Origin of the sequence: Polynucleobacter nymphae, assembly GCF_018882155.1 — a bacterium.
GTDB classification, from domain to species: domain Bacteria; phylum Pseudomonadota; class Gammaproteobacteria; order Burkholderiales; family Burkholderiaceae; genus Polynucleobacter; species Polynucleobacter nymphae.
In genome coordinates, this window is sequence record NZ_JACVPA010000001.1 from 1 (window position 1) to 55912 (window position 55912).

General features: G+C 45.1%; 63 protein-coding genes and 2 tRNA genes (1 of these 65 cut by a window edge). 43 read left to right on the forward strand and 22 right to left on the reverse strand.

Annotated features, from left to right (window positions below; genetic code table 11):
- Positions 1–70 precede the first annotated feature (70 nt).
- Positions 71–850: a hypothetical protein gene (locus ICN29_RS00005; RefSeq protein WP_216128498.1), complete on the forward strand. Its 780-nt coding sequence runs from the start codon at positions 71–73 to the stop codon at positions 848–850.
- A 29-nt stretch (positions 851–879) separates the two neighbouring features.
- On the opposite strand, the gene ICN29_RS00010 is transcribed toward ICN29_RS00005, so the two are convergent.
- The gene (locus ICN29_RS00010; protein WP_216128501.1) at positions 880–1755 is read right to left on the reverse strand and encodes a YDG/SRA domain-containing protein; all 876 of its coding nucleotides are present in this window, start codon (positions 1753–1755) and stop codon (positions 880–882) included.
- A gap of 22 nt (positions 1756–1777) precedes the next feature.
- Positions 1778–2170, reverse strand: coding sequence for a hypothetical protein (locus ICN29_RS00015; protein WP_216128503.1), 393 nt, complete (start codon positions 2168–2170; stop codon positions 1778–1780).
- 95 nt (positions 2171–2265) lie between these two features.
- On the opposite strand from ICN29_RS00015, the gene ICN29_RS00020 reads away from it, so the two are divergent.
- From ICN29_RS00020 to ICN29_RS00060, 9 genes are all read left to right on the forward strand, one after another.
- On the forward strand, positions 2266–2706 hold the full coding sequence (locus ICN29_RS00020; RefSeq protein ID WP_216128505.1) for a hypothetical protein: 441 nt from the start codon (positions 2266–2268) through the stop codon (positions 2704–2706).
- Positions 2703–2999, forward strand: coding sequence for a hypothetical protein (locus ICN29_RS00025; RefSeq protein WP_216128507.1), 297 nt, complete (start codon positions 2703–2705; stop codon positions 2997–2999). The genes ICN29_RS00020 and ICN29_RS00025 overlap by 4 nt, the downstream gene beginning before the upstream one ends.
- Positions 3000–3575, forward strand: a complete 576-nt coding sequence (locus tag ICN29_RS00030) for a hypothetical protein (RefSeq protein WP_216128509.1) — start codon at positions 3000–3002, stop codon at positions 3573–3575.
- Between the two features lie 7 nt (positions 3576–3582).
- On the forward strand, positions 3583–3960 hold the full coding sequence (locus ICN29_RS00035) for a hypothetical protein (RefSeq protein ID WP_216128511.1): 378 nt from the start codon (positions 3583–3585) through the stop codon (positions 3958–3960).
- A 10-nt stretch (positions 3961–3970) separates the two neighbouring features.
- Complete coding sequence (locus ICN29_RS00040; protein ID WP_216128513.1) at positions 3971–4435, forward strand: hypothetical protein; 465 nt, start codon at positions 3971–3973, stop codon at positions 4433–4435.
- 20 nt (positions 4436–4455) lie between these two features.
- Positions 4456–5016 carry a hypothetical protein gene (locus tag ICN29_RS00045; RefSeq protein WP_216128515.1) on the forward strand — a complete coding sequence of 187 codons (561 nt, stop codon included), beginning with the start codon at positions 4456–4458 and terminating at the stop codon, positions 5014–5016.
- On the forward strand, positions 5013–5507 hold the full coding sequence (locus tag ICN29_RS00050) for a macro domain-containing protein (protein WP_216128517.1): 495 nt from the start codon (positions 5013–5015) through the stop codon (positions 5505–5507). The genes ICN29_RS00045 and ICN29_RS00050 overlap by 4 nt, the downstream gene beginning before the upstream one ends.
- Positions 5508–5588: 81 nt before the next feature.
- Positions 5589–5909, forward strand: coding sequence for a hypothetical protein (locus ICN29_RS00055; protein ID WP_216128519.1), 321 nt, complete (start codon positions 5589–5591; stop codon positions 5907–5909).
- Complete coding sequence (locus ICN29_RS00060) at positions 5906–6151, forward strand: hypothetical protein (protein WP_216128521.1); 246 nt, start codon at positions 5906–5908, stop codon at positions 6149–6151. Before ICN29_RS00055 ends, ICN29_RS00060 begins: the two co-directional genes overlap by 4 nt.
- Positions 6152–6157: 6 nt before the next feature.
- On the opposite strand, the gene ICN29_RS00065 is transcribed toward ICN29_RS00060, so the two are convergent.
- The 8 genes from ICN29_RS00065 to ICN29_RS00100 form a co-directional block, all read right to left on the reverse strand.
- The gene (locus ICN29_RS00065) at positions 6158–6595 is read right to left on the reverse strand and encodes an HGGxSTG domain-containing protein (RefSeq protein WP_216128523.1); all 438 of its coding nucleotides are present in this window, start codon (positions 6593–6595) and stop codon (positions 6158–6160) included.
- A gap of 383 nt (positions 6596–6978) precedes the next feature.
- Complete coding sequence (locus ICN29_RS00070) at positions 6979–9300, reverse strand: AAA family ATPase (RefSeq protein WP_216128525.1); 2322 nt, start codon at positions 9298–9300, stop codon at positions 6979–6981.
- Positions 9297–9545 carry a hypothetical protein gene (locus tag ICN29_RS00075; RefSeq protein WP_216128527.1) on the reverse strand — a complete coding sequence of 83 codons (249 nt, stop codon included), beginning with the start codon at positions 9543–9545 and terminating at the stop codon, positions 9297–9299. Before ICN29_RS00075 ends, ICN29_RS00070 begins: the two co-directional genes overlap by 4 nt.
- Positions 9542–9805: a helix-turn-helix transcriptional regulator gene (locus ICN29_RS00080; RefSeq protein WP_216128529.1), complete on the reverse strand. Its 264-nt coding sequence runs from the start codon at positions 9803–9805 to the stop codon at positions 9542–9544. Before ICN29_RS00080 ends, ICN29_RS00075 begins: the two co-directional genes overlap by 4 nt.
- Positions 9806–9881: 76 nt before the next feature.
- Entirely contained in the window at positions 9882–10343 is a 462-nt protein-coding gene (locus ICN29_RS00085) for a hypothetical protein (RefSeq protein WP_216128532.1), read from the reverse strand.
- Positions 10344–10438: 95 nt separating this feature from the next.
- Positions 10439–11659 carry a tyrosine-type recombinase/integrase gene (locus tag ICN29_RS00090; RefSeq protein ID WP_216128534.1) on the reverse strand — a complete coding sequence of 407 codons (1221 nt, stop codon included), beginning with the start codon at positions 11657–11659 and terminating at the stop codon, positions 10439–10441.
- A gap of 286 nt (positions 11660–11945) precedes the next feature.
- Complete coding sequence (locus ICN29_RS00095) at positions 11946–13175, reverse strand: patatin-like phospholipase family protein (protein ID WP_216128536.1); 1230 nt, start codon at positions 13173–13175, stop codon at positions 11946–11948.
- A gap of 65 nt (positions 13176–13240) precedes the next feature.
- Complete coding sequence (locus tag ICN29_RS00100; protein ID WP_216128538.1) at positions 13241–14479, reverse strand: CaiB/BaiF CoA transferase family protein; 1239 nt, start codon at positions 14477–14479, stop codon at positions 13241–13243.
- A gap of 76 nt (positions 14480–14555) precedes the next feature.
- Between ICN29_RS00100 and ICN29_RS00105 the strand changes: the two genes are divergently transcribed.
- Together ICN29_RS00105 and ICN29_RS00110 are read left to right on the forward strand one after the other, a co-directional pair.
- On the forward strand, positions 14556–15545 hold the full coding sequence (locus ICN29_RS00105; protein WP_216128540.1) for a Bug family tripartite tricarboxylate transporter substrate binding protein: 990 nt from the start codon (positions 14556–14558) through the stop codon (positions 15543–15545).
- A gap of 9 nt (positions 15546–15554) precedes the next feature.
- Positions 15555–16352, forward strand: a complete 798-nt coding sequence (locus tag ICN29_RS00110; RefSeq protein WP_216128542.1) for an enoyl-CoA hydratase/isomerase family protein — start codon at positions 15555–15557, stop codon at positions 16350–16352.
- A 7-nt stretch (positions 16353–16359) separates the two neighbouring features.
- Here the strand turns inward: ICN29_RS00110 and hemW are convergent, their stop codons facing one another.
- The 3 genes from hemW to rph are packed head-to-tail and all read right to left on the reverse strand — an operon-like array spanning position 16360 to position 18927.
- Complete coding sequence (gene hemW / locus ICN29_RS00115) at positions 16360–17541, reverse strand: radical SAM family heme chaperone HemW (protein ID WP_439651244.1); 1182 nt, start codon at positions 17539–17541, stop codon at positions 16360–16362.
- Entirely contained in the window at positions 17538–18137 is a 600-nt protein-coding gene (rdgB, locus tag ICN29_RS00120; protein WP_216128544.1) for an RdgB/HAM1 family non-canonical purine NTP pyrophosphatase, read from the reverse strand. Before rdgB ends, hemW begins: the two co-directional genes overlap by 4 nt.
- A 49-nt stretch (positions 18138–18186) precedes the next feature.
- Positions 18187–18927, reverse strand: coding sequence for a ribonuclease PH (gene rph, locus ICN29_RS00125; protein WP_216128546.1), 741 nt, complete (start codon positions 18925–18927; stop codon positions 18187–18189).
- 66 nt (positions 18928–18993) lie between these two features.
- Between rph and ICN29_RS00130 the strand changes: the two genes are divergently transcribed.
- From ICN29_RS00130 to ICN29_RS00145, 4 genes are read left to right on the forward strand one after another with little or no spacing between them, the layout of a single operon-like run.
- The gene (locus ICN29_RS00130) at positions 18994–19932 is read left to right on the forward strand and encodes a YicC/YloC family endoribonuclease (protein ID WP_216128548.1); all 939 of its coding nucleotides are present in this window, start codon (positions 18994–18996) and stop codon (positions 19930–19932) included.
- Between the two features lie 16 nt (positions 19933–19948).
- Positions 19949–20587, forward strand: a complete 639-nt coding sequence (gmk, locus tag ICN29_RS00135) for a guanylate kinase (protein ID WP_216128550.1) — start codon at positions 19949–19951, stop codon at positions 20585–20587.
- A 45-nt stretch (positions 20588–20632) separates the two neighbouring features.
- Positions 20633–20836: a DNA-directed RNA polymerase subunit omega gene (rpoZ, locus tag ICN29_RS00140; protein WP_088525928.1), complete on the forward strand. Its 204-nt coding sequence runs from the start codon at positions 20633–20635 to the stop codon at positions 20834–20836.
- Between the two features lie 15 nt (positions 20837–20851).
- Positions 20852–23254 (forward strand): RelA/SpoT family protein, encoded by a 2403-nt coding sequence (locus ICN29_RS00145; protein ID WP_216128552.1) that lies wholly within the window; start codon positions 20852–20854, stop codon positions 23252–23254.
- 13 nt (positions 23255–23267) lie between these two features.
- On the opposite strand, the gene greB is transcribed toward ICN29_RS00145, so the two are convergent.
- Positions 23268–23768: a transcription elongation factor GreB gene (greB, locus tag ICN29_RS00150; RefSeq protein WP_216128555.1), complete on the reverse strand. Its 501-nt coding sequence runs from the start codon at positions 23766–23768 to the stop codon at positions 23268–23270.
- An 18-nt stretch (positions 23769–23786) separates the two neighbouring features.
- On the opposite strand from greB, the gene ICN29_RS00155 reads away from it, so the two are divergent.
- The 7 genes from ICN29_RS00155 to ICN29_RS00185 all read left to right on the forward strand — a co-directional run bounded on the left by ICN29_RS00155 (position 23787) and on the right by ICN29_RS00185 (position 30765).
- A tRNA-Arg gene (locus ICN29_RS00155) sits at positions 23787–23863 on the forward strand.
- A gap of 130 nt (positions 23864–23993) precedes the next feature.
- The gene (locus ICN29_RS00160) at positions 23994–25157 is read left to right on the forward strand and encodes an ABC transporter permease (RefSeq protein ID WP_216128557.1); all 1164 of its coding nucleotides are present in this window, start codon (positions 23994–23996) and stop codon (positions 25155–25157) included.
- A complete protein-coding gene (locus ICN29_RS00165; RefSeq protein ID WP_216128559.1) occupies positions 25157–25924 on the forward strand; it encodes an ABC transporter ATP-binding protein in 768 nt (255 codons plus the stop codon). The genes ICN29_RS00160 and ICN29_RS00165 overlap by 1 nt, the downstream gene beginning before the upstream one ends.
- Positions 25921–26832 carry an MlaD family protein gene (locus tag ICN29_RS00170; RefSeq protein ID WP_216128561.1) on the forward strand — a complete coding sequence of 304 codons (912 nt, stop codon included), beginning with the start codon at positions 25921–25923 and terminating at the stop codon, positions 26830–26832. The genes ICN29_RS00165 and ICN29_RS00170 overlap by 4 nt, the downstream gene beginning before the upstream one ends.
- Positions 26829–27455 (forward strand): PqiC family protein, encoded by a 627-nt coding sequence (locus ICN29_RS00175; RefSeq protein WP_216128563.1) that lies wholly within the window; start codon positions 26829–26831, stop codon positions 27453–27455. The genes ICN29_RS00170 and ICN29_RS00175 overlap by 4 nt, the downstream gene beginning before the upstream one ends.
- 44 nt (positions 27456–27499) lie before the next feature.
- Positions 27500–28285: an SDR family oxidoreductase gene (locus ICN29_RS00180; protein ID WP_216128565.1), complete on the forward strand. Its 786-nt coding sequence runs from the start codon at positions 27500–27502 to the stop codon at positions 28283–28285.
- A complete protein-coding gene (locus tag ICN29_RS00185) occupies positions 28282–30765 on the forward strand; it encodes an ABC transporter permease (RefSeq protein WP_216128567.1) in 2484 nt (827 codons plus the stop codon). The genes ICN29_RS00180 and ICN29_RS00185 overlap by 4 nt, the downstream gene beginning before the upstream one ends.
- On the opposite strand, the gene ICN29_RS00190 is transcribed toward ICN29_RS00185, so the two are convergent.
- Genes ICN29_RS00190 through ICN29_RS00205 form a run of 4 tightly spaced genes read right to left on the reverse strand, consistent with a single transcriptional unit; the run spans position 30748 to position 32981 of the window.
- Positions 30748–31284, reverse strand: coding sequence for an RDD family protein (locus tag ICN29_RS00190; protein WP_216128569.1), 537 nt, complete (start codon positions 31282–31284; stop codon positions 30748–30750). The two genes, ICN29_RS00185 and ICN29_RS00190, sit on opposite strands and share 18 nt — an antisense overlap.
- A 28-nt stretch (positions 31285–31312) precedes the next feature.
- Positions 31313–31930, reverse strand: a complete 618-nt coding sequence (locus ICN29_RS00195) for a DUF3106 domain-containing protein (protein ID WP_216128572.1) — start codon at positions 31928–31930, stop codon at positions 31313–31315.
- 14 nt (positions 31931–31944) lie between these two features.
- On the reverse strand, positions 31945–32415 hold the full coding sequence (locus ICN29_RS00200; protein ID WP_216128574.1) for a DUF3619 family protein: 471 nt from the start codon (positions 32413–32415) through the stop codon (positions 31945–31947).
- A complete protein-coding gene (locus tag ICN29_RS00205) occupies positions 32412–32981 on the reverse strand; it encodes an RNA polymerase sigma factor (RefSeq protein WP_216128576.1) in 570 nt (189 codons plus the stop codon). The genes ICN29_RS00200 and ICN29_RS00205 overlap by 4 nt, the downstream gene beginning before the upstream one ends.
- A 192-nt stretch (positions 32982–33173) precedes the next feature.
- On the opposite strand from ICN29_RS00205, the gene ICN29_RS00210 reads away from it, so the two are divergent.
- The 6 genes from ICN29_RS00210 to ICN29_RS00235 all read left to right on the forward strand — a co-directional run bounded on the left by ICN29_RS00210 (position 33174) and on the right by ICN29_RS00235 (position 39877).
- The gene (locus ICN29_RS00210; protein WP_216128578.1) at positions 33174–34961 is read left to right on the forward strand and encodes an acetolactate synthase 3 catalytic subunit; all 1788 of its coding nucleotides are present in this window, start codon (positions 33174–33176) and stop codon (positions 34959–34961) included.
- Positions 34961–35452: an acetolactate synthase small subunit gene (ilvN, locus tag ICN29_RS00215; protein ID WP_216128581.1), complete on the forward strand. Its 492-nt coding sequence runs from the start codon at positions 34961–34963 to the stop codon at positions 35450–35452. The genes ICN29_RS00210 and ilvN overlap by 1 nt, the downstream gene beginning before the upstream one ends.
- Before the next feature lie 55 nt (positions 35453–35507).
- Complete coding sequence (ilvC, locus tag ICN29_RS00220) at positions 35508–36524, forward strand: ketol-acid reductoisomerase (RefSeq protein ID WP_216128583.1); 1017 nt, start codon at positions 35508–35510, stop codon at positions 36522–36524.
- 42 nt (positions 36525–36566) lie between these two features.
- Positions 36567–37214: a phosphatidylserine decarboxylase gene (locus tag ICN29_RS00225; protein ID WP_216128585.1), complete on the forward strand. Its 648-nt coding sequence runs from the start codon at positions 36567–36569 to the stop codon at positions 37212–37214.
- A gap of 25 nt (positions 37215–37239) precedes the next feature.
- Positions 37240–38100 carry a CDP-diacylglycerol--serine O-phosphatidyltransferase gene (gene pssA, locus ICN29_RS00230; RefSeq protein WP_216128587.1) on the forward strand — a complete coding sequence of 287 codons (861 nt, stop codon included), beginning with the start codon at positions 37240–37242 and terminating at the stop codon, positions 38098–38100.
- A gap of 229 nt (positions 38101–38329) precedes the next feature.
- Positions 38330–39877, forward strand: coding sequence for a 2-isopropylmalate synthase (locus ICN29_RS00235; RefSeq protein WP_216128589.1), 1548 nt, complete (start codon positions 38330–38332; stop codon positions 39875–39877).
- 15 nt (positions 39878–39892) lie between these two features.
- On the opposite strand, the gene ICN29_RS00240 is transcribed toward ICN29_RS00235, so the two are convergent.
- Genes ICN29_RS00240 through ICN29_RS00255 form a run of 4 tightly spaced genes read right to left on the reverse strand, consistent with a single transcriptional unit; the run spans position 39893 to position 43268 of the window.
- Entirely contained in the window at positions 39893–40483 is a 591-nt protein-coding gene (locus tag ICN29_RS00240) for a lipid-binding SYLF domain-containing protein (protein WP_216128592.1), read from the reverse strand.
- 27 nt (positions 40484–40510) lie between these two features.
- Positions 40511–41899 carry an efflux transporter outer membrane subunit gene (locus ICN29_RS00245; protein ID WP_216128594.1) on the reverse strand — a complete coding sequence of 463 codons (1389 nt, stop codon included), beginning with the start codon at positions 41897–41899 and terminating at the stop codon, positions 40511–40513.
- A 23-nt stretch (positions 41900–41922) separates the two neighbouring features.
- Positions 41923–42879 (reverse strand): HlyD family secretion protein, encoded by a 957-nt coding sequence (locus tag ICN29_RS00250; RefSeq protein WP_216128596.1) that lies wholly within the window; start codon positions 42877–42879, stop codon positions 41923–41925.
- 2 nt (positions 42880–42881) lie between these two features.
- The gene (locus ICN29_RS00255; RefSeq protein ID WP_216128598.1) at positions 42882–43268 is read right to left on the reverse strand and encodes a DUF3302 domain-containing protein; all 387 of its coding nucleotides are present in this window, start codon (positions 43266–43268) and stop codon (positions 42882–42884) included.
- A 273-nt stretch (positions 43269–43541) separates the two neighbouring features.
- Between ICN29_RS00255 and rpsO the strand changes: the two genes are divergently transcribed.
- The 14 genes from rpsO to nuoH all read left to right on the forward strand — a co-directional run.
- A complete protein-coding gene (gene rpsO / locus ICN29_RS00260) occupies positions 43542–43811 on the forward strand; it encodes a 30S ribosomal protein S15 (protein ID WP_068948469.1) in 270 nt (89 codons plus the stop codon).
- A 267-nt stretch (positions 43812–44078) separates the two neighbouring features.
- Positions 44079–46238: a polyribonucleotide nucleotidyltransferase gene (gene pnp, locus ICN29_RS00265; protein ID WP_216128600.1), complete on the forward strand. Its 2160-nt coding sequence runs from the start codon at positions 44079–44081 to the stop codon at positions 46236–46238.
- 32 nt (positions 46239–46270) lie between these two features.
- The gene (locus ICN29_RS00270) at positions 46271–47269 is read left to right on the forward strand and encodes an NAD(P)H-quinone oxidoreductase (protein WP_216128602.1); all 999 of its coding nucleotides are present in this window, start codon (positions 46271–46273) and stop codon (positions 47267–47269) included.
- Between the two features lie 16 nt (positions 47270–47285).
- Positions 47286–48044 (forward strand): triose-phosphate isomerase, encoded by a 759-nt coding sequence (gene tpiA / locus ICN29_RS00275; RefSeq protein ID WP_216128604.1) that lies wholly within the window; start codon positions 47286–47288, stop codon positions 48042–48044.
- Positions 48045–48065: 21 nt separating this feature from the next.
- Entirely contained in the window at positions 48066–48410 is a 345-nt protein-coding gene (secG, locus tag ICN29_RS00280) for a preprotein translocase subunit SecG (protein WP_216128606.1), read from the forward strand.
- Between the two features lie 86 nt (positions 48411–48496).
- A tRNA-Leu gene (locus tag ICN29_RS00285) sits at positions 48497–48581 on the forward strand.
- A 79-nt stretch (positions 48582–48660) separates the two neighbouring features.
- Positions 48661–49020 carry an NADH-quinone oxidoreductase subunit A gene (locus tag ICN29_RS00290; RefSeq protein ID WP_011902892.1) on the forward strand — a complete coding sequence of 120 codons (360 nt, stop codon included), beginning with the start codon at positions 48661–48663 and terminating at the stop codon, positions 49018–49020.
- A 5-nt stretch (positions 49021–49025) separates the two neighbouring features.
- Positions 49026–49508: a NuoB/complex I 20 kDa subunit family protein gene (locus ICN29_RS00295; RefSeq protein ID WP_011902891.1), complete on the forward strand. Its 483-nt coding sequence runs from the start codon at positions 49026–49028 to the stop codon at positions 49506–49508.
- Between the two features lie 3 nt (positions 49509–49511).
- Positions 49512–50111, forward strand: coding sequence for an NADH-quinone oxidoreductase subunit C (locus ICN29_RS00300; protein WP_216128608.1), 600 nt, complete (start codon positions 49512–49514; stop codon positions 50109–50111).
- Positions 50112–50114: 3 nt separating this feature from the next.
- Complete coding sequence (locus ICN29_RS00305; protein ID WP_216128609.1) at positions 50115–51368, forward strand: NADH-quinone oxidoreductase subunit D; 1254 nt, start codon at positions 50115–50117, stop codon at positions 51366–51368.
- Positions 51368–51874, forward strand: coding sequence for an NADH-quinone oxidoreductase subunit NuoE (nuoE, locus tag ICN29_RS00310; protein ID WP_216128611.1), 507 nt, complete (start codon positions 51368–51370; stop codon positions 51872–51874). Before ICN29_RS00305 ends, nuoE begins: the two co-directional genes overlap by 1 nt.
- Positions 51871–53169, forward strand: a complete 1299-nt coding sequence (nuoF, locus tag ICN29_RS00315) for an NADH-quinone oxidoreductase subunit NuoF (protein ID WP_216128613.1) — start codon at positions 51871–51873, stop codon at positions 53167–53169. Before nuoE ends, nuoF begins: the two co-directional genes overlap by 4 nt.
- Positions 53170–53199: 30 nt before the next feature.
- Positions 53200–55515: an NADH-quinone oxidoreductase subunit NuoG gene (nuoG, locus tag ICN29_RS00320; protein ID WP_216128615.1), complete on the forward strand. Its 2316-nt coding sequence runs from the start codon at positions 53200–53202 to the stop codon at positions 55513–55515.
- Between the two features lie 8 nt (positions 55516–55523).
- Positions 55524–55912, forward strand: partial view of an NADH-quinone oxidoreductase subunit NuoH gene (nuoH, locus tag ICN29_RS00325; RefSeq protein ID WP_216128618.1) — the beginning only. Its footprint extends 685 nt past the window's final position; only the first 389 of its 1074 coding nucleotides appear in the window; it begins with the start codon at positions 55524–55526; its stop codon lies off the right edge, out of view.

Below are 55912 nucleotides of genomic sequence, written 5' to 3' on the forward strand. Positions count from 1 at the left end.
GACGCAATAAGGTGACGATTTGCTCGGGTTTAAGACGTTGGCCTTTTGCCATATTTAGCACTCCTTTAAGGTGAAGATTATCAAAAATCCTCTCTTCTGGAGTGGTACTAAAAATCAGGTCAGTTCACGTGTAATCGAAAGGCTTAAAAAGATTAATCCTGATTATTTGCTTACTAGGACTCCGTTGACAACGGAGCAAAAGAGCTTATATAAAACTCTCGGTACTTACACCGATGAAGAGCTTATTGCAGTTGCCAAATGCTATACAGATATGTCAGATTTTCGTACAAATGAATCTAGTGTTTATGCAATCATTAAACGAAAAGGGTTGCTGGATAAAGCTACTAGTCATTTAAATAGGAAATCTCGTGGTGAGTATTCTGTAGCAGAATTAAAAATTCTTGCAAAACAATATAAAAAATTAAAAGATTTCATTGAAAATGAAAAAGGAGCATATCTGGCAATTCGTCGCCTTAAATTAAACGAGGAAATTCTGGGAGGCTTGGAGCGAATTATCCCAACTCCCACCAAGTGGACGCCTGATATATGTCGCTTATTATTTTTGGAGGCTGGGTGTATTAAGACTAGATTTAGAGAGCTTAATCGAGCAGCTTATGTGGCAGTTTTAGAAAAAAAATGGCAAACATATGTCTTCGAGGGGGCTGCACGTCCTAAGCCTCAGAATTCTAAAGGCGTCGTTGTAAGTGGTAATGGTCTTGATAGAAGGCAATTCGATAGTTTGTCGGCGGCAGCAAGGGAGCTAAATATTTCTCTATCAGAACTTTCAAACTATCTTGCTGGAAAATCTTTAAAGGCACCTGGTGGATTTGAAATTACGTATGCAACCTAATAGCCAGAAGTAGTATTTATATCGGCTTTTTAATTAAACATCTCTCGGTGGTAGCGAATATGCTCAATAGAAATTTGATGGTTAGGATGCTTTTCTAATGACCCTTCAAGGCCAATGAGGGTTAAGTCATCAGCAATCATATAAACACCTTTATCGAGCATCAGGTGATGATTGGGACATAGGCAAAGCAAGTTCTCAGGCTTATCTGGTCCGTTATGAGGCTTGCCTACTGGCTTAATATGAGCAGCTTCAGCATAAAGCCCAGCATTGGTTTTAATTTCAAGTGAGCATACTTGGCACTTGTAGTTATATAGCTTTTTAATCTCTTTCCCTAGCTTTGAATCTCTAATAATTCTTTGGGATGTTGCGGTGGCTCTTTTCGGATTATCGGTGCCTGCAGATAGAGTTACTAATTCAAGGCCGCTATTTAATTTATTTGGGGGTAGGGTAGAGTCAAGCTTAACTAGCTTAAACCGATACACAAGAAAACCAGCTTTACCGATTTCATGCCAGTGACTATCAACTCTATATAGACCATCGTATCTATAGCCAGCTTCTGGTGCAAAGGGATTCTTTTTGTCGGCACCTCGAATAACTCTAACTGGCAATGAATCAATTTCACTTTTAGCTAAAGCTAGATTACCTCGGACTAGTTGCTGGTCTGCAATATGACGACCTTTATCGTCTTGACCACCTTCGCCTGTGTAGATAATTACATCGCCTGAGTCGGAGTCATCTTCGTAACCACCAGAGATAACAATAGAATCAGAGCCATCATCTTTCGAGCCTGATATTCCTGCTTGTAACGGTCTGTGGATTCCTGCGGCAGCAGCTTCTTTTCTTGTTACAAAAGTAGTGCCAATCGGGATTCCCTCAATATCTCCAAAAATTCTATCTGACATCATTTGCCCATGGAAACTCTTAAATTTAAAATACTTTCTTGGTAATCCGGTTACATTTAAAGATGCCCTTAGATGTGTCGCCATCTTTCCAAATTTTAGAAATTGTTAGTGAAGCAGTAGAGCGTGAGAGTGTGATGTAAGACTTACCCCAAAATGACTCGCATGAACAATATGCATTTACATTATCAATTGAGCAACTGAACTTGAGGGGTATTGTGCTTCCTTCAAACGAATAGCAGCCTGTTGGAGTTTGGGGCAGTGACATCGCACCATTTTTGTCATTTACTGCAATATCAAATTGATAGCTCTCCTCGAGTATCCGCTGGCCACCCATAACTCCTGAGCATGAAAGATCTATTGTCCCAGCTGTAGCCTGTATTGTGATAAGAGTAAAAATAAGTAATACTATTTTTTTCATTTCTTAGGCATCCTTCCGCCAGCATTTAGGCAGTCTTTTAAGGTTGGGTATGGGGTGAAATTCTTGGTTTGGTTGTAATAGGTTGTATTAGGAGCATGACAAATACCTGTTTTGCTCATTTTGACTGGCCCAGTCTGTCCCAAAGCACTCGTGGAAACGAGTATTGCCAACAGTCCCAATATCTTCATAATTTTCATAAATATCAGACTATCATAGAAAAATACAAGTGGGGATATTGCGCTATGGGAAGTATTTTGCTTTGGATTTTTTTAATATCTGGCGGATTTATCCTGTGGAAAAAATTGACTACAAAAAATTTCTTTATCGCTCGTGAGTCAGATGAGTTTGGATATCTTAGGATGTTCTTGTACATGGTTTTTTATCCATTAGTAATGTTTTTAACTATATGGATTGGGTTTCAAATTTTTCCAGAGTTGAAGGGCGATAAGGTCCTGAGCTTCCTAGTATTGATAATAGAGGGTATAGCCTGGTTTTATTTGGTTGGAAAAATTGAAGGTTGGGTAGTTAAAAAATGAAAATAATACTTTGGAATCTTTTGCTTGCTGGAACCGTCCAAGCACAAGCTATCTACGATGCTAATGGTCAATACAAGGGCTATAGCCAAACTTCCCCTAGCGGTGTTACTAACACATACAACTCTATGGGTCAGAATGTGGGGTCTTCTCAAATCGATAATGGGCAGCGTAATTTCTATACTCACAATGGTGCATATCAAGGCACGAATACCGCACCAGCTTACATTGCACCAAACACTCCGATTAATACCCCTAGACAGGCTCCGCAAGCCCCTGTAATGAAAGGTTGGTAAATGAAAAAAATACTGGTTACTTTATTTTTTGGTTTATGGGTAACTTCATCATATGGCGAACCCTTTTCAAAACCAGAGGGTAAGGCATGCACCACTCTTGATGGGCGATTGGAGTACATCAATAAACTCACATCCCAGTACTATGAGTGGCTATTGGTCAAAATTGAAAGAATTCCTCCAGAAACGGAAAAATATATTTCTTTGGAATATAAGGAATCACTTGAAACTAAAAATGAAGTTAAATACAACAGTGTGACTTCAAATAAGTTTTTTTTCGCTTGGCAATTAAGAAATAGCATCCAAAAACTTATAGATGAATCTAAAGAGGGATACAAGAAGCAAAATTTATATAACATGGGGCAAAAAAATCCCCAAGAATCAGAAATGATTTTTTATATTAACTTGCTGGCTAAAAATTCAGATGTTGCAGAAGAATTTGGTGCATACAGTAGATTTGACCGTAACCGCAAGCCAAAAGTGCTAAGTGAAGAAAAAGACTTTTATACATTCAGCTTTTACAAAAATGGGTACAAAATAGTTATTGATGACCTGATTAGATGTTCATTCAAAAAATAGTCAATATATGAAAAACATAATTTTCTCTTCAATGCTTTTTGCATCAGGGTTTGCATATTCGGCAAGTTATGACTGCACCGTTACAAAAAAACAAGATTTTGATAGTAATTACTCCGCTGTACAGATTGAGAAACTTAAATTTTCAGTAAAAATACACGATATTGCCCAGCCTAAAGTGGAGAGGTGTAGCTTCCAACCAAGTGCCAATAGAGTCACTTGCGATTCTTACGATATTGACAGGGTTGAAGTTGATAAATATGTGAGCATAAAAAAGTTTTATGTTTTCAAAAGTCAATTTGATGTTCAACTATTTCCTGATATGACATTTCTTGAAAATAATGGGCGAGGTGGGATAGCTTTTGGAATCTGCAAACCGCTTCGTTAAGACTAGCTAAATGATTAAATCTAAAATTTCTAAATTGAATGGATGGCAAAGAGTCTATGTATTCATATGCCTAATATTAGCTCCAATGGCGGCTACTACAGTAACAATTCCACCAGCCCCCAATCCTGATTTCGTGAGATATGAGTTTTTGCCCAAGCTGAAGCCCATAGCCAAGCCTGATGATGATATTGACATTCCTGGCTTCAAATATTTATATATGGGTCCAAAAGGACCTGGTGAAGACACTAGGCAGTACAAGATGCCAGATGGGGAGGCTATCTATGAAGATAATCGCTATTCTCAGCAGGAAGTTGAGTATGCCTATACACAGGCGAAGCTCAAGTCAGAATATGAGCATAGAGATGCCATCATTAAGGCGGTATCTAATGCTGCAATCAAGTATTTATTGGTAATTAGCTTGCTATATTTTTTTGGATGGATGCTTGGGTGGATTTATCGTGGATTTAAGAAGTAAAGATTTATCACATATTTAGTATGCACAAAATAACCGAAGAACAAAGAAACCTGTTCAATCCGTATAGAAATGTATCTTTTATCTTTAAAAAGAAACTGAATGATAAGGACAATACTTGCGTAACCTTTGAGTCAGACATCAGATTCGATGAAGATACCTTTCACGAAGATAATTTTAGTCAAAACATTCAAATATCTATCTTCGACCTGCGAAATGACCCAATGGAGCATAGAAATAAAATCCACCCTATTGCCAATGAGGTGGCTCGAAATTGCAAGCTTGAGTTGGTGTTGTTTACTGGTCAGCCTGCATGGGCAAGAGGCAATCCCCAAGAAATTTCATTCACTAAGAAGGAGGGCGGCTATAGTGCATTCCTCTATTCCAAAGTAAAGGATGTGGCCTACCTTAATGCTATATCTAGCAATCTAAATAAAAATTCAGAGCTATCAGTTAAGTTGGACTTGTTATGTGATGACAGTGAATTTATCAATCTTGAAAAAAATGCTGGGCTAAAAGCTGTTGTACATGGCTTATCTATTTCCTTTAATTTGCCTAAATTAGAAGAATTGATGTCTAAATGAAAATTGAATGTGTCATTGGCGATATAACCAAGCAAGTTAATAGCTGGGCTATTGTGAATGCGGCCAATCCTATGCTTATCTCTGGCGCAGGGGTGGCTGGCGCCATTCATAAAGCTGCTGGACCTCAATTAGAAAAGGCCTGTGAAGAGTTTGCTCCTATCGAAGTAGGTCAGGCGGTTGTCACTCTGGGATATAACTTACCTAACTTTGCAGTCATTCATGTATTAGGTCCAAAATACTTCCATGATGTCGACCCTGAAGGTAATTTAGCTAAGGCTATTGATTCAGTGCTGGAACAAGCGAATAATCATCAGTTCAAAACTATTGCGTTACCAGCCATTTCAACAGGCTCTTATGGCTTCCCAATAGACGAGGCTGCTTCCATCATTATCGGCAGATTAAAAGCATGGGAAAAGCACTGCCCATTAATTACTAGACTTGTCTTATTCGATGAGAAGGCTTTTGCTGTTTTTGACTCCATCCTGGCATAAAAATATTTATTTTTGACCCACTTGCTTTTTTGCCCCTTTTTTTGCTATAGCTATTAGGGAGGGGTTAAAAAAGGAGAGGTTATGTCTCGTACAGAGCCAGTTATTAGGGGTTGTGAGTTCAAATTTAGATGCAAAAAGACCTGGGAGAGCCTTGAATCCCTAGAAAACTATCCAAACGACGTTAAATACTGCTCAGCTTGTCAGCGGGACGTATTCCTAGTGGAGACTGATTTAGACGTAAAAAGGGCAGTATTGAATAACCAATGCGTTGCTATCCCTCAAAAGATGCGTATATCTGTTATTGAAGAGACCGCATTTAAGCATTTAAAAGAGGGGCATATAGTTGGGCATGTATGTCCTAGTGAAAATAATAAAAGTCCATTAAAGGGAATTTGGCCATGAATAACAAGCAAAAAAAGCTACTATTAATAGCGTTAGTTTTATTCGAGTTGTCGATACTTGTCGTGCCGCAGGAATTAAGGCTAATACTTAGCGGCGGAGACAATATGGCACCAGAAGCTAAATTTGGTGGCTATAGATTTATTTGGAATGTTTATAACGAAATTTCACTTAAGCATTTATTGGTCGAGTGGGCGGGTATTTTTATTGGCTTTATTGGGCTGTTTTTTTACTATAAAGATTAATTTTTCTTATCTATCTTTTCCTAGAGTTGCGAGTACCGCCTTGACAAGTTGCTCTGGGTCTGACAAATCTAAGGGATGATAGTACTTGCTAGCACGCCCCCTAGTTTTCAGCTTATGAGTGAACATATTGATGTAGTTGCCTATATCGACTAGGTATCTGAACATTGCATCTTGCTGGGAAGTTTTTTCCACAGCGTCCTTGGTAAAGTTTCCATGCTTTGTATTGGCCTTTTTGATAGCTTCGATACCTTTTTCACTTAGAGGGCCTGTTGAGGCCCCACCATGCCATTTGCAACGGGCTTGCTTGGATGATTTTGAGGAGGTCTTGAGGGCAGGGTGATTGCACTGTTTTTGAGTTCTTTGGCTAAACCCAACGCATCTGCGACATCTAATTTTCCCACCAGCTGTAGTCATGAATAACTCTGGGTTTTGTATCTTATTCATTGTTTCACCATGTATAGACCGTCAAACGAGGAGTGGAAATTTTCATTAGGCATAAGTCATAGCCGGTAGCGGCTTAAACGACTTAACAAGTCTAATCTTGCAATTCGAAAGTTGCATGAACTTCATACCCCCAGAATGCTGGATACTTAATAATCTTAAAATATTAGTAATAGTCAGAACACTAGGGAAACTCAATAGATATATAGGTCTTAGGAGTCTTGCCATTTCTACATTGACCCCAAGAAGCCGGGCATTAGGGATTATAGTTTTCTGTTTACCTGGTGTTACATGTGTTACGGGCTTCCCTGGCTTGCCTGCGACTTTGAGCATCTTCAGGGTTTTAGTTTCCCCCGTTTCCTGCTTTATGGGGGTGCCGATACCCATCATTTCGCATCCCCAAAAGCTTGCTCTAACACTGCACTGATTTCTTGAAATGTTGGAGGCTGTAGTGAATAAATAGTGGCGTTCTTTTCTCCACCTCCAACTTGAGCATAAATAGAGGGATGGGACCCTCTGGTGAACTCATCTAAGAATCTAAGGAGACGGTTTTTCCCAAAACTTGTCTTATCTTTTATGAATTCAGCAATAGCTACTTTAGTAGTAGTGCCGTTCGCAATGGCTTCTTTGGCATATTTCAATGCCTGTTGACGTTCCTTATCCAATATTTGAACTACTTCATCCGTCTCTTCCACGCTTCTATCTGAAAGATTAATAAAAAATGACCGTGGCTTGTAATCCGCCCTTATTTTATCGGGCTGTGTAGTTATCTCTAGACGATTCGTACCTTCGTTCTTTACCGAATTTAGGTATATCAAGTTGTCTACGTCATTACGTAAGTCAGCTGTTCCTTCGTAGACTTGTTTACCATCTTCACCCCGATACTTATTCGAGTGCCCAAGAAGAATGACAGTTGCACCCTTTACCGTTAGCTTTCGGAGTAGCTTATAGAATTCCTTAGCATCTGATTTTTGGATGACTTCAGTGAATTTTTTAAGGGTATCCATAATAAATACTGAATTCGACATATCTACATCATTGTTTGCAGCCTCTTTAAATAGAGCCACTACTTGCTCTGGACTTCCGCCTCGTTTTGCATCTGGCGCTATTACCTTGTAGCCATGTATTTGTGCATGAGCAAAGTGAGATTTAAGGTCCCCAGGGCCAGCATCGGCGTTAACGTAATAGACATCAAACCCTTGCTCGGCTATCTTTGCTGCTTGATGAATCATAAGAGCAGTTTTCCCTCCATTAGCTTCTGCGATTAGGGCATGCAGATGTCCACGAACAATCAGATTGGGGATAATAAAAGTAGCTTCTTCCATGGATTTCACATCCTCAGTGTCAAGGGTTAAGCAGGTAAATAGACTCTCTAGGGTCTTGGTAGATTTTTGTTTTTGGGTTGCTAAGCTCGATGACCCTTGAATCACTACATCATGAGTTACATCGTTCTTTACGATAAACGCACTTTTCCCCAGCACATCAGCTAAAGACCCATCTGCAAGAATAAGTTTTGGCATTAAGTAGTAGTTACCATTGCGGTCTTTTTGTCCTCGAAGATAGAGCAGGGTCTTTAGGGGGAAATTTGACTCATTCAATGTATAGAGGCCTGTATCCCAGACGGACTCAAACTCACTCTCCGCCTTACCCTCATCCACTTCCCAGCACCAATGAGCTTGTGACCAATCTAAGATGTCTTTATGGAATTTATCGTTGTAAATATCGTTATACGCTGTAAATCTTGCCCCAAGCATCACGCTCTTATACCAAGATTCTCTGCTTACTTTCTCCGGGCCTTCATCCTCAATTGTTAAATCACCCTTAGTAAGTTCATTAATAACAGTCTTATAACTATCATCATCAAATTGCCAGCACCATGACCATTCACTGCCTAGGCTAAGCATTTCCTCATAAGCTTCTTGAGCTACTTTGTTAGACTTTCCACTCGTATCAGCTAGAGCTTTACCCCATTTCTGTTTGGCTGCCTTAAATTTATCTAGAATTTGCTGTTGCTCGTTAATCGAATAAGACCCCCATGCCTTGTTAACAGCTCGCTTTTGCTTACGGGTGATACGCTCGGGTGCAACCTTTAGCACTGTATCTACATCCAAAGGGGCCGCAGAAGTTTCTCTATAAATACGGTCTTCGAGAAGCATTTGCTTGAATGCTTCTTTATTTTTAAATACCGGCAAAAAGACTGGCTGACTACCTCTGTAAACTGAAATATCGAAGTTAATTGCCTGCTCACTATAGCCAGCCCCAATTGCGGCCTCTTCTATGTGCGCCTGTAGAGCAGAGCCCAATACCTTACCCTCTTCATAATCAACCTCACGTTTGAGCTCAAAGACAAGCCTTGCTCGAGGCAATAATACGGTGGAGCTAGAAGTTTCATACCAAAAGACATTCACCTCTAGGTCTCTAATCCACTGGCGCAACCAAACCCATACTTCTGGCTTTTCAAATCCATCCAAATCCATTGATAGGATTCGTCTTGGTAGCGTATGGCTTTTTAAGCGCCAGTAGTTCTCGTCTGGGTAATCTTTAATCTTGTCGTGGTGCCCATAACTCATTGCCGCACAAAAAAAGTTTCCACCTTTTGCCTCAGAGTGGTTGTTGACCATCCACTGGACTAAATCTTTGAAGTCATCGGCCTCTAGCTGTTCGGGCTTGTTATCGGCCTCTCCATTACCGAAAGAAAATTTAATCATGGTTGGCCTTTTGAGCCATTCTTGAGTAGGGCAGTTTTTTTGTTCGGATTTTCATACCTAATAATTTCTTTTATTAAGGCTGGTATATCGTCTGCAGTGAAGTCACCCAAACGAATTTTGTGACGCATTTCCTTGGAAATGGCAAAAGAGTATTCCAGCTCGCAGATAGTGCTATCAAACCGGCTGCTCTCAGCTAATATTTGCCACGCCAGTTTTTCTAATGTACGCTCAAGTTCGGATGTCATTGTTGAGCTCCATTATTTTCTAACTTAGCTTCAATCCAATTAACCACATCTTGTAGCTTCCAAACTTTTACCGTTGGAGATAAGCTAATCGGCGCGACAAATTTCCCTTGCGCAACCCAAAGGTTGATTGAGGACTTTGCTAAAGTAGTGATTGCGCTAACCTCTTCAATTCTTATCAGCTGGCACCTCTGTACCAAGTCGTGTTTAAACGAGTTTAGTAATTCTTTTGTATCTGAAATATTTGTACTGATTGCATCCATCTTGACTCCTTTTGAATAAGAGTCAATTAGGAACCTTTGTTACTTATAAGAAAACGCATGAAAGGTTTGATGCGGGTTAGTCATGTACTAGATTGTCAAACTCATTATTTTTCCACCATTTCTTCCACACATCATAAGTACGATTTTCTACTGTCAGTTCTGGAAGCTTTTTGGAAGTGCGTTTGATATTAAAGTCATCAAGCCCCCTTGAAAAGGCATCCCATGAAGGAAACTTATTTGGATGCTTTATTTGATGTTTGATAACTTCTTGTCGAAAATATTCACGCTCTTCATATTTTTTTGTGCGTCCAGGGATTCTTTTAAGGTCCGCTATTGAAGTATCTATCATGCGGTATTGGTCAATAAAATGAATAACACCTAGCCCAAGCTCGTAAATGGCGGCCTTAAGTATTGGGTCTACAGTATCTTCTGGAATTTGTAAGCAGACGCCTCTAAAATCCATTAGGTCAGCCTCTAGCTGATTTACCAAACGCACTTTGAATTCTGCGTTGCTAAAACCTTTTTTCTTTGTTGCCATTGTGTATTCCTGCTAATACACCTGCAATTAAAACTACGCCAAGGAGAGCAGGGTTCTCCTTTTTCGCCCCGTCAGGCTAGGCGTAGTTGTTTAGTTTACGCAGCTTTTTGCCCTGGAAGGGCAATTACATTACCCCAATACCCAGTTTGGCAGTAGGCTTCCCAGTCGCTCATCAGTCTCTTTCTGGGTTCCATTAAATCTCCTCTACGGTAGGCCGACTCCACCTTATTCTGGATGCTGTGGGCTAGTGCCTTTTCTGCAACCTCGGGCGAATGTTGTGTTTCCTCTGCAACCCAGTCACGGAAGGTTGAGCGGAATCCATGTACAGTAAATTCTTTTTCCAATCTTCGTAGTAGCTCTGTCAGAGCCATGTTACTGAGATGTTTCCCATTTCTGGAAAAAAGATAAATGCTATCTTCATCCTTCTTTTGGGCCATGGATAGTATTTCAAGTGACCTTGGACAAAGGGGTACACGATGCTCTCGTTTTGCTTTCATCCGCTTGGCAGGAATAACCCAAATATCACCTCGCACTTCTTCACGCAAAGCTAGAAGCACTTCACTAGTGCGGTTGGCATTTAGTATCAAGAACTCCAATGCAAGGCTAGATACGCAGTCCATTTCTTTAATTACGCCAATAAATGCAGGCAGCTCTTTATATGACAGTGCCTTGTGATGCTCTACTGGTGCTACTTTAGAGGGCTTAGGTAATATTGTATCGAGGTGACCGCGCCATTGCGCAGGGTTTAATCCTGTGCGTAGCCTCCTCGTTGTTGCCGAAGCCAATATCCATTCGATTCGACCCCGTAAACGAGAGGCTGTGTTGGTCTTGGAATGCCAAATTGGATTTAGTATTTTTAGAATATGTTCCGTATCAATGGCATCAAGTGGTAAATGACCAATATGCTTAAATGCATAGTCCCGCAGTGTGTTGCCCCATTGTTCGGCATGTTTTTTATTGCTCCACTCAGAGCGCTTACTTTCAATGCAGGAGAGGGCGTATTCCTTAAATTTCGGCTTCTCGCATTCATTCTGCATTTGTTGCTCTTTTTGAGCCTTTTTTTCAGTAGCTGGGTTGATTCCTTGGTTTAGCTTATTACGGACTGCGGTAGCTCTTTTACGGGCTTCCTTGAGCGATATCTCTGGATAGGAACCAAGGCTATAGTCAAAGCGCTTTTCTTGAAAGGAGTACCTCAGTACCCAGTACTTCTGTAGATTGGGCTTGACCTGAAGATTTAGGCCCTTAGTATCACCATCCGTATATCTGCCGACCTTATTAAGACTTTTTAAAAATAAATCTGTAAAGACTGTTTTCATGACGATTCCTTCTGACCGTCCCCACTTTTTTCCCCACGGGATTGTGGTGATTGGCTATGTGAGGCGTTGATAAGTAAGGTAAGGCCTTGATTTAATATTGGCTACGCAGTAAACATTTAATGCGGATTTGACCCATATAAATACTGGGTCTAGCGGGTATAAGACGTATCAAGATGTACCAACACCAAACAAGGCATTACATGTTGGAATCCTGACACCTCTTCCGCCAAAAATACAAACCCCAGCTCTTTGGCTGGGGTTTTTCTTTATCTCTTCAGTTCTTGAGCTATTGCTTATTCTTTTTCTTCAGAGTCATCTTCTCGCCATCGCTGTCCATGGCGGTCTTGTATCCCGGCGGATATTTACTCCAAGCATAACCATTAACCGCATGCTCATAGCCGTATTGAAATAGGGCGTTCATGTACTTGGTATCAAACTCTTCTGTATGGGGTTCATTAAAGTCTGAGCCAATGTAAGCGAGGTTAAAGCCCACTTGATCCATCTTGGCCATAGCATAGATGCGATACAGATCTCCGATGCCTTGCGTCTGAATCAATTGAGCAATGGCTCGCCCCGCAACGCTAATAGTCCGGCGCTCAGTTTCGTTCCAGCGAGGGTCTAAACGTGAATTACGAATAATGTAAGCCTGACGGTTAAAGCGTCGCTTAATGCCTAATTCATTCGCCTTTTGCGCTGCTGCTGATGGATACAAGAATACTTGTGTACTAGCACCACCATCAACATGCATTTCTTGGAAAGCTTGACCATCTACTAAGAAATCAAACATCACTGGTGAGAATGCACCAGGAATGGATGCGGACGCGAGCATGATGCGACGAAAGAGTTCAAGTGCTTCAGGTGTGCCGATCGTGGCAATTCGGCCCATATTCCAGGCTACTGGGATGCCAGCATCAATATTGGTAGTGCCAATCAATAGCCAACGACCATTAGTGTTGTATTCATAAGCGATTTTCTTGAGGAAATTCGCATCAACATATTTTGAGATTAATTGGTAGAGCGGGGTGGAATCAGCCAAGCCATCGCTAAAGATTCCAGACAAAATGCCCCGCTGAATATAAACATCTTTCGGATTGATGCTGGTATAGACCTGTTGTAACACTGGATCATATTCTTTACCGAGATAAGCGAATGGAGCCATTAATGCACCAGTGCTAATGCCGGTGACTAAATTAAAAGCGGGCCTAGAGCCTTGCTTAGACCAACCAACCAAAAGACCGGCACCGAAGGCGCCATCATCGCCGCCACCTGAAAGGGCTAAGAAGTTAGCATCGCCGGCGAATGCCTGTTTGCCACGAGCAGCTTCAATTTGAATGAGATCAGCTACAAGTGCATCTACGCTAGCCTGTGTGGAGATGAGATAGCGCACACTGGGTAAGCCGGCAATTTGCGCTTTACTGAGTGATTGGGCGGGCACGGCAGATTTACGCTCTAAAGAAGAGCATCCCAAAAGGGTGATGGATAGTGCAATGCAGGCTGTGAGTGAGAGTAAACGCATATATTTTCTAAATGAATTGATTATCTTTATTGTAATAGCTGCCTATTTCAGAAGTGTTACACAGCTTAGGGAGCAAATGCGCCACCTGCCTCGAGTGCCTTGAGTTCGTCCCCTGAAATTCCGAGCTCAGCCAATACTTCACTCGTATGTTCGCCCAGTAGTGGAGGGTGTTTACGCACTTGCTGTGGTGTGCCCATCAGCTTGACCGCAAAACCAATATTAGGAACAGTACCTTCCACGGGATGATCAATTTCCATCCGCATTTTGCGATGACGACCGTGATCACTATCAAATGCCTCTGGATAGGTATTAATTGGACCTGCCGGAATACCAGCAGCCAAGAGATCATCTACCCATTCATGACTGGTTCTGGTAACAAAAGTTTTTTCTAGTTCAGTCACTAACTCTAAACGATTGGCAAGTCTGAGGGGATTGGTTTTAAAACGCGCATCATCACATAATTCAGGGCGCGCAATTTTGTCGCAGAGTAACTTCCACAGCTTTTGATTAGTAGCGCCCATCACGAAGTAGCCATCTGAAGCTTTCATAGCCTGATAGGGTGCGCTCATATGATTGGCAGTACCTAACTTATAGGGCTCAACCCCAGTACCCCAGTATTGCGCGGTATCCCAGATAGAAAATGCTAAAGCAGAGTCAAACAAAGAGGCATCAATAAATTGACCTTCACCCGTTTTGGTTTTACCAATGTAAGCTGACAAAATTCCATAAATAGCAAAGAGTGCGCAACCAATATCTGCCACTGGCACCCCTGCTTTTACTGGTGGACCATCAGGATAACCAGTGACACTCATCACGCCTGACATGGCTTGTGCCATCAAATCAAAACCTGGACGATCTGCCCAAGGACCTGTTTGTCCAAAACCGGAGATGCTGGCATAGACCAAACCTGGATTGATGGGCTGAAGAGAAGGGTAATCAATTCCCAGTTTTTTCATGACACCAGGACGATAGTTTTCTACCAAAATATCTGCTGTCTTCACTAATTCAAAAAAGACCTTTTTGCCCGCCTCTGTTTTGAGATTGAGAGTGAGGCTGCGCTTATTGCGATTCATGTTCAAAAAGCCCATGCTGTCTGAACCCTTCATTTTGAATCCCATCGCTGCTCGGGTTTGATCGCCCGTACCCGGAGGCTCTATTTTGATGACATCAGCGCCTAAGTCAGCTAGGAGCATGCAGCAGTAGGGGCCAGCCATCACCTGGCTAACATCTAGTACTCTCACCCCAGCGAGAGGCAAAGGCCTAGGTGCCCCCTTGGGATCACTCTGGATAGGTATTTTGGTCATTGGCTCGTTTATTTTTATATGTTTAGAATGAATACCTAATAGTATCAAAGACGATTACAACAAATTTGGAGGCTGTATGTTGGTTCAATTACCGAAATGGGCGTTACGTAGTTTGATTGCTGTAGCACTGAGTTGCACATCATTTCTCACGCTCGCCCAGCAAGCCTTTCCAACAAAGCCAATTCGTCTGATCGTAGGATTTGCTCCCGGTGGCGGCACGGATATTGTGGCTAGAGCCATCGCGCCGAAGATGAGTGAGATTTTGGGTCAGAGCGTGATTGTTGAAAACAAGTCTGGCGCTGCGGGCACGATTGCTGCAGATCAGATTGCCAAAGCCAATCCAGATGGCTATACCTTACTTGTTGGGCACTCTAATTCCAATGCTATTGCCCCGTTTGTTTTAAGCAGCGTTCCTTACAATCCTGCAACCGATTTCACACCCATTACGTATTTAGGTTACGTGCCAAACGTGTTGGTTGTAAAAGCATCATTGCCGGTGAACACAGTTGCGCAATTAATTTCACTTGCTAAGGCTAACCCCGGGCAGATGACCTATGGCTCATCAGGGATTGGTAGTACACAACACTTAGCGGGCGCCTTGTTTGCCAAGATTGCGGGTATTGAGTTAAATCACGTTCCATATAAAGGTAGTGGCCAAGCTATTATTGATTTACTTGGTGGTCAGATTACGATGAACTTTGATACCTTGCCACCAAACTTGCAGCAGATCAAAGACGGTAGCTTGAAGGCATTGGCGATTTCGACTCCAAAACGTTTATCTATTCTGCCAAACGTACCTACCTTTAATGAGGTTGGTATTACCGGATTTGATGTGACGAACTGGTATTCCATCATGGGACCTAAAGGCATGGATTTAGCGGTAGTAAACAAGATCGATCAGGCAGTAAAAGCAGCGATGGCAGATCCACAAATCAAGAAGACATTGGATTCACAGGGCTTACAGCCTGAAGGGCCTACAACACCTGCTGCATTTAGCCTGTTCTTGACTGGTGAGCTCGCTAAATACCAGCGCTTAGTAAAGAGCTTAAATATTAAAGCGGAATAAGCTTTCTCTATGACGCAAAAAGATCAAGACGGTAAGCTTGCGCAAGTAAACTTTGAATTGCGCGGCAAGATTGCATACATTACTTTTGATCACGTGGCAGCACTCAATGCCATGACGGTCGCCATGTATGAAAGTCTTCAATCGATTTGCCAGGACATTGCCAAGAACCCCAATATTCGGGTAGCTATCTTCCGGGGTGCTGGTGGTAAGTCTTTTGTCTCTGGTAGTGATATTGCGCAATTTTCGAGCTTTAAAGATGGAGAAGATGGCGTTCGTTATGAAGCAGCCATTCATGATTATTTAAATCCCTTAGCAACACTACCAATACCGACGATCGCTGTGATTGATGGCATGGCAGTGGGTGGTGGCCTTGCCATTGCGACCTGCTGTGACTTTCGGATCTCAAGCCCTGATGCCAAGTTTGGTGTGCCCATTGCCAGAACGCTTGGTAATTGCCTCTACCCCGGCAATATCGCCTGGTTGGTTGCGCACCTGGGCATGAATATCGTTCGGCGTATGCTGCTCTTGGCGGAAATGATTCCAGCAAGCGAACTCAAAGTCCAAGGTTACTTATTAGCTACCCACAATGCCGATCAACTTGGCAAAGAAGCAGATGCTTTAGCGGAGCGCTTGTCCAAATTGGCGCCGATTACTCAAAAGGCCAGCAAACTCATCATGGCCAGAATTATTGCTAACCAACTACCAGACTGTGAAGATCTGATTCGAGAAACATATGGCAGTGCTGATTTTAAAAATGGGGTCGCTTCCTTCCTAAAAGGTGAGCCGCCCGTTTGGACTGGGAAGTAAACCAACTTTAGTCTAAGAATATTTCTTGAAGATTATTTAAGTAGCGTAGACCCAAAGTTGTTGCTTTGAGCTTACTGGGGTTCTCATCTAACAAACCTTTTTTACTCGCTGCATCTAGGCCTTTGCTAATCACACTCAAAGGCAAGCCAGTGCGCTCACTGAAGGTGTTGGTATCAACGCCATCCGTCAGTCTTAAGGTATTGAGCATAAATTCAAAGGGAAGATCTTTGACAGGGATTTCTCGTGACTCAATGAGGGCATTGCCTTTAGTCTCCATTGCCTGCATATAGGTTTCAGGATGCCGTTCTCGTACTTGACGAGTAATTTTTGCTGGATAAGAAATCTTACCGTGAGCACCAGCGCCGATGCCAATGTAATCACCAAAGCGCCAGTAGTTCAGATTGTGTTTACATTCCTGATCTTTCTTAGCATAAGCAGAGACTTCGTAACGCTGGTAGCCTGCCCCAGTAAGCAATGCTAAGTTTTGTTCGAAGATCGCATCGATCTCATCATCACTTGGTAACTTGGGAGGAAAATTCGCAAAATAAGTATTGGGCTCAAGCGTGAGGTTGTAAAGCGAGAGGTGAGGCGTCTGAAAAGAGAGAGCTGTTTCGATATCTGACCTTGCAGCTTCAAGGCTTTGATTGGGTAAGCCATACATCAGGTCTAAATTAACGGACTTAAAGTTAGCCAGTGCAATCTCTACTGCATGCTTGGCTTCTGCGCCATTATGAATACGCCCCAGCGCCTTGAGCTGTTCATCTTGAAAGCTCTGGATACCCAAAGACACCCGATTAATACCAGCTTTGGCAAAGCCAGCTAATTTTTCTGCCTCCACTGAGCCGGGATTGGCTTCCATGGTGATCTCTGCATCAGGCTCTAAATTGAGACGGGCGCGAACCGCGCAAAGTAACTGATCCATACCAGCTGCCGATAACAAGCTTGGCGTACCACCACCAATAAAAATACTGTGAACGTGGCGCCCCCAAATATTCGGTAGCTCAGTTTCTAGATCGGCAATTAAGGCATTGATATAGCGCTGCTCATCAAAACCGCCCAATAGATTAGAAGACTGATCTTTAATTTGATGGGAATTAAAGTCGCAATAGGGGCATTTCTTTTCACACCATGGAAAATGAATATACAAAGCCATAGGCGGCAGGGCTGTTAGCGCAATGGGATTGATCACAGTAATGAAGAGCGCAACTGTAATTGATGAATCAGTTCACGTAAGGCTTGACCACGATGACTCATCAAATTCTTTTGCGTAGGGTCAAGTTGTGCCGCGGTTAGATTGAGTTCGGGTAAGAAAAAATAAGGATCATAACCAAAGCCATTGCTGCCCATTGCTTCATTTACGATGACGCCATGCCAGCTCGTTTCCACAACCAAAGGATTAGGGTCGTTAGCACTATTGACCAAGACTAAAGCGCAAACATAATGTGCGCTGCGATCAGATTGATTACTTAATTCAGAGATGAGCTTTTGATTATTGGCAGCATCATTTGCTTGCTCGCCAGAATAGCGAGCAGAGTGAACGCCGGGCCTATTATTCAGTGCATGTGCACAAATGCCAGAATCATCAGCCAAAGCTGGTAAACCACTAACACTACTAGCGTGACGCGCTTTAGCAAGGGCATTCTCTACAAAGGTGTCATAGGGTTCTTCAGCAGGCGGAATGCCAAGCACTCCTTGCGGTATGACCTCAAAGTGAAAGGGTGCCAAGAGCGCCTGAAATTCTTTCAGCTTGCCAGCATTATTAGAGGCGAGAACGAGCTTTTGCATTAACTATTGAGCAAATAAAGGAACTAACAAGGGAACTAACAAAATAGGCTTACTTCAATGCTTCTATTTGTAATTGAGTGAGCTCTTTAATGCCTTGCTCAGCAAGATCTAACAGGGCATTGAGTTCGGGCCTCGAGAATGCTGGGCCTTCCGCAGTACCCTGTACTTCAATCATGCCGCCCTTACCAGTCATCACGACATTCATATCGGTATCGCAAGAGGAGTCTTCCGGGTAATCTAAATCGAGAACTGGAGTGCCTTGATAGATGCCCACAGAGATAGCAGCTACGCTATCAATGATGGGATCTTGAGTCAGGACACCATTTTGAAGTAAGTGATTGACTGCATCACGCGCAGCAACGTAAGCACCAGTAATCGCAGCAGTACGGGTGCCACCGTCAGCTTGTAAGACATCGCAATCTAAGTGAATAGTGCGCTCACCCAAAATTTCAAGATTGAAGATGCTCCGCATTGCGCGACCAATGAGGCGCTGAATTTCTTGAGTGCGCCCGGATTGTTTTCCCCGAGCTGCTTCTCGATCGCTGCGGGTATGAGTAGAGCGGGGGAGCATGCCGTATTCAGCAGTCACCCAACCTTCACCGGAACCTCTTTTATGTGGTGGCACCTTATCTAGAATGCTGGCAGTGCACAGTACCTTGGTATCCCCAAAAGCAATCAGCACAGAGCCTTCAGCATGTTTAGTAAAAGCCCTAGTAATCGTAACGGGGCGCAGGTCTTTTGGCTTGCGCCCACTTGGACGGGTGATATTGGCTGGGTTCGGGGTACTCATGAGCTTTTGGTCCTCAGGTTGATCTGCAATTAGTCTGTGCGTCTATAAAGAATCTACAATGTCCCTATGATATCGAGCATGACTGGTTATGGCAGCGCTTCTCGCCAAGTCTCCCTAGGAGCTGGTGTAGTTGCTGATCTGCAGGTGGAATGTCGGGCTGTGAATAGCCGCTTTCTGGATTTAGGCTTTCGTCTTCCAGACGAATGTCGTGGGGCCGAGCCTGCTTTGCGGGAACTAGTGACTCAGAGCCTTTCCCGAGGAAAAGTCGAATTTAGGGTAGCTTGGCGCATTAATAACAGTGGTGGGGCTGCTAAAGCTAATCCTCAGGCCCTAGGCGCCTTAAATCAAGATCGCTTAGAGGCGCTAAAGGTAATGCAAGCTCAAGCCCAAGAAACTTTCACAGATGCACGAGAGTTAAGCATTTCCGATGTCCTGCGTTGGCCCGGAGTCGTTTCTGAGCCACGTGGCGAGGAAGAGGGTTGGATTGCAGCTACTGTCGAAGCTGGCAAAGCAGCATTGGCTGTTTTAAGCGAAAGCCGGAATGCAGAAGGCAAAGCCTTGGTTGGTGTTCTTACTAGTATCACTGGCAAGATGCGTGTCATCGTCAAGACGATTGAGCCTAAGGTTCCAGAATATGTGGCGCAGTATCAAGAAAAACTCACTGAACGTTTATCAGAAGCCTTAGCGGCCCAAGAACAAGGAAAGAGTTCAAGCAGGTCAGGTACAGAACTCATGGAGCGTATTCGCCAAGAGGTTGTACTCTATGCAGTACGTATCGATGTCGCAGAAGAGTTTGCCCGTTTGAAAACGCATCTTCAAGCTGTTGATACTGCACTTGCTGGCAAAGGCCCCGTCGGCAAACGTTTAGACTTTTTGATGCAAGAGCTCAACCGTGAAGCGAATACCCTCAGCTCAAAGTCGGTTTCTGAAGAATGCACCCAGGCCGCCCTAGAACTCAAGCTCTTGATCGAGCAAATGCGCGAACAAGTACAAAACTTAGAGTAATCCGTACAATTGAATCATGACTAAGGCAAACCAAACCCCAGCATACCAAGGTAGCATGTTGATGATTGTTGCGCCATCTGGTGCAGGCAAATCTTCTTTGGTCGATGCACTGCTCAAAGCGGATCAGGGTTTGAAATTATCCCTATCAACCACGACACGAGCACCTCGGTCTGGTGAAGTGGATGGCAAAAATTATCGCTTTGTGTCCAAAGAAGAATTTACTCGTGAGAAAGATCAGGGTCACTTTTTAGAATGGGCAGAAGTGCATGGCCATTTTTATGGCACATCGAAACCTTGGATCGAATCACAAATGCAAGCGGGTAGTGATGTAGTACTTGAGATCGATTGGCAAGGCGCCCAGCAAATTCGGAAATTGATCCCAGCAGCGCAGTGGATCTTTATTTTCCCCCCTTCGATTGAAGCCTTAGAGGAGCGTCTGCGTAAGCGCGGGCAGGACGATGAAGCGACTATTGCGAGGCGATTGGCCGCCGCACACGTTGAACTGCTGCATGCCCATGAGGCTGACTATATTGTCGTGAACGACTCTTTTGATCAGGCTCTGGTTGATCTAAAGCAGATTTTGGCCTCTAGCCGCCTTCGTTCCGGACCTGCTATGGCCAGAAATCCAGCCCTTTTAAGGCGACTCGGGGTCTAATCAGTTATCCTATAGGTATTGAAGCTAAATTTAAGTGAGTTCAGGATGGCCCGTATTACTGTAGAAGATTGCCTTAAAACTATCCCAAATCGTTTTGAACTGGTTTTGGCTGCGACTTATCGCGCTCGCCAATTGGTTCAAGGTCACTCCCCACGTGTTGAGTCCAAAGATAAAGCAACAGTAGTTGCATTACGTGAAGTTGCTGCTGGTGTGACCGACCGTGACATGCTGACCAAAGTACCTTTGTAATTTAGGAGTTCCGGTGTGGAGCTCCCTCTAGGCACAGCCAAAACATCGGAATTAGTTGGAGGGGTCTCGCCTAACGAGTCCCCGCTTGGAGCTGTCCAAGCTGATCTGTTGCATATACCTTCAGATACACCCAAGCAAATCAATCAAGACTCTGGTAAAAAATCCATTCTGGCGACATTGCTCGCGCAATCGAGTCGGCATTTGTTTGGGCCAACCTCTGCGCCTGCTAAGCCTTTAAAACACCAAGTCGTTTCAATCGAGAACTTGCTCTCGAAACTGACTTACTTAAAGCCTGATGAAGTTACGCAAGTTAAAAAAGCGTTTCAGTTTGCCGATGCTGCTCACCTAGGTCAATACCGTCATAGTGGCGAACCTTATATTACCCATCCCGTTTCTGTAGCAGAGCTTTGCGCTACTTGGCGATTAGATGCGCCGTCAATCATGGCTGCCTTATTGCACGATGTGATTGAAGATACTGGCTCCACCAATGCAGATTTGGTTCAAAAGTTTGGCACTAAGGTTGCTGAGTTAGTGGAAGGTCTGACTAAGCTCGATAAATTAGAGTTCCAGAGCAATGCAGAAGCACAAGCAGAGAGCTTTCGCAAAATGTTTATGGCTATGGCACGCGATGTTCGTGTCATCTTAGTTAAGCTGGCTGATCGTACGCATAATATGCGCACCTTAGATGCAGTCCCCATGGAAAAGCGTCGCAGGGTTGCTGCAGAAACTATTGAGATCTATGCGCCGATTGCCCACCGCCTAGGCTTGAACATTATTTATCGTGATTTGCAGGATTTAAGTTTCCGTTATTCCATGCCAATGCGCTTTCGGGTGATTGAGGGTGCAGTTAAAAAGGCTCGTGGCAATCGTAAGGAAATGATTGAAAAGATTTTGCAGACCTCACGCATGGCGTTCGCAAAAGCCAATCTTGAAGTGGATCTGCGTGGTCGTGAGAAAACGCTCTATAGCATCTACAACAAGATGCGCATTAAGCATGTGAGTTTTTCTCAAGTCTTAGATGTTTATGCCTTCCGTGTCACAGTGGGCAGTATCGATGAGTGCTATCGTGCACTCGGCATCTTGCATTCTCTTTACAAGCCTATGCCTGGTAAGTTCAAGGATTACATTGCCATTCCGAAGTTAAATGGCTATCAATCGCTGCATACAACACTCTTGGGTCCATCAGGTGTGCCAGTAGAGTTTCAGATTCGTACGGCTGACATGCATGCGGTAGCTGAGGCTGGGGTTGCGGCTCATTGGGCCTATAAAGACGGCTCGCCGGATATGAGTGAAGTGCAAAACCGCGCGCACCAGTGGTTGCAATCGTTAATTGATATTCAGGATAGTAGCGGTGACTCGCAAGAATTCTTGGAGCACGTCAAGATTGACCTGTTCCCAGATGCAGTTTATGTCTTCACCCCCAAGGGGCAAATTAGGGCATTACCGAGAGGCGCTACTGCGCTTGACTTTGCCTACTCGATTCACAGTGATGTTGGAAACACCTGCGTTGCTGTGAAGATTAATGGTGTGCAGCTACCACTGCGTAGTGAACTCAAGAATGGTGACATTATTGAGGTTATCACTTCGGCTAGTTCACAACCAAATCCTGGTTGGTTGGTGTTTGTGCGCACAGGCAAAGCCCGTGCATCGATACGCCATTCCTTAAAAACCAAACACTATTCAGAATCATTGCAGCTAGGTGAACGTCTATTAGCGAATAGCCTGCGTCAGCAGGGTGTTGACGCCGCCTTGTTGACCCCAGAGATCTGGGAAAAACTGATGCACTGGACGGGCGATAAAACCCGTGAAGAGGCCTGTGTCAATATTGCTTTGGGACGCAGATCACCCCAAGAGTTAGCGATTCGTCTCAAGATCTTGATTGATGATGAAGGTGGTAGTGAGCAAATGCGTTTAGGTGCGGCTGATTGGATTGCAGCAACTTCAGAAGCACACCACCATCAGCGCCAGGCCATTTTGGTTGATGGGCGCGAAGGGAATTCCATTAGCTTTCAGACTTGTTGCCATCCGATTCCAGGCGATAACATCATTGGCTATCTTGGTAAAGGTGAAGGTTTGCAAGTTCATGCCAACGACTGCCCAGTGGCACTTCGCATGTTGTCAAAAGATGGCGATAAATGGGTAGAGGTAGAGTGGGGCAAAGAAGTGCATCGCGAGTTTGAAGTGGACTTAGCGATTGATACACGTCAGGGTAAGGGCGTACTTGCGCGGGTCGCTAGTAGTGTGACCTCTGCGGACTCTAACATTATGAATGTATCTATGGAAGATCGCTATAAGGAAGACTCTGTCACCATTCGTTTCACCATCCAGGTATACGACCGTCTGCATTTATCTAAAGTGATGCGTAGCTTGCGTGCGAATCACGATGTCATGCGCGTGACTCGCACCCGAGCAATCTAAATTACTGTAAGCGCTAGAGATACTGGACATCTCGTATTTCAATCTCACAGGGTCCTGTGGGCGTTTGGATCACAACACTATCGCCCAGCCTTGCTTTGATTAATGCTTTAGCAATCGGCGATACCCAACTCACATGATTTTTTTCTAGATCCACCTCATCGACTCCAACAATCGTGATCATGGTTTCTTTTCCGGCTTCCGATCCTTCTAAGGGAGAGTAGGTCACAGTTGCTCCAAAGAAGACTTGGTCTGCATCAGCATCTCCTTTTTTGCGGGCTAAATTATCAACAACAACGGCAAATTCCAGACGTTGATTAAGAAAGCGAATGCGACGATCAATCTCCCGAAGGCGTTTTTTACCGTAGATATAGTCCCCGTTTTCAGAGCGATCGCCATTCGAGGCTGCCCAGTGAACGACCCGCACAACTTCAGGTCGATCCACGTTTAAGAGCTTTAGAAGCTCAGCTTTGATGCGTTCGTGGCCAGGGGGTGTAATGTAGTTTTTCTCTTCCATGGCATAATTATGGCTGTTGCGGCTGTAGCTCAGTTGGATAGAGTACTTGGCTACGAACCAAGGGGTCGTGGGTTCAATTCCTGCCAGCCGCACCATCTTATTGAGGGCCTAGTTGAAAAACTAGGCCCTTTTCACTTTCTCCAGCCCTTCATCAAGATCCCTTATAGTTGGGATAAGATCATTCAAACCCCGACAGATAGCCTTCTAGACCTCCATTTTCTGATAATGCCCAGCCAGATTAATAGCCCCAGCATAGGTGCTTCCATTGCGAAGTGGATCTTGGTCGACCCTCAAACTGCAAAGGTGGTGATTACTGGCAAAGTGGATGTCTATTCGCTGGAAAATGTATGGACTCAAATACGAGCACAACAAAATAGCTGGCTTCAGAGCTCGGGTAATCATTCCTTAACTTTTGATGCGACGAACATCTCATCGCTAGATGGTTCTGGGATTGCCTTTTTAATTGATATTGAGGAGGCACAACAAAAAGCAGGCGGTCAATTTTCGCTGGTGGGATTAAATCCTCGCTATGAACCTCTGTTAAAAGAATTTGATCCCATTAGTAATTTATTCCCAGTACCAGCCGTAAAAGCGAAGAGAGGTTTTATTGTAAGCACTGGCATGGCAACACAAAACCTCTTAGATGATGCCAAGGGCCTAATCACGTTTACTGGACATTTAGCAGCTGATCTTTTCTGGTCATTATGCCATCCAAACCAGGTGCGCTGGGGTGATTTTGTGAATGCTGCCGTCCAAGCAGGTATTGCTGCATTGCCGATCGTCGGCTTAGTATCTTTTTTGATCGGGGTCATTTTATCTTTTCAGGCAGCTATTGGCATGAAGCAATTTGGCGCGGTCTCTTTTGTAGGCCCTCTTGCTGCATTGGGAGTCGTCCGTGAAATGGGCCCTCTGATTACTGCCATCTTATTGGCAGGCCGTTCATCTGCTGCATTTGCTGCAGAGATTGGCACGATGACTGTGAATAATGAGGTTGATGCCTTGGTTACTGGCGGCCTGAGCCCAATTCGTTTTTTAGTAGTGCCCCGGGTGCTCGCTGGCATCTTAGTTATGCCGATACTGACTTTATACGCTGACATCGTGAGTATCTTTGCCTCGATGGTAACGATGCTGGCGTATGACATTCCATTTATCAATTTCTGGAACGGAATGTTGCAGACAGTGACGATTGAAGATATTGGTTCTGGACTCATTAAGGCCACTTTATTTGGCGTGGTAGTTTCTGCTGTGGGTTGCCTGCGTGGCATGCAAACAGGCACTGGTGCTGCGGCAGTGGGTATCTCCGCTACGCGTGCAGTGGTCAGTAGTATTGTGATGATTGTTTTAGTGGATGGTATTTTTGCTTATATCTCTTATAAGACGGGCTTTTAATGGACAAGAACGGACTCGCCATTGATGTGCAGAATTTGACCGTAGGTTATGGCTCAAATATTCTGCTCCAAAACCTCAACTTCTCAGTGAACTACGGCGAAATATTTGTCATTCTGGGTGGGTCTGGTTGCGGTAAATCTAGCTTGCTCACAAACCTCTTTGGTTTACATCAACCCTTAGCTGGCAATGTACTGATTGAAGATCAAAACATTACTACTGCAGTTGGTGCAGAGCGCCAAAAGATTATGACTAGCTTTGGTGTGATGTATCAGCAGGGTGCTTTATTTGGTTCCATGAATTTATTAGATAACGTCACCCTATTTATGCAGGAATACACCAACCTAACTCAAGATCAGATGGACTTGTTGGCACGTTGTAAGTTGGATCTAGTAGGCCTATTGCCTTATGAATCTTATATGCCTAATGAGATTAGCGGTGGTATGCAAAAGCGTGCTGCAATTGCTAGAGCGATGGCTCTAGATCCTCAAATTTTGTTCTTGGATGAACCTTCAGCAGGCTTGGACCCAATTACTTCAGCTGATCTAGATAGTACGATTCTGGACCTCTCTAAAAATTTAGGCATTACTTTTGTAATTGTGTCGCATGAGCTGGCCAGTATCTATGCCATTGCAGACAAGGTAATTATGTTGGATAAGGGCGCTAAAGGCATCATTGCCCAAGGCGATCCAAAAGTACTAAGAGATAGCAGTCCCGACCCAAGAGTGCATCAATTCTTTAATCGCATGATGAGCAAGGAAGCCGCATGAGCAATAACTCAAATCCAAATTATTTTCGTTTAGGCGTTTTTGTGCTTGCCGCAATCGGAGTGCTAATAGCGATTATTTTGATCTTTGGATCAGGGCAGTTATTTAAAAAATCCTTCATGGTAGAAACCTATCTCAAACAGTCTGTGACGGGATTGGATACTGGCGCTGCAGTCCGCTTTAGAGGCGTGAAGGTCGGGCAGGTGACTTTGATTGGGCTTTCTGGTGACATTTATGAAAAAGACCGCCCGTTTGAGAAGCGCCTACAGTATGTGGTCGTGCGGATGCAAATCTTTGGTGATAAGTTGACCGAAGAGCAGATTGAGGATTTTGTAAAAAATAATCTACGGGCACGCGTGAAGTCTATGGGCATTACAGGCGTGAATTATGTCGAGTTTGATTTTTCTAATGGGGCTTCTGACTACGAGCCACTGCCGTACGACTGGCAGCCTGCCGAACCCGTCATTCCATCGCTCCCAAATCAGGCAGATGAAATCATTATGGGTCTCCAGAAATTTGTGACTGCGTTAAATAATGCCAATATTGATCAACTCTTGGTTAGTCTTAATACTTTATTGGCTGGGGATGGTAAGGGCAATGAGGGCCTGGCTCGTTCCGTTCAATCAATGAATGTCATTCTTGAGCGCATTGCTAAGGCCACTGACAAAGAGGAGCTCAATATTCTCATGCGCGAACTGATAGGCACTATTGTGTCCTTGCGCCAAACTGTGACGACTATCCAGGGCGATACTGCTACAACGGTTGAAAACTTGAAGCAAACGACTGAGAATCTGAATGAGTTCAGTCGCATCGCAAGCCAATCTCCGTCGAGTTTGATTTGGGGTGAACCACCGCCAAGAATAGTGCCTCCGTTAAATGGTACGCAAGGACAATCTGGAGCTCAAAAATGATCAAGCACATTCTGATATCCACAGTATTTTTCGGTCTGGTTGCCTGCTCACTGCCAACTCGTGGCCCCGTGACTCCTACTAGCTTCATGGTCAATCCTGAACGCAGTGGTACGCCCCTGAAGGCTCGCACAAACTATTGGCTCAAGATCGGTTCTGTTTCTGTCTCAGCGCCGTACGATGGTAGATCTTTGGTTTACCGCTTGAGTGATCAACGCTTTGAAAAAGATTTCTATAACGTCTATACGGTACTTCCCGCTGAAATGATTTCGAATGCAGAGCGCCAATGGATCAATCAGTCAGGTATTTTCTCTGCAGCCGTAGGGCAGAGTAATAGCTTCTTTCCGTATTACACCTTGCAGGCAAGCGTGAATGAATTCTATGGAGACTATCGCGTTAGACCAGAGGCCGTAGTGAGTATTGAGTTTTTCTTAACTGTTGAAAATGCTGGAAAGACTAACCCTATCATTGGTACTAATCGCTATACCAAGCGAATTGCTCTCAAAGACAATACACCGGGCTCGTTGGCATTGGGGCAGCAGCAGGCGCTTGCTGAGATTTTGAAGGAGTACGAGGTTCAGTTAGATAAATATGCTGCTAATCTGCCTAAGCCCTTAGGACAGTAAAAGGAAAATAAGCAGTATCTATAAATAGTGATCCGGGAGATAGAATGGATTTAGGAATCAAAGGTAAAGTCGCATTGGTTATGGCATCTAGCCGTGGTTTGGGGCAAGCAATGGCAGTCTCATTAGCACGTGAGGGCGTAAAGGTTGCCGTCACTGGTCGTAGTTCAGAAGGTTTGCAAAAATCGGTCGAACTCATACAAGCTGCTGGCGGAACGGCCTTGGCCTTGAACTGGGATCTTGCTGATGCATCTGTGATTGATAGCCTGATTTCAAAAGTAGAACAAGAGCTTGGGCCAATTGATATCTTGATTAATAACACGGGTGGACCACCGCCAACCCCAGCTGCTGGACAAGATCCTGCACTCTGGCAAAAAAGTTTTAACGATATGGTCTTATCGCTCATCGCAATTACCGATCGCGTTTTACCGGGTATGCGTCAGCGTAAATGGGGCCGTATTATTACTAGCACTACTTCGGGTGCTATTGCCCCGATTAAAAATTTAGCAATATCAAATACCTTGCGTGCGGCATTGCTGGCATGGTCTAAAACGTTGGCTGCTGAAGTAGCTCACGAAGGCATTACTGTGAATGTCATCATGCCTGGTCGTGTAGCAACAGATCGCTTGCGCCAATTGGATGAGGCAAGAGCAAAGCGCGAAAATATTTCTTATGAAGAGGTTGTGAAGGCGAGTTTGAGACAGATTCCGATGGGGCGTTATGGTGATCCCAAAGAGTATGGTGATGCCGCTGCCTTTTTGGCTAGCCAGAATGCATCCTTTATTACTGGTACCGTCATGCGCGTAGATGGCGGCCAGATTCAGGCAATTTGAAACAGTCATTCGTAAGCTTCTTGAGGGGTTTAAAGCAGGAGCTACGCTCTCATGAGTTAGCCTGGCTGTTTGTAGCACTCACACTTTCAGTAACTGCTTTAGCCAGTGTCAGCTTCCTGGCTGATCGGATGCAAAGGGCGTTTCAGTTTGACGCCCGTCAATTACTAGCCTCTGATGTTCTGATTGCGTCAGATCAACCATTGCCAGAGCGTTTTATGGTGGAGGCGCGTAATAGCGGGCTACAAGTTGCCCAAACTATTGTCTTCCCTAGCATGGCAACAGTGGGAACACATAGCAAGTTAGCCTCCTTAAAAGCAGTCAGCCCACTGTACCCATTACGAGGTGCACTGCAGGTTCAGTCAAATAACTCCACGTTTAATTCGGGCCCACCCCCAGGTTCTGTTTGGATCGATCCAGTGATGTTGGCAAGTTTGCAAGCAAAGCTGGGTGATCAACTAAACCTAGGACAGAAAACATTTCTGATTGCAGGTGTACTCGAGCGTGAAATTGACCGTGGTGCTGGCTTTATGAACTTTGCCCCGCGCGTCATGATGGCATTAGAGGATTTACCAGCTACCGGTTTGATCGGTCTTGGTAGTAGGGTAACTTATCGATTGCTTCTAGCCGGCCCTGATGAGCAAGTGCAATCTTATGAAAAATGGGCAAAGGGCTACATTGATTCTGAGGGGCTGCGCGGTTTACGAATTGAGACACTCGAAAATGCTCAACCCGTTATGCGCAAGACCTTAGAGCGAGCAGAGCGTTTCCTATCTTTAATAGCGGTCTTAACGGCGATGGTTGCAGCAGTGGCCATTGCTTTATCAGCCCGCCGTTATGCGCTGAAACAAGCTGATGGTTGTGCTGTCCTGAAATGTTTTGGTGCTACTGCAGCCATCATTCTGAAAAAACAAATCACCACGATTCTTAGTTTAGGTATCTTAGCTGCCGCCTTAGGGTCCGCTCTCGGCTATTTGGTTCAACTAGTGCTGACTTTCTTATTGGGTAATTTGATTTTGACAAACTTGCCTAGTGTTTCGATATGGCCAATTGTGTGGAGCTCACTTTTTGCTTGGTTCTTATTGATTGGCTTTGCCGGGCCACCACTATTTGCCTTGGTCAAGGTTTCGCCGATACGACTCATCCGTAAAGAATTCGAAGGCATTAATAGCTCCTCTATTTGGGTTGCGATCTTTGGCTTGGGTACAGCAGCGATGTTGATCGCACTTGCGGCACGTGATTGGAAGCTGGCATTTTGGGCAGGCCTGAGTTTTGGTGGTGCATTAATCGTTTTTGCTGGCTGCGCTTGGCTAGTTCTCAAGCTCTTGAGCAAAATTGCGACACAGAACTTTGCTATTCGCTTTGCGATCACTGCACAAAGCAGACGTTCAGGTTATGCAGTAATGCAAATTACCTCACTCGGTATTGCCTTGATGGCTTTGTTGATGATTTTATTATTACGCCAAGATTTACTGAGTACTTGGCAAGGCAATATCCCAGCAGATGCACCTAATCGATTCATGATTAATGTACAGGGCCAGCAAAAAGCAGACATTACCCAGTCTCTAGTCAATGCTGGCGTACCAACACCAGAGTTTTATCCCATGGTACGAGGCCGTTTAGTGGCGATGAATGAACGTGACATTTCTCCGAATGATTTTGTCGAAGACAATGCCAAGCGTTTAGTAGGCCGAGAATTTAATCTCTCCTATACCGATCAATTACCGCCAGGTAACCGGATTACGGATGGTAAATGGATCGCAGGTGATACCCCGCAAATCTCCTTGGAAACCGGGCTTGCTAAAACCTTAAAGCTCAAGCTGGGCGATCAACTTACTTTTGAAGTAGCAGGTGAGAAAATTACTGCACCCATTACTTCGCTGCGTAAATTGGACTGGGGATCCATGCGAGTGAATTTCTTTGTGATCATGCCTCCTGCTCAATTGAGTAGCTCACCACAATCTTGGATTACCTCCTACTATCAAGCTCCAAATCAAGAAGCCCTGGATTATCAGATGAGTCAGGCCTATCCCAATCTGACCGTCGTTGATGTGTCCGCCTCTTTAAAGCAGATACAAGATGTCTTAAATAAACTCTCCGCTGCATTGGGCTTGTTGTTTGCATTTACCATCGCCGCTGCAGTCTTGGTCCTCATGGCTGCCATTTCTGCCACTCAAGACGAGCGCTTTCGAAATGCAGCATTGTTAAAAGCCATTGGCGCATCACGTAAAACATTGGCTAACATTGCTCGCCTTGAGCTACTAGTGATTGGTTTAGTTGCTGGCACCTTAGCAGGGCTTGCTGCCGGAATGGCTGCCTGGGCTTTAGGACGCTATGTGATGGAGATTGAATTTAACGCCTTTGGGCAAGCACTCTTTATGGGAATCTGTTTTGGAGTCATTGCTTGCCAAGCTGCAGGCTACCGCTTTGGGAAAAAAATCCAAGCCGCTACTGCGATTGAATGCTTAAGAGAGAGTTACTAAGTTTTTAGGTAGTTCAACGAGGCGGGTGCCTGCAAAGCGATCAGCCCAACTCTGACGTTGTAATGGCGCTTTGCGATCTAGATAAATCGTGAGAGGCCAAAAAAAGAGCGCTACCGTAAAGAGCATCTCAATAATCTGCCATTTCTCCAAATGAAATGCCCACTGCAATAGAACGCAGGGGATGATCCAGAGAGAGCCATAGATGTAGCGCCATATGGCTTGACGTCTTTTGAGGGTGAACCCCCTTTGATCGATCATCCGAATGCGCCAGGTTTGCATAGCCAATGTCTGACCCGATTTTGTCCAATACCAAACAAAGTAAATTCCTAAGACGGTATAGAGATACAAAAAGCTGAGCCAACTTGGCAGTGATGCTCCAAACAAAACGCCTAGAGCAAGATTAGGGAGTAGAAAGGTCAGAGCAATCACCCCAAGAAGCACGAGTTGCTCATACATACAGCATGAAACACGGCGCCAAAATTGCGGGGAGGGTAATGCGCTGAGTTCAGCGGGCGTCATAACACTGCTTTAGAGTGGGTTGAAAAATCTAATTATTAACTGTAGCGCCTTCGGGGGCGGGCGTAGCTTCTGCGGTCGGTATGCTTCTAGGATTGGGTGTAGGCGGTGGAGGAGTACCTGTTAGATTAACTGTATGTTGCTGTAGTGTAGGCGCATTAATAGCGCTTGGCTTTTTCTTAACTTGGGTATCAGCCAATTTTTTCTTTTGCTCATCACTCAGTTTTTGATAAGCAGTCCAAGCTTCTGCTTTTTTCTCAGCAGGAAACTTCAAACTGCTTAAATAGTTTTCACGGGCAATACGACGTTCTTTTTGAGAAAGCTTTGACCAACTGGTCATGCGTGATTGCAAACGTTGTTGATCTTGTTCGCTCATCTTAGGATAGATATTGGCTACCTGCATCCACTTCTTACGGCTATCAGGGAGCATGTAATCCCAATCACTTTCCAGCGGAGCCAGAATGTGTTGCTGGGAGGGCTTCAGACTTTCCCATGTGCCATCCGGTTTCTTTTCTGGAATGGCTGCAGGTTTTCCATGGGCAGCACTTGGCGCAGATTGTGCTAGAGCAGAAGAGATGTTCAAACCAAATATAGATATGACCAGCGCTGTATAAGCGCTAGCAATCAATGACTTCGGTTTACGTAACATCTATTGGTGTGAAATTATTTGCTTTGCACTGAGTCTGAAGCATCATTGCCAGAATCAGATAGAGGGCCATTTTTAAGAAAGGCCAAAAAGCCACTGTCTGCATAGGCGTCTGGTGGGACGTCATCGGACAATAGTGCTGCATCTACTTCGGCGATATCGTTGATACGTGAATCATCTTGCCATTGGGCAATGCCAATGAGTCCAAATACTAAAACGACTAGTGGTGCCATCCAACCTACTGTGTCCCAAACTCCATTAGATCCAGCATTCCAGTTAGCAGTAATGCCAGAAATCCCAGCAAATGCAGGTTTCTTAATCAGCACTTTTTCTGCTTTTCTGACAGCAAGGGCCTTCATGCGGGCAGCATGGAGGCGGTCTTTAATGCCAGCAGGCAGGCTCTGAGCACTCTGGCTCAGAAGGGCGGCACTAGCACGGCCAAATTGGTCTGCTTGGGTCTCAGTAAATTGCTTATCTTGGTGTTTCACAGCGTAATTCCTTTTAATTTCAATGCTTTAGCTAGGGTTTGTGTGGCTCTAGAGCAATGGGTTTTGACACTTCCTTCACTACAACTCATTGCTTTAGCGGTCTCAGTAATACTTAGCTCATCCCAATAACGCATCAGGAAGGCTTCTCGTTGACGTACAGGTAATTTAGCAATTTCTGACTCCAAAGCCTGTAAAAGCTGACTTTGTTCAAGCTTTTGGGCTCCGTCTTGGTGAATTTCACTGTCATCCGGAGCTGAAAGTGACTCTAAAGGGTCAAAATCATCGTTTTCATCCGTTTTCTTGCCCATATTGGAAAAGAGAGTGACCCAGGCGTTTCTAACCTTTTGACGTCGAAACCAGTCATGAATTCGGTTTTGCAAGATTCTGGTGAATACCAAGGGCAGTTCTGCTGCCGGCCTATCACCGTACTTTTCTGCCAACTTGATCATGGCGTCTTGAACAATATCTAAGGCAGCATCCTCGTCACGCACGGCATAGATCGCTTGCTTGAATGCGCGCTTTTCTACACTGCTTAGAAAATCAGATAGTTCTTGGGCTGATGCCATGCGTTGAATTAGACCTGAATCGGTAAGAATTGGGCTATTTTAGGGGATTGCTATAGAATATAAGGCTTACTACCTAGATTCTCATTTACGAAGTGGTTTTTCCGGTAGCAGCGCCGTTCGAACTCGGGCCATAAGCAAGAGATAGAACAGACCAAACAATTTTTTGCCGAAAATTGCAAAGGACGAAAGAAAATGAATACAAGCAGCGCCGAATTTTTAGCCTCTAAAGCTAATAAAGACTCAGCAAATCCAAATACCGTAGCCGCACCTCCAGAAATCATTGGTGCAGAGATGATTGTGCAAGCTTTGCACAAAGAAGGGGTTGAATACGTTTGGGGTTACCCAGGCGGCTCAGTTCTCTTTATCTACGACGAAATTTTTAAACAAGACAAGTTCGAACACATTCTTGTGCGCCATGAGCAGGCAGCAGTTCATGCGGCCGATGGTTATGCACGTGCAACCGGAAAGGTTGGCGTTGCATTAGTCACATCTGGTCCAGGGGTAACCAATGCGGTTACTGGAATAGCGACTGCTTATACCGACTCGATCCCCATGGTGATCCTCTGCGGTAACGTACCAACGTATGCCATCGGTGAAGATGCTTTCCAAGAAGCCGATACGGTTGGCATTACTCGTCCAATTGTGAAGCACAACTTCTTAGTAAAAGATGTAAAAGATCTTCCTTTGGTTTTGAAGAAAGCCTTTCACATTGCGCAGACCGGTCGTCCAGGTCCAGTATTAATCGACATTCCGAAAGATATCTCTGCGGCTAAGGGTCCATTTGTTTATCCAGAAACCTTGGAGATGCGCTCCTACAACCCTGTAGTGAAGGGGCATAGTGGTCAGATCCGCAAGGCAGTAACCCTATTGCAGGAGGCAGAGCGCCCATACATCTATACCGGTGGTGGCGTGATTTTGGCTGATGCAGCGCCAGAGCTGAAAGAATTTGCTGACTTGTTAGGTTATCCAGTGACCAATACCTTGATGGGCCTTGGTGGATTTCCTGGAAGTAGCCCGCAATTTGTTGGCATGCTTGGTATGCACGGAACATATGAAGCCAATATGGCGATGCAACACAGTGATGTGTTGATTGCGATTGGCGCGCGATTTGATGACCGTGTGATTGGCAACACCATTCACTTTGCAAGCCATCCGCGCAAAATTATTCATATTGATATCGATCCTTCTGTGATTTCTAAGCGCGTGAAGGTTGATGTTCCCATTGTTGGTAACCTCAAAGAGGTGTTGCAGGAAATGACTGCGCAACTCAAGGCTGCTGGCCCACGTAAAAACGGTGAGAAAGTTGCCGCGTGGTGGGAGCAGATTAATGAGTGGCGTAAAAAGGATTGCTTAAAGTACGACGAAGCTTCTCAAATCGTGAAGCCGCAATACGTTGTACAGAAGTTATATGAACTGACTGGTGGCGATGCCTTTATTACCTCTGATGTAGGTCAACATCAGATGTGGGCTGCTCAGTTCTACAAGTTTGATAAGCCCCGTCGTTGGATTAACTCTGGTGGCCTTGGCACAATGGGCGTAGGCTTGCCTTATGCCATGGGTATCAAGAAGGCATTCCCAGATACGGATGTTTTCGCTATCACTGGCGAGGGTTCGATTCAGATGTGTATTCAAGAGCTCTCGACTTGTAAGCAATACAACACCCCAGTCAAGATCGTTTCATTGAATAACCGTTACCTAGGAATGGTTCGTCAGTGGCAGGAGCTTACCTATAACAAGCGCTATTCCAGCTCGTACATGGATTCTTTACCAGACTTTGTGAAGTTGGCTGAAGCCTATGGTCACGTTGGTATGTTGATTGAGAAGAAGTCTGATGTTGAGGGCGCGCTCAAGGAAGCTATCCGTCTGAAAGATCGCACTGTGTTTATGGACTTCCAAACCGACCCAGAAGAAAACGTTTGGCCAATGGTTCAAGCGGGTAAGGGTATTACTGAAATGCTGCTGGGGAGCGAGGACCTTTAATGCGACACATTATTTCCATTCTGATTGAGAATGAACCAGGTGCATTGTCGCGAGTAGTCGGTCTATTTTCGGCGCGCGGCTACAACATTGAATCTTTAAGTGTGGCGCCTACTGAAGACCCTTCTTTATCCCGCATGACGATTGTCACTATTGGTTCTGATGACGTGATTGAGCAGATCACTAAGCATTTGAACCGCCTCGTAGAGGTAGTGAAGGTGTTTGATCTGACCGAGGGTCCTCATATTGAGCGTGAGCTCATGATGATCAAGGTGCGCGCTGTTGGTAAAGAGCGTGAAGAGCTTATGCGGACAACTGATATTTTCCGCGGCCGCATTATTGATGTGACGGACAAGAGTTACACCATCGAACTAACCGGCGATAGCGCTAAGTTAGATGCATTTATTGAATCGATCGATCGTGTATCGATTCTCGAAACGGTGCGTTCAGGCGGTTCTGGTATCGGACGCGGTGAGCGCATTCTCAAGGTTTAATTTTTTTAACTGATTTATTAAGTAACAAATATATATATCAACACAAGGAAATAGCATGAAAGTTTTTTACGATAAAGACGCTGATCTGTCCCTCGTTAAGGGTAAAAAAGTCACCATCATTGGTTACGGTTCACAAGGCCACGCACACGCATTGAACCTGAAGGACTCTGGCGTTAACGTCACTGTTGGTTTACGCAAAGGTGGCGCATCTTGGAGTAAGGCTGCTAATGCTGGCTTGACAGTAAAAGAAGTTGCTGATGCAGTTAAAGATGCTGATATTGTCATGATGTTGTTGCCTGATGAACAAATTGGTGAGGTGTATGCTAAAGAAGTACATGGCAATATTAAGCAGGGTGCTGCACTCGCTTTTGCTCATGGCTTTAACATTCACTACGGTCAAGTTCAGCCACGCGCTGATTTGGACGTCATCATGATCGCTCCTAAGGCGCCCGGACACACAGTGCGCGGCACTTACTCACAGGGTGGCGGCGTACCTCATTTGATCGCTGTGTATCAAGATAAATCTGGTTCTGCTCGTGATGTTGCTTTGTCCTATGCAACTGCTAACGGCGGTGGCCGCGCTGGCATCATCGAAACAAACTTCCGTGAAGAAACTGAAACTGACTTATTCGGTGAGCAAGCTGTTCTTTGTGGGGGCGCAGTTGACCTTATCAAAACTGGCTTCGAAGTATTGGTTGAAGCTGGCTATGCTCCGGAAATGGCTTACTTTGAGTGCTTACATGAGCTCAAGTTGATTGTTGATTTGATCTATGAGGGTGGCATTGCGAACATGAACTACTCCATCTCTAATAATGCTGAGTATGGTGAGTATGTGACGGGCCCACGTATCGTGACTGCAGAAACTAAGAATGCAATGCGCCAGTGCTTAAAAGATATTCAGACTGGCGAATACGCAAAGAGTTTTATCCTAGAAAACAAAGCAGGTGCTCCAACCTTGATGTCTCGTCGTCGCTTGAACGCTGAGCATGAAATTGAAATCGTTGGCGCTAAGTTGCGCGCAATGATGCCTTGGATTGCTAAGAATAAGTTAGTAGACCAAACCAAGAACTAAGCATTTAAATAATCGTAGCTCTATAAAAGGCTTAGAACAAAGATGATGTATCCACACCCCATTATTGCGAAAGAAGGCTGGCCATATCTGGCACTAGTGGGGGCTTTGGCTTTATTAGTCCACTTTTTAGGTGGTATTGCATGGTCATGGCCACTCTGGATTATCTTTATCTTTGTTCTACAGTTTTTCCGCGATCCTCAACGTATTCCTGCCATTGGTCGTGATTTAGTCCTATCTCCCGCTGATGGTCGAATTGTCGTAGTAGAAAAAGCCAACGACCCCTATGCTAGTCGCGAAGCTCTCAAAATTAGTGTTTTCATGAACGTCTTTAATGTTCACTCCAATCGCAGTGCTGTGAATGGAGTGGTGAAAGATATTCAGTATTTCCCGGGCAAGTTTGTGAATGCAGATTTGGATAAAGCATCTACTGAGAATGAGCGTAATGCCGTTGTCATCGATGCTAATGGCCAGTTAGTGACCTTGGTACAAGTTGCCGGTTTAATTGCACGTCGGATTCTTTGCTATATCCATGTAGGTGACCGCTTGAAAGCAGGTGAGCGTTATGGCTTCATCCGTTTTGGTTCAAGAGTGGATGTGTATTTGCCGCTGACTGCTGTACCAATGGTTAGCGTTGGCGATACCGTGTTTGCAACCAATACAGCCTTGGCTCGCTTGCCAGGTCTAGACTAATTAGAACGAATCACTAGGACATATTTTGGGTACATTTCGCCGTCGTGGCCGCATCGATCGTAGTCGTCTTTCAGATAGACGCACAGGATCCGAGGATGATCAATGGGCAGCAGACTTAGGTGATGGGGTTGATTACGAAGTAGAGGAGTTACAGCAAAAACCTCGCCCCCGTGGCAAAGGTATCTACTTGCTGCCAAATGCATTTACAACGGCAGCCTTGTTCAGTGGCTTCTTTGCAATTGTGAATGCGATGAACCACCAGTTTGAAATTGCAGCAATCGCTATTTTTGCCTCCTTGGTATTAGATGGTATGGATGGTCGTATTGCGCGGATGACGAATACTCAAAGTGCTTTTGGTGAGCAATATGATTCACTAGCCGATATGGTGTCATTTGGTGTGGCGCCAGCTCTGGTTGCTTATGAGTGGGCCTTAAAAGATTTGGGTAAGTGGGGCTGGTTAGCCGCATTTACTTATTGCGCAGGTGCTGCTTTACGCTTAGCGCGTTTCAATGTGAACACCGGCGTAGTTGATAAGAAGTTCTTCCAAGGTTTGCCAAGCCCAGCAGCTGGCGCTTTAATGGCCGGATTTATTTGGCTTGCTGATGACAATAAGATTCCAGTGCGCGACACTGCCATTCCCTGGATTACCTTCTTTATTGCGGTCTATGCCGGCTTGACCATGGTTTCGAATGCCCGTTTTTATAGTGGCAAAGCTTTAGATGTCCGCTACCGAGTGCCATTTGGTGTGATGGTCTTAATGATTCTGACCTTTGTATTGATTTCTTCTAATCCGCCACTAACCTTATTTGGTGTTTTTGTGGTGTATTCCATCTCTGGCTATGTGATTTGGGCCTGGGAGCGCCTCAGCGGGAAGCGTTTTAGCTAATTTCAGAATTTTCGGGTATATTAATTCCATGTTGATCAATTTCTCACCTTTAACGGGCCTCCTTCTACTGGCACTAAGCATTAAGCTTGGGGCGGGTAAGGCCTGAGTTGATGAGATCAAAGTAATTCATCAACCACCACATACCAGCCCCAGCTAATTGCTGGGGTTTTTGTTTTTAAGATTCAGATTCAGTAATTGTTATTACAGTATTCAAAACCGGAGAGTAGTGATGAGCGATAGAGTAATCATTTTTGACACCACCTTGCGTGATGGTGAGCAATCCCCTGGCGCTTCCATGACCAAGGATGAAAAAGTTCGCATTGCTCGTCAATTAGAGCGACTTAAGGTCGATGTGATCGAGGCAGGATTTGCAGCTAGCTCCGAAGGTGACTTCCAGGCGATCTCTGCGGTATCTGCGGCTATTAAAGATTCCATCGTCTGTTCCTTGGCCAGGGCGAACGACAAAGATATTACGCGTGCAGCGGATGCATTAAAGGCGGCTAAAGCCAAACGTATTCATGCGTTCTTAGCGACCAGCCCATTACATATGTCCGTGAAGTTACGCATGACCCCAGAAGAGGTTTTGGAGCAAGCTAAGCGTTCGATTCGTTTTGCCAGAAATTTGGCGGATGATATTGAGTTCTCTGCAGAGGATGGCTATCGCTCAGAGCTAGATTTCTTATGCAGAGTTGTTGAGGGTGTCATTAATGAAGGTGCCACTACGATCAATATTCCAGATACCGTTGGTTATGCGACTCCAGAGTTGTATGGCGAGTTTATTAAGACCTTGCGTACCCGTGTGCCCAATTCTGATAAAGCGGTCTGGTCAGTGCACTGTCATAACGACTTGGGCATGGCGGTTGCCAATTCATTGGCGGGCGTGAAGATTGGCGGAGCTCGTCAGATCGAGTGCACCATCAATGGCTTAGGTGAGCGTGCCGGTAATACTGCATTAGAAGAGATTGTGATGTCTTTGCGCACTCGTAAAGATTACTTTGATATGGTGTGTGGCATTGATGCGAGTCAAATTGTTCCAGCTTCTAAGTTGGTTTCTCAAATTACAGGTTTTGTGGTGCAACCCAATAAAGCAGTCGTAGGCGCCAATGCTTTTGCCCACGCTTCTGGTATTCACCAAGATGGTATTTTGAAGAATCGTGAGACTTATGAAATCATGCGCGCAGAAGATGTGGGCTGGTCTACCAACAAGATCGTCTTGGGTAAGTTATCGGGCCGCAATGCTTTTAAGCAACGTTTGCAAGAATTAGGCATTACGGTTGAAGCTGAAATAGAACTCAATGAAGCATTTGCTCGTTTTAAGGCCTTGGCTGATCAAAAATCAGATATCTTTGATGAAGACATCATTGCCATCATGTCTGATTCTGCTGCTGCAGAAGAAGGTGAGCATTATCACTTCATCTCTTTGAGTCAGCATTCTGAAACGGGTGAGCGTCCTAAATCACGTGTTACTTTCCGGATGGGTGATAAAGAAGTGAGCTCAGAGGCTGAAGGTAATGGCCCGGTGGATGCTAGCTTAAATGCGATTGAGGAAATTGCTAAGAGCGGGGCAGAGCAATTACTTTACTCAGTCAATGCCATTACCTCGGGTACTCAATCCCAGGGTGAGGTTACGGTACGTTTAGCTAAAGGTGGCCGAATTGTGAACGGTGTTGGTACAGATCCTGACATCATTGCTGCCTCTGCTAAGGCCTATTTATCAGCCTTAAATAAGTTACATGATCCTAGCCAAGCAAAACTCAATGCGCAAATGACGCCTTAAGAAGCTACAAAGCCTTTACTTATTTAAATCAGAGTCTTTGTAGTACTTAGTGCCCTTGCCGGTGATTTCAGCGGCAAGGCCCGTATCTGTTAGTTGGTACATTAATACTCCGGGAGCTACGACAGTAGCGTCTTGATAGGCGCTACCATTCTTTTCGTATTTAGCTGCCGCTGTTACTTGCCCACCAAAAGTCCATCCAGAATTTACAAAGTCATTTAAGGCGGCTTCGGTTTGGAATATAAAAATGTTCTGAAATGATTTAATTCCAAAGCCAACACCAGCTTGAACCTCTGCCATATTCATATAAACTGGTTTTGCTCCTGATTTACTAATAACAACACCACTTCCGGTGCCGCCACCAGCAATCAAAATTTTCATGCCAAAGTTGCTAAAGCTTGCATACCCAATCGATTTATCAATGAGCTCTTTTGCTTTTGGTTCCACTTTATATAGATGCTTCAAGATCTCATCATTCTTTTTAAGGATATCTTGCTTTTGTTGGGCAATTGTTTTGTCAGGACCAAATGGATTTGAGAATTGTGCATCAGAATATGTTGGCATCAGTAGGGCACAGCCAATAGCGGCAATCAAGAGAGAGTTTTTCATATTAAGCAATAAAGGTTGATTGAAGTGTTATTCGGCCGAGCCGCCAAGGGCTAAGTAGAGATTAACGCGTTGAGATAATGCATCGACCTGACCCTGATACCAGTTGATATCTGTGACGTTGGTTTTGATTCGTTGCTGATGAATTTGGCGTTGATCAATTCTGCCAATCTTAAATTCTGCCTCGGTATTCCTCATGATGCGTTGTTGTTCGTCAAGCTGTGTATGTATTTGGTTTGTTCTTTCTCGCCAGCTTGCTTCACCACTCAAGGCATTCTCCACATCATTGAAGGCGGCTAAAACTACTTTTCCATAGTTGGCCATGGCAGCTTGGGCTTCGGCATTTTGATAGGCAATCTGGGCTTCGATGGCGCCGCCTTGAAACAGGGGCAGCGCAACATTGGCACCAACCCCAAAGCTTGTGCTTGCACCATTAATCAAAGTAAAGATTTGGCTATTCAGATAGCCATAGCCAGCGGTGAGGCTAATCTTTGGAAGACGAGCCAAGCGTTTTTCATCGGCAAGATAAAAAGCGCTATTGACTCTCGCTTCTGCGGCAATCACATCAGGCCTGCGCTCTAGTAAATCTGCTGGCAAACCAGGTGCAACCGGTTTTGGTAGAGCGGGCAAGACGGTAGTTTTCAGAAGATCTGCTTTTGGGTAGCGACCCAGTAAAACTTCTACGGCGCGCAAGGCTTGATCTCTTGCTGTTGCAGCATTGAGGGCTAGTTCTTGTGCTTGTGCTGCATTTGCTTTTGCGATTGCTACATCACTGGCTGAAGAGGCCCCAATTTTCTCTCGCACTTGCGTCAAATCTGCAATTTTTTGAGATGCATCTGCATTGTCCTTCGCTAACTGCGCTTGCTCTTGAAGGCTACGCGCTAGCCAAACAGATTTAGCCACTGTGGCAATTAAAGAGAGGCGAGCCGCATCTTGATCTGCATTGATTGCTTTGGCATTTTGCTCTGCTCCAGCAACTGTGGTGCGCACTCGGCCCCAGAGATCTAATTCCCAATTGGCGCCAATATAAAAACCGGTTAAGCCGGTGCCACTAGAACCTACTTTGCCTCCTGAATTACCAATAGCGCCGACGCCGGGATATTGCCCTCCACCTGCGGCATTAATTAAGGCTTCCGATTGAACGCGCCTTGCAGCGATAACCCGCACGCTGGGATTATTTTGCAAGGCTTCAATTACTAAAGCATTGAGTTCTGAGTCATTGAATTGTTTTAACCAAGCATCGTCAACACCCGCAATGTCTTTAGTAGATATCTTGCCTGCCTCAAATTGCTGCGGAATAACCGCATTTGGTATGGATTTATCTACTAGCTCTTTATTTTTCTGGAGCGGACTAATGGTGCACGCACTGACTGTAAGAGCCCCCAATAAATAGAGCGCAGCTTTATGAAACGAGTTCATGCCTGGTGTATGCATCTCTATTTTTAATGTAATTTCGGAATGATGTAATTGAGCTTAGTGCTAATCCGTAACATCACCTTGCGGATAACATGTAAGAACGCAAGATGATCGGTATAGACAGCGCCATCACCCACGGCGCCAGCTGGCAATAATAGCTCAGCATGACGATCGTCCATTACGAGTTTGACTGCAAAACGATTGACTGGAATTTCTCTTAAACCAGTAGTAGGTAGATTACCGCTGACGCCGATTTGTCCTTGCCCCTCAGCGAGGATGATGGACTCCACTGTTGCTTTGAGGATCTTTCCTGGAAAGCTAGGGATGTAGAACTCAGCTTCATTGCCTACTTCAATTTGATGCAATTCATTTTGATTAAATAGCGCATAAATTTGCGGCGTGTCCTCCATGAAAGTCATGACTGAGGCTATTGGAAAAGCTGCTACAAAAGCACCAGGGCGCAATTGCACGTTGACAACAGTGCCATCACTTGGCGCACGAACAATCGTTTGCGCAAGATCATATTCAGAATTAATACTTTGTTCGCTCAGTTCCGCAAAATCTGCTTGGGCCTTTTCTAAATCAAAGCGATTACCAGAACCACTTTTCACAAGAGCTTCATTTTGTTGAACGCGCATTTTTGCTAATTTGAGCTTGGCTTTGAGCGCATTAGCTGAGGCTTGATACTGTGTGGGATCAATCTTGAAGAGGACATCTCCCTTTTTGACGCGCTGATTTACGGTTACGGGAACTTCAGTAACGCGGCCCTTGACTTGACTAACGATGCCAACGGAATTTCTGACAACAACGACATTGCTGGAAGAGGGTGAAAAGATATTGAGCAGCAATATCAGGGTAATCATTCCAACAACCGGAATCGTAAAAACAATTACCTTTGCTACTGTGTTCCACGGGAGTAATTTGTACTTAAAAAAGATCAGCCAAACAATGCTGGCATAAATGCCAAGTATTAGTGCTTCCATGCTTATTTCGCCTCAGTCTGTTCTTCTTGATGCTCTTTATCCAAGGGCATGTATTTATCAGTTCCATAAGCAAGCTTGTACATCGTAGGGCGGGTATATGCCCAAAGGTAAGCGAAGGGCCAAAGTAAGCCCCCTACGAAGAGAGAGAGAAGGCATAGGGCGTGAATGGCATCCCTTTGTGGGTGCTCTCTGCGTTTGGCAATCGTATCCGGGAGGATGTGGACGTACCAAAAGCCAGCAATGAAACCCACGGGCAGAACAATCAGAACAACCCAAGAGACAATATTGGCAAATCCATCAATCATGTCTGGGGGCAAAAAGGAGGCATTTGCCAGGTCTGGCGCTAGCAAGAGGGACAATAAAACGGGTGTCAGAATGGTCTTTTTCATGGGTTTGCCCTAAAAGGTCTACTAATAAATAGGCTACTGGATTAAATGCGCTTATATCTTTGATTTTTAAGCAATTTATCATGCATTTTCAATAACTATTATTACTCCTAAAGCTAATAATATCTCAGGAAGAGCCTCACAGTAGCCAGCATGGGCTCGATCTGCTACAATTCGAGGGCTTTGATTTGTAAAGCTTTTTTGTTTTATTTTGTTAATAACGCACGACACAAATTGGGTGAAAGCTCAGGTGTTCGCAAGTAAGGAGTATTAAAAATGGCAGTTGCTGATATTAAGACGGCGGAAATCGTCAAAGAGAACGCGCGCAGCGCAAACGATACGGGTAGCCCTGAAGTTCAAGTTTCATTGCTAACCGCCCGTATCAATGAATTAACCCCCCATTTCAAGGCTAACGCTAAAGATCATCACAGCCGTCGTGGTTTGTTGAAGATGGTTTCACGTCGCCGTCGCCTCTTGGATTATCTCAAGGGCAAAGATTTGGATCGCTATCGCGCACTCATCGACAAATTAGGTCTCCGTAAGTAATTCTTATCGGTATGCAATGCCATCTTTCTTAGGGTTGTTTCTTCGCAGAACCGGTCTTAAGTAGATGGCATGTTTTTTGGGCGCTTTTCGATCATTTGTGTAGGGGATCGTGTCATTCCAATGAGTTTCTGAATGCCCCGCAGAGTCTCATTGGAATGGCATCCCTTTTGATCATAAATCGCTCCAGTGTTGTCGTGACACTGCTTTATCCCACGACAAGCGCAATGCTCATGTGAGTTTTGTGTGAACAATTTGGAGAAGATCAGAATGACTATGTTTAAAAAAGCAGTAAAGAGTTTTCAATGGGGCAACCATCAAGTAACTATAGAAACAGGTGAGATTGCTCGCCAATCTGGTGGCGCCGTCATCGTTAACGTGGATGACACCGTAGTAATGGGTACTGTAGTTGCCTCTAAGTCTGCAAAGCCAGGCCAATCCTTTTTCCCATTGACGGTGGATTATTTAGAAAAGACTTACGCAGCAGGCAAGATCCCTGGTGGCTTCTTCCGTCGTGAAGGTCGCCCTTCAGAAGGTGAGACCTTGATCTCTCGTTTGATCGATCGCCCATTACGCCCATTGTTTCCAGAAGGCTTCTTGAACGAAGTTCAAGTAGTGATCCATGTGTTGTCTATCAACCCTGACGTTCCTTCAGATATTCCTGCTTTGATCGCTGCTTCTGCAGCCTTGGCTATCTCAGGTATTCCTTTTGCTGGCCCTGTTGGCGCAGCTCGTGTGGGTTATGCCAATGGCCAATACCTCTTAAACCCAACCCGTACAGAACAAGCTACTAGTGAACTCGATTTAATCGTTGCTGGTACCCAAGCTGCTGTATTGATGGTGGAGTCAGAGGCAAACCAACTTTCTGAAGAAGTGATGTTAGGTGCTGTTGTATATGGTCACGACCAAATGCAAACCGCAATCAACGCCATCAACGAATTAGTAAAAGAGGCTGGCAAGCCAGAGTGGGATTGGACTGCTGCTCCTAAAGATGAGCCATTCATCGCTAAGGTTACTGCCTTAGCTGAAGCGCCATTGCGTGAGGCTTATCAGATTCGTCAAAAAGGTGCGCGTTCAGACAAGCTCAAAGAAATCTCTAAAACAGTGTTAGCTAAGCTAGCTGAAGAAGGTGACGTTGACGCTGTTGCTGTTAGCGACATCATGTTTGAAATCGAAGCGAAGATTGTTCGTAGCCAGATTTTGAATGGTGAACCACGCATTGATGGTCGTGATACCCGTACTGTTCGTCCGATTGAAATTCGGAATGGCGTATTGCCACGCACACACGGTTCTGCATTGTTTACCCGTGGTGAAACTCAAGCATTGGTAGTAGCTACTTTAGGTACTGCACGTGACGAGCAAATTATTGATGCGCTCGAAGGTGAATACCGCGATCGTTTCATGTTCCACTACAACATGCCTCCGTTTGCCACTGGCGAAACTGGTCGCGTAGGTAGCCCTAAGCGTCGTGAAATTGGTCATGGCCGTTTGGCTAAGCGCGCATTGATTCCAGTATTGCCAAGTGCTGAAGACTTTGCATACAGTATTCGGGTAGTTTCAGAAATCACTGAGTCCAACGGTTCATCTTCAATGGCTTCCGTTTGCGGTGGCTGTTTGGCAATGATGGATGCAGGTGTTCCAGTAAAAGCGCACGTTGCTGGTGTAGCCATGGGCTTGATTCTGGATGGCAACCGTTTTGCTGTGTTGACCGATATCTTGGGTGATGAAGATCACTTAGGCGATATGGACTTTAAAGTAGCAGGTACTGCAAATGGTATTACTGCACTACAGATGGACATTAAGGTTCAAGGCATTACTAAAGAAATTATGCAAGTGGCTTTAGCGCAAGCTAAAGAAGGCCGTTTGCACATCTTGAGCAAAATGCAAGAAGCCATGGGTTCAGTTCGTACAGAATTGTCAGCGCATGCTCCACGCATGGTGTCATTCAAGATTCATCCAGACAAGATTCGTGAAGTCATTGGTAAGGGTGGCGCAACTATCCAAGCTTTGACCAAAGAAACGGGTTGCAGCATCGACATTAAAGATGATGGCACTGTCACTATCGCTTCTACCAGTGCTGAAGGCATGGCTGAAGCAAAAGCACGTATCGAAGGTATTACTGCAGAGGCTGAAGTAGGCAAGATCTACGAAGGACCAGTAGTGAAGTTGCTTGAGTTCGGTGCTTTGGTAAACATTCTTCCAGGTAAAGATGGTCTCTTGCATATCTCTGAAATCTCTAACGAGCGTGTTAAAGAAGTCAAAGATTATTTGCAAGAAGGTCAAGTTGTACGCGTGAAGTTGTTAGCTGCTGACGAGCGTGGTCGTTTGCGTTTATCTCTCAAAGCTGCAATGGCAGAAGAGGGCGGTACGATTGCTCCTTTAGCTGGCGCTGCTGCTGAAGTGGCTCCATCCGCCGACGAAACAGCTTAAGTTATTCACCTCTACTACTGCGAGAAGCCCTTATGCGCGTAATGGAAATCAAAGAATTTGGCGCACCAGAAATGTTGGTGCCTGCCACTCGTCCGGATCCAGTAGTTCCGACTGCTGGTACCGGCGAGATTTTGATTAAGGTGATTGCTGCTGGTATCAACCGACCAGATGTGCTCCAGCGCAAGGGTTTTTACCCCGTGCCAGCTGGAGCTTCTGATATTCCTGGTCTTGAAGTTGCTGGTGAGATCATTGGCGGTGACTTAGCTCATGCAGATAATGTGTTTGGCCTGAAGATTGGCGATAAGGTTTGTGCCTTAGTGCAGGGTGGTGGTTATGCTGAGCTCTGCACAGCTCCAGTTGCCCAGTGCTTGCCCTACCCAAAAGGTTTTACTGATCAAGAGGCCGCAGCATTGCCTGAAACTTTCTATACCGTATGGAGTAACGTCTTCATGCGTGGTCAACTAGCAGAGGGTGAAACCCTCTTGGTACAAGGTGGTTCTAGCGGTATTGGTGTTACTGCCATTCTGATTGCCAAGGCTTTGGGCCATAAAGTATTTGTGACTGCAGGCACAGATGAAAAATGTACAGCTTGTATTAAGTTAGGCGCTGATTTAGCCGTGAACTATAAAACCCAAGACTTTGTGGAAGAGATTAAGAAAGCGACTGATGGTAAGGGCGTCAATGTCATTCTGGATATGGTGACTGGCGCTTATGTCCAACGTGAAATTGATTGTTTGGCTGATGATGGACGTATTGTCATCATTGCGATTCAGGGTGGATCAAAAGCGGAGGTGAGTACTAACCAAATCTTGCGCCGTCGTTTAACCATTACTGGTTCAACATTGCGCCCTCGTCCAGTCTCCTTTAAGAAGCAGATTACAAAGCAGCTTTATGACAATATCTGGCCTTTGCTCAATGCAGGCCAATTAAAGCCAGTGATTTACAAAACCTTCAGACTAGATCAGGCAGCAGATGCCCATAGCTTGATGGAATCATCAGAGCATGTTGGCAAGATTGTTTTAACAGTCTAGAAACTGTTACTTAAAAATGCGACCACTCATCATCATCGGTAACTGGAAAATGAATGGCAATCTTGCTAGTAATCAAGATTGGATCAAGACCGTTGCCCGTGGCATGGAAAGTGGTATGCCGTCTGGCCGTAAGTTTGCTGTATGTCCACCATTTCCGTATTTGGCGCAATGTGCAGCACTCATTAAAGAATTTTCTTTAGCCTTTTTAAGTCTTGGCGCACAAGATGCTTCAGCTTATGTGTCTGGCCCCTATACCGGTGAAGCAGCAGCTTCTACCTTAAAAGAATTGGGCTGTAGTTATGTGATTGTTGGCCACTCTGAGCGCCGTCAAACGCATCATGAAGCTGACGAGCTGGTAGCAGCGAAGGCCTTACAGGTATTAGATAGCGGTATGACACCAGTGATTTGTGTGGGCGAAACTGCGGATGAAAGAAATTCAGGTAGAGCGGTAGAGGTTGTTCGTGGACAAGTAGCAAAGCAGTTATCTGTGCTCCAAGACCGTTTAGCAGATTGCTTGATTGCTTATGAGCCTATTTGGGCGATTGGCACTGGCAAGGTTGCTAGCGCCCAAGTTGCCCAGGATATGCATCGCGCTATTCGTTTGCAATTGGCTGAATTTGATGAGGACGTTGCTTCTCATGTTGGAATTTTGTATGGCGGTAGTGTCAAACCTGACAATGCCGTTGAGTTGTTTGCAATGCCTGATATTGATGGCGGATTGGTTGGGGGAGCTTCATTAAATCCCCAAGAGTTTCTGGCTATCTGTAAGGCGTAGACTTTTATTTGGAGATGAATTGTGGAATGGCTTAAGACTTTATTGATCGTAATGCAGGTAGTTTCAGCATTGGCTGTGATTTTGTTAGTGCTATTGCAGCAAGGTAAGGGCGCGGACATGGGGGCAGCTTTTGGTTCAGGCGCCTCAGGTAGCTTATTCGGCGCTAGCGGCTCTGCTAATTTCCTGTCACATGCAACAGCCATTTTTGCTGCCGTTTTCTTCATTAGCACTTTGGGCATTACTTGGCTTGGCAATAAGAAGGAAGTTAGTCCTGGGGTTCTCTCTGGAACAGTTGCACCGGTGGTAGCTCCAGCAGCTCCAGTGGTGCCAGTCCAGGATCCAACAAAGCCTGCAGTTCCTAAGTAAAACAGTAGGTTTTTACAGATTTACCCGCCCGTAAATGAGGGTAGTGAAGTGTTGCAATGCAGTAGAATTGATAGGTTTTGCAAGATGCCGACGTGGTGAAATTGGTAGACACGCTATCTTGAGGGGGTAGTGGCTTAGGCTGTGCGAGTTCGAGTCTCGCCGTCGGCACCAAAATGTAGAAGTTGTATTAAGTGTATTAATGAATCATGAGCTGTTTTAAGCATTACCAGACGAACGAATCAGGACCATTTTGAATCTCGCTAATTACTTTCCTGTTCTACTTTTTATCCTCGTAGGTATTGGGGTGGGATTAGTCCCCATGTTCCTCGGTAAAATTTTGGCTCCTTCGAAGCCTGATGCTGAAAAACTCTCTCCATATGAGTGCGGTTTTGAAGCTTTCGAAGATGCGCGTATGAAGTTCGATGTGCGCTATTACCTCATTGCCATTCTTTTCATCCTCTTTGATCTTGAGACAGCATTCCTATTTCCATGGGGTGTTGCTTTGCGTGATATCGGTTGGTTTGGCTACGCCTCTATGGTGATCTTCCTATTGGAATTCATTGTGGGATTTGTGTATATCTGGAAAAAGGGCGCTCTCGACTGGGAGTGATCGATATGGCACTAGAAGGCGTTCTCAAAGAAGGATTTGTTACCACTACTGCGGATCAGTTGATCAACTGGACGCGTAACGGCTCTTTATGGCCAATGACTTTTGGTCTGGCTTGCTGCGCGGTGGAGATGATGCATGCCGGCGCATCGCGTTATGACTTAGACCGTTTTGGCGTGGTGTTTCGCCCATCTCCGCGTCAATCGGATTTGATGATTGTTGCAGGCACTTTATGTAACAAGATGGCCCCAGCCTTGCGTAAGGTTTACGACCAAATGCCAGAACCACGCTGGGTAATCTCTATGGGTTCTTGTGCAAACGGTGGTGGGTATTACCATAACTCCTATTCAGTAGTGCGCGGTTGCGACCGCATTGTGCCAGTAGATATTTATGTTCCTGGTTGCCCTCCAACCGCTGAAGCCTTGATTTATGGAATCATTCAGTTGCAATCGAAGATCGCTCGTACTAGCACGATTGCGCGGAAGGCCTAATTCATGTCAGATCGTTTAGTTCAATTAGCTGCCAACCTAGAAAAAGTTCTGGGTAAGCGTGCTCGCTCGATTGAGAGTGCACTAGGTGAGGTGACTGTCGTGTTGAACGCCGATACTTATTTTGAGTCTGCCATGCTATTGCGTGATAACCCATTACTTGCTTTTGAGCAATTGATTGATTTATGTGGTGTTGATTACCAAGACTTTGGTGATGGCGCTTGGAGTGGTCAACGTTTCGCTGTTGTCAGTCATTTGCTATCACTGCAACACAACTGGCGTTTGCGCGTCAGAGTCTTTGCTGCTGACGATAGCTATCCATTAGTGGCTTCAATTACTCCAGTATGGAACTCCGCTAACTGGTTTGAGCGTGAAGCATTTGATCTCTACGGCATCTTGTTTGATGGTCATGATGACTTGCGCCGTATTTTGACTGACTATGGCTTTATTGGCCATCCATTTAGAAAAGATTTCCCAATCAGTGGGACGGTCGAAATGCGTTATGACCCAGAGTTAAAACGGGTTGTCTATCAGCCAGTCACGATTGAGGCGCGTGAGATTACTCCCCGCATCGTGCGCGAAGAACAGTACGGAGGCCCGGTTTAAGTTATGGCCAAGATTAAGAACTACACCCTGAACTTTGGGCCTCAGCATCCTGCGGCCCACGGTGTATTGCGCTTAGTGCTTGAGCTTGATGGTGAAGTGATTCAGCGCGCTGACCCCCATATTGGTTTATTGCATCGTGCAACAGAAAAATTAGCTGAGACGCGTACTTGGATCCAGAACGTGCCTTATATGGATCGCTTGGATTACGTTTCTATGATGGCCAATGAACATGCTTATGTCATGGCTATTGAGAAGTTGTTGCAAGTAGAAGTTCCGCTGCGCGCACAATATATCCGTGTGATGTATGACGAGTTGACTCGTTTATTGAATCACTTACTCTGGATTGGTTGTCACGGCTTAGACGTGGGTGCGATGGCGGTGTTCTTGTACGCCTTCCGTGATCGTGAAGATATTTTTGATATGTACGAAGCCGTATCTGGCGCTCGTATGCATGCTGCTTACTATCGTCCGGGTGGTGTCTATCGCGACTTGCCAGACCAAATGGCGCAGTACAGTAAATCTAAAGTTCGCAGCCCATCAGCCGTAAAGCGTTTGAATGAGAACCGTAGTGGTTCATTACTCGACTTCATAGAGCAGTTTAGCAATGGCTTTGATGCCAACGTTGACGAGTACTGCAATCTCTTAACGGATAACCGCATCTGGAAACAACGTCTAGTCAATATCGGTGTCGTCACGCCTGAGCGTGCATTGCAACTCGGCTTTACTGGCCCGATGTTGCGAGGTTCTGGTATTGAGTGGGATTTACGTAAGAAGCAGCCATACGAAGTCTATGACCGCCTGGACTTTGATATTCCAGTTGGTGTGAATGGCGACTCATATGATCGTTATCTAGTTCGCATGGAAGAGATGTATCAATCCAACCGCATTATTAAACAGTGCATAGCCTGGCTCAAGGCAAATCCAGGCCCTGTGATGAGCGACAACCATAAAGTAGCTCCACCAAAGCGCGTGGATATGAAAACCAATATGGAAGAGTTGATTCACCATTTCAAACTCTTTACCGAAGGCATGCATGTTCCGAATGGCGAAGCCTACTCAGCCGTTGAGCATCCAAAAGGTGAATTCGGTATTTACTTGATTTCTGATGGCGCTAATAAGCCATATCGCTTAAAGATTCGTGCACCTGGATTTGTCCATCTTTCAGCCATGGATGAAATGTCCCGTGGCCACATGTTGGCTGATGCCGTAACGATTATTGGTACGCAAGACATTGTGTTTGGAGAGATTGACCGCTAATGACAACCACTCTTCAACTATCCGATAAAACACTGGCAGAGATTGCCCGTAATGTCGCCAAATATCCGCCAGAGCAAAAGCAGTCTGCAGTCATGGCTGCTTTGATTGCTGCCCAAGGCGAAGTAGGTTGGGTATCGCCTGAGGTCATTGCAACCGTTGCTCAGATTTTAGAGATGCCTAGCATTGCAGTAGATGAAGTGGCTACTTTCTACAATATGTATAACACCAAGCCGATTGGTAAATACAAGCTGGTGATCTGTACCAACTTGCCTTGCCAATTAACGCATGGCGCTACAGCTGCAAACTATCTGAAAGATACTTTGGGTATCGGCTTTAATGAAACTACCTCTTGTGGCACCTTCACTCTAAAAGAGGGTGAGTGTATGGGCGCCTGTGGCGACTCACCAGTGATGTTAGTAAATGACAAGCGGATGTGCAGTTTTATGAGTAAAGAAAAAATTGATTCACTATTAAGTGAACTCCGTGCAGAAGGGAAAGCGGTATGACCAGCTTGCACGACCGTCACATTAAGCCTTTGATTCTTGCTGGATTGAATGGTGATAACTGGCGCTTAAAAGACTATGAAAGTCGTGGTGGCTATCAACAATTACGTCGTTTATTAAATGACAAAGTTGCTCCTGATGCCATCATTGCCGAGTTGAAAGCATCATCATTGCGTGGTCGCGGTGGTGCGGGTTTCCCAACAGGATTGAAGTGGAGCTTTATGCCCCGTCAGTTCCCAGGCCAAAAATATTTAGTTTGTAATAGCGATGAAGGTGAGCCTGGTACCTTTAAAGACCGTGACATCATGCGCTATAACCCACATGCTTTGATTGAGGGCATGATCATTGGCGCATACACCATGGGTATTAGTGTTGGCTATAACTATATCCACGGTGAGATCTGGGAAGTGTATGCACGCTTTGAAGAGGCTTTAGAAGAAGCGCGTGCTGCAGGTTACTTAGGCGACAAGATTCTGGGAAGTGATTTCTCCTTCCAGTTGCATGCCACTCCAGGTTGGGGTGCCTATATCTGTGGCGAAGAAACCGCTTTGCTGGAATCATTAGAAGGTAAAAAAGGCCAACCACGCTTTAAGCCGCCATTCCCAGCCAGCTTTGGTTTGTATGGCAAGCCTACAACGATTAATAATACTGAAACATTTGCAGCCGTTCCCTTTGTTTTAGCAATTGGTGGTCAAGCCTATTTAGATCTGGGTAAACCGAATAACGGCGGTACCAAAATTTTCTCTGTATCTGGTGACGTAGTACATTCCGGAAATTACGAGGTTCCATTGGGTACGCCATTTGCTAACTTACTCAAGCTTGCTGGTGGCATGCGTGATGGCAAAGCATTAAAAGCAGTGATTCCTGGAGGATCTTCAGCCCCGGTAATTCCTGGCGCGCAAATGATGGATTTGACGATGGATTACGACAGCATTGCTAAAGCAGGTTCCATGCTGGGATCTGGTGCCGTGATCGTGATGAATGACACCCGTTGCATGGTGCGGGCCTTAGAGCGCTTGTCTTATTTTTATCACGAAGAATCTTGTGGTCAGTGCACCCCCTGTCGTGAAGGTACCGGCTGGTTGTATCGCATTGTTCATCGCATTGAACATGGTCAAGGACGTCCTGAAGATTTAGATTTACTCAACGACGTAGCAGCCAATATTCAAGGGCGTACGATTTGCGCTTTGGGTGATGCTGCTGCAATGCCAGTGCGTGGCATGTTGAAGCATTACATGAATGAATTTGTCTATCACGTAGAAAATAAGCGCTGCTTAGATTCTGTACAACCTTTATAAGTTATTGAGCTGGGATATCTTCAAGTGAGCATGGTTGAAATCGAATTAGATGGCAAGACAGTAGAGGTTCCGCAAGGTTCGATGGTGATGCACGCCGCGAATAAGCTTGGCACCTACGTCCCACATTTTTGCTATCACAAGAAATTATCCATTGCTGCTAACTGCCGTATGTGCTTGGTGGAAGTAGAGAAGGCACCTAAGCCATTGCCTGCTTGCGCTACACCAGTGACGCAAGGTATGAAGGTGTTTACCCATTCGGCTAAAGCAGTTGAGGCACAACGCTCCGTCATGGAGTTCTTACTAATTAATCACCCATTGGATTGCCCAATTTGCGACCAAGGTGGCGAGTGCCAGTTACAAGATTTAGCAGTGGGTTACGGTAAATCGAATTCACGCTATGACGAAGAGAAGCGGGTAGTGTTTCATAAGAATGTTGGTCCATTAATCTCGATGCAAGAGATGACCCGTTGTATTCATTGCACCCGTTGCGTTCGTTTTGGCCAAGAAGTTGCCGGCGTCATGGAATTGGGCATGGTCAATCGTGGCGAGCATTCAGAAATCACTACCTTTGTAGGTCAAACAGTGGATTCAGAGCTTTCTGGAAACATGATTGATATATGCCCCGTTGGCGCATTAACTAGCAAACCTTTCCGGTATGCAGCCCGCACTTGGGAATTAGGTCGTAAGCGCTCTGTCAGTCCACACGATAGCTTAGGTGCAAACACTACCGTACAAACTAAAGACAACAAGGTCATGCGGGTTGTGGCCTTAGAGAATGAAGCAATCAATGAATGCTGGATTAGTGACCGTGATCGCTTTGCCTATGAGGGTTTAAATAGCCCAGACCGACTTACTACGCCAATGGTGAAGCAGGGCGGCCAATGGCTTGAAACCGATTGGCAGTCAGCATTAGATTATGTGGCGCACTCATTAAAGACTATCTCTGCCCAAAGTGGTCCAGAGTCCATTGCTGCCTTAGCCCATCCAATCTCGAGTACTGAAGAACTACATCTCTTGCAAAAGATGATTCGTGGCCTGGGTTCAAGTCAAATTGATACGCGCTTACGTCAGACTGATATTAAAGCCGCTGCAACTGCACCATGGCTAGGTATGCCAATCGCTAAATTGAGTGAGCTTGATCGGGTTCTGATCATTGGCAGCTTCTTGCGCAAGGATCAGCCGATTCTTGCAGCTCGTATTCGGACTGCTGCCAAGCGCAGCTTACAAGTGATGCGGATTGATGCTGGCGGTGATGATTGGCTTATTCCAAATACCGCTATTACAGCTGCACCTAGTGCATGGGTAAATAGCTTGAGTGAAGTTGCACTAGCAGTCGCTAAAGCAAAATCCGTATCTGCTCCTGCAGGTATAGCGAATGTATCCGTCTCTCCAGCAGCACAGAAGATTGCTGACAACTTACTTTCTGGCTCTACAAAAGCAGTGCTTCTCGGTTCTGCAGCGATTGCGCATCAACAGGCATCTGATTTACATGTGCTGGCACAATTTATTGCAGAGCAAACTGGTGCTACCTTAGGTTTCTTACCAGTTGGTGGCAATGCTGTTGGCGCTGCCTTAGTCCATGCCAATGGCGCAGGTGTTGACTCTGTGCTCTCTGGCAATTGCAAAGCAGTATTGCTGATGAATATCGAGCCAGATGCAGACTTGGAAAATCCTACGCAAGCACGTGCAGCCTTGGCAAAAGCCAATACGGTGATTGCATTAAGCGCTTATAAGAGCGCTGATTTATTAGAGTTGGCTGATGTCATTCTGCCGATCTCCACCTTTACTGAAACAGTGAGTACATTTGTGAATGCAGAAGGTATTGCGCAGACTGTTCAACCTTCAGTCAAACCATTAAGCGATTCCCGCCCAGCATGGAAAGTGCTACGAGTACTTGGTGGTCTCATAGGTCTGGACGGTTTCTTATTTAATTTGCCTGAAGAAGTTTTAGGTGAAGCCCTGGATGAAAAATACTGCACTCGCTTAAGCAACAAAGCGACAAGCAACTCTATTGCCAGTGGAAGTCATGCTCCAATACCTGGCCTTGAGCGAATTGCCGACGTCAACATCTATGCCGGCGACCAAATCGTGCGTCGTTCCCATGCATTGCAATTAACACGTGATGCAAAACGGGGCAATCAGGCTGGTTTAAATCAAGAGCTGTTCTCAGAACTCGGCCTCAAAGAGGGTGATGCAGTAAGAGTTTCTCAAGGCAGCCAGTCGGTTGATCTGCCTGCAACATTAGAAGTGAATTTAGCGCTAGGTGCCGTCAGAATTTCTGCAGGCACTATGGCGAGTGCGAAATTAGGATCGATGTATGGTCCTATTACCGTTAGTAAGGCATAAGGCAGGGAATGGATCATTTCTTGGACCTCATTACTACGCAAGGCGAGGCTATCTTTGGCTCTTTATGGCCACTGGTTTGGGCATTGCTGCGGATTGTCATCATCGTATTACCGATGTTTGCTTGTGTAGCGTATTTGACTCTCTGGGAAAGAAAGTTAATTGGTTGGATGCACATTCGTCTCGGACCAAATCGTGTTGGGCCATTAGGCTTACTGCAGCCGATTGCTGATGCATTAAAACTGTTGATGAAGGAGATCATTTCTCCTGCACGGTCTTCTAAGGTCTTGTTCTTTATAGCGCCGATCATGGTCATCATGCCTGCCTTTGCGGCATGGGCGGTGATTCCCTTCCAGGCCAAAATGGTTCTGGCGGATGTGAATGCTGGCCTGCTCTATAT

Excerpts from the sequence above, each read along its gene's own strand:
- ICN29_RS00095 (WP_216128536.1), bottom strand. The coding sequence starts at position 13,175 with ATGCGTTTACTCTCACTCACAGCCTGCATTGCACTATCCATCACCCTT.
- tpiA (WP_216128604.1), top strand. The coding sequence starts at position 47,286 with ATGCGACCACTCATCATCATCGGTAACTGGAAAATGAATGGCAATCTT.
- ICN29_RS00035 (WP_216128511.1), top strand. The coding sequence starts at position 3,583 with ATGAAAAACATAATTTTCTCTTCAATGCTTTTTGCATCAGGGTTTGCA.
- nuoF (WP_216128613.1), top strand. The coding sequence starts at position 51,871 with ATGACCAGCTTGCACGACCGTCACATTAAGCCTTTGATTCTTGCTGGA.
- nuoE (WP_216128611.1), top strand. The coding sequence starts at position 51,368 with ATGACAACCACTCTTCAACTATCCGATAAAACACTGGCAGAGATTGCC.
- ICN29_RS00065 (WP_216128523.1), bottom strand. The coding sequence starts at position 6,595 with ATGAATAAGATACAAAACCCAGAGTTATTCATGACTACAGCTGGTGGG.
- ICN29_RS00020 (WP_216128505.1), top strand. The coding sequence starts at position 2,266 with ATGACAAATACCTGTTTTGCTCATTTTGACTGGCCCAGTCTGTCCCAA.
- ICN29_RS00015 (WP_216128503.1), bottom strand. The coding sequence starts at position 2,170 with ATGAAAAAAATAGTATTACTTATTTTTACTCTTATCACAATACAGGCT.
- ICN29_RS00030 (WP_216128509.1), top strand. The coding sequence starts at position 3,000 with ATGAAAAAAATACTGGTTACTTTATTTTTTGGTTTATGGGTAACTTCA.
- ICN29_RS00025 (WP_216128507.1), top strand. The coding sequence starts at position 2,703 with ATGAAAATAATACTTTGGAATCTTTTGCTTGCTGGAACCGTCCAAGCA.
- ICN29_RS00075 (WP_216128527.1), bottom strand. The coding sequence starts at position 9,545 with ATGACATCCGAACTTGAGCGTACATTAGAAAAACTGGCGTGGCAAATA.
- ilvN (WP_216128581.1), top strand. The coding sequence starts at position 34,961 with ATGCGACACATTATTTCCATTCTGATTGAGAATGAACCAGGTGCATTG.
- rph (WP_216128546.1), bottom strand. The coding sequence starts at position 18,927 with ATGAGTACCCCGAACCCAGCCAATATCACCCGTCCAAGTGGGCGCAAG.
- ICN29_RS00175 (WP_216128563.1), top strand. The coding sequence starts at position 26,829 with ATGATCAAGCACATTCTGATATCCACAGTATTTTTCGGTCTGGTTGCC.
- ICN29_RS00210 (WP_216128578.1), top strand. The coding sequence starts at position 33,174 with ATGAATACAAGCAGCGCCGAATTTTTAGCCTCTAAAGCTAATAAAGAC.
- ICN29_RS00060 (WP_216128521.1), top strand. The coding sequence starts at position 5,906 with ATGAATAACAAGCAAAAAAAGCTACTATTAATAGCGTTAGTTTTATTC.
- nuoG (WP_216128615.1), top strand. The coding sequence starts at position 53,200 with ATGGTTGAAATCGAATTAGATGGCAAGACAGTAGAGGTTCCGCAAGGT.
- ilvC (WP_216128583.1), top strand. The coding sequence starts at position 35,508 with ATGAAAGTTTTTTACGATAAAGACGCTGATCTGTCCCTCGTTAAGGGT.
- ICN29_RS00105 (WP_216128540.1), top strand. The coding sequence starts at position 14,556 with ATGTTGGTTCAATTACCGAAATGGGCGTTACGTAGTTTGATTGCTGTA.
- ICN29_RS00110 (WP_216128542.1), top strand. The coding sequence starts at position 15,555 with ATGACGCAAAAAGATCAAGACGGTAAGCTTGCGCAAGTAAACTTTGAA.
- ICN29_RS00180 (WP_216128565.1), top strand. The coding sequence starts at position 27,500 with ATGGATTTAGGAATCAAAGGTAAAGTCGCATTGGTTATGGCATCTAGC.
- gmk (WP_216128550.1), top strand. The coding sequence starts at position 19,949 with ATGACTAAGGCAAACCAAACCCCAGCATACCAAGGTAGCATGTTGATG.
- ICN29_RS00305 (WP_216128609.1), top strand. The coding sequence starts at position 50,115 with ATGGCCAAGATTAAGAACTACACCCTGAACTTTGGGCCTCAGCATCCT.
- ICN29_RS00205 (WP_216128576.1), bottom strand. The coding sequence starts at position 32,981 with ATGGCATCAGCCCAAGAACTATCTGATTTTCTAAGCAGTGTAGAAAAG.
- ICN29_RS00235 (WP_216128589.1), top strand. The coding sequence starts at position 38,330 with ATGAGCGATAGAGTAATCATTTTTGACACCACCTTGCGTGATGGTGAG.
- pnp (WP_216128600.1), top strand. The coding sequence starts at position 44,079 with ATGACTATGTTTAAAAAAGCAGTAAAGAGTTTTCAATGGGGCAACCAT.
- ICN29_RS00050 (WP_216128517.1), top strand. The coding sequence starts at position 5,013 with ATGAAAATTGAATGTGTCATTGGCGATATAACCAAGCAAGTTAATAGC.
- ICN29_RS00100 (WP_216128538.1), bottom strand. The coding sequence starts at position 14,479 with ATGACCAAAATACCTATCCAGAGTGATCCCAAGGGGGCACCTAGGCCT.
- rpsO (WP_068948469.1), top strand. The coding sequence starts at position 43,542 with ATGGCAGTTGCTGATATTAAGACGGCGGAAATCGTCAAAGAGAACGCG.
- ICN29_RS00160 (WP_216128557.1), top strand. The coding sequence starts at position 23,994 with ATGCCCAGCCAGATTAATAGCCCCAGCATAGGTGCTTCCATTGCGAAG.
- ICN29_RS00045 (WP_216128515.1), top strand. The coding sequence starts at position 4,456 with ATGCACAAAATAACCGAAGAACAAAGAAACCTGTTCAATCCGTATAGA.
- rpoZ (WP_088525928.1), top strand. The coding sequence starts at position 20,633 with ATGGCCCGTATTACTGTAGAAGATTGCCTTAAAACTATCCCAAATCGT.
- ICN29_RS00040 (WP_216128513.1), top strand. The coding sequence starts at position 3,971 with ATGATTAAATCTAAAATTTCTAAATTGAATGGATGGCAAAGAGTCTAT.
- ICN29_RS00170 (WP_216128561.1), top strand. The coding sequence starts at position 25,921 with ATGAGCAATAACTCAAATCCAAATTATTTTCGTTTAGGCGTTTTTGTG.
- ICN29_RS00300 (WP_216128608.1), top strand. The coding sequence starts at position 49,512 with ATGTCAGATCGTTTAGTTCAATTAGCTGCCAACCTAGAAAAAGTTCTG.
- ICN29_RS00090 (WP_216128534.1), bottom strand. The coding sequence starts at position 11,659 with ATGAAAACAGTCTTTACAGATTTATTTTTAAAAAGTCTTAATAAGGTC.
- ICN29_RS00080 (WP_216128529.1), bottom strand. The coding sequence starts at position 9,805 with ATGGATGCAATCAGTACAAATATTTCAGATACAAAAGAATTACTAAAC.
- ICN29_RS00165 (WP_216128559.1), top strand. The coding sequence starts at position 25,157 with ATGGACAAGAACGGACTCGCCATTGATGTGCAGAATTTGACCGTAGGT.
- ICN29_RS00250 (WP_216128596.1), bottom strand. The coding sequence starts at position 42,879 with ATGGAAGCACTAATACTTGGCATTTATGCCAGCATTGTTTGGCTGATC.
- ICN29_RS00130 (WP_216128548.1), top strand. The coding sequence starts at position 18,994 with ATGATATCGAGCATGACTGGTTATGGCAGCGCTTCTCGCCAAGTCTCC.
- ICN29_RS00010 (WP_216128501.1), bottom strand. The coding sequence starts at position 1,755 with ATGATGTCAGATAGAATTTTTGGAGATATTGAGGGAATCCCGATTGGC.
- ICN29_RS00255 (WP_216128598.1), bottom strand. The coding sequence starts at position 43,268 with ATGAAAAAGACCATTCTGACACCCGTTTTATTGTCCCTCTTGCTAGCG.
- ICN29_RS00085 (WP_216128532.1), bottom strand. The coding sequence starts at position 10,343 with ATGGCAACAAAGAAAAAAGGTTTTAGCAACGCAGAATTCAAAGTGCGT.
- ICN29_RS00295 (WP_011902891.1), top strand. The coding sequence starts at position 49,026 with ATGGCACTAGAAGGCGTTCTCAAAGAAGGATTTGTTACCACTACTGCG.
- ICN29_RS00225 (WP_216128585.1), top strand. The coding sequence starts at position 36,567 with ATGATGTATCCACACCCCATTATTGCGAAAGAAGGCTGGCCATATCTG.
- ICN29_RS00270 (WP_216128602.1), top strand. The coding sequence starts at position 46,271 with ATGCGCGTAATGGAAATCAAAGAATTTGGCGCACCAGAAATGTTGGTG.
- ICN29_RS00070 (WP_216128525.1), bottom strand. The coding sequence starts at position 9,300 with ATGATTAAATTTTCTTTCGGTAATGGAGAGGCCGATAACAAGCCCGAA.
- ICN29_RS00055 (WP_216128519.1), top strand. The coding sequence starts at position 5,589 with ATGTCTCGTACAGAGCCAGTTATTAGGGGTTGTGAGTTCAAATTTAGA.
- ICN29_RS00245 (WP_216128594.1), bottom strand. The coding sequence starts at position 41,899 with ATGAACTCGTTTCATAAAGCTGCGCTCTATTTATTGGGGGCTCTTACA.
- ICN29_RS00240 (WP_216128592.1), bottom strand. The coding sequence starts at position 40,483 with ATGAAAAACTCTCTCTTGATTGCCGCTATTGGCTGTGCCCTACTGATG.
- rdgB (WP_216128544.1), bottom strand. The coding sequence starts at position 18,137 with ATGCAAAAGCTCGTTCTCGCCTCTAATAATGCTGGCAAGCTGAAAGAA.
- ICN29_RS00195 (WP_216128572.1), bottom strand. The coding sequence starts at position 31,930 with ATGTTACGTAAACCGAAGTCATTGATTGCTAGCGCTTATACAGCGCTG.
- greB (WP_216128555.1), bottom strand. The coding sequence starts at position 23,768 with ATGGAAGAGAAAAACTACATTACACCCCCTGGCCACGAACGCATCAAA.
- ICN29_RS00190 (WP_216128569.1), bottom strand. The coding sequence starts at position 31,284 with ATGACGCCCGCTGAACTCAGCGCATTACCCTCCCCGCAATTTTGGCGC.